Annotated in this window: 48 protein-coding genes and 2 pseudogenes (1 of these 50 running past the window's edge); 26 read left to right on the forward strand and 24 right to left on the reverse strand. The window is 44.6% G+C overall.

What is annotated here, in order from left to right; translation table 11 throughout:
• The first annotated feature begins 203 nt into the window (after window positions 1–203).
• From HFV01_RS31465 to HFV01_RS27140, 3 genes are all read left to right on the forward strand, one after another.
• Window positions 204–326 (forward strand): hypothetical protein, encoded by a 123-nt coding sequence (locus tag HFV01_RS31465; protein WP_006622354.1) that lies wholly within the window; start codon window positions 204–206, stop codon window positions 324–326.
• The gene (locus tag HFV01_RS27135; protein ID WP_006622355.1) at window positions 320–2,233 is read left to right on the forward strand and encodes an ArsA family ATPase; all 1,914 of its coding nucleotides are present in this window, start codon (window positions 320–322) and stop codon (window positions 2,231–2,233) included. The genes HFV01_RS31465 and HFV01_RS27135 overlap by 7 nt, the downstream gene beginning before the upstream one ends.
• A gap of 178 nt (window positions 2,234–2,411) precedes the next feature.
• A complete protein-coding gene (locus HFV01_RS27140; RefSeq protein ID WP_006622356.1) occupies window positions 2,412–3,080 on the forward strand; it encodes a leucine-rich repeat domain-containing protein in 669 nt (222 codons plus the stop codon).
• A 39-nt stretch (window positions 3,081–3,119) separates the two neighbouring features.
• On the opposite strand, the gene HFV01_RS27145 is transcribed toward HFV01_RS27140, so the two are convergent.
• The 4 genes from HFV01_RS27145 to fraC all read right to left on the reverse strand — a co-directional run bounded on the left by HFV01_RS27145 (window position 3,120) and on the right by fraC (window position 6,339).
• On the reverse strand, window positions 3,120–3,749 hold the full coding sequence (locus HFV01_RS27145; protein ID WP_006622357.1) for a DUF1361 domain-containing protein: 630 nt from the start codon (window positions 3,747–3,749) through the stop codon (window positions 3,120–3,122).
• A 69-nt stretch (window positions 3,750–3,818) separates the two neighbouring features.
• Window positions 3,819–5,189, reverse strand: a complete 1,371-nt coding sequence (locus HFV01_RS27150) for a cobyrinic acid a,c-diamide synthase CobB (protein ID WP_006622358.1) — start codon at window positions 5,187–5,189, stop codon at window positions 3,819–3,821.
• A gap of 44 nt (window positions 5,190–5,233) precedes the next feature.
• Complete coding sequence (locus HFV01_RS27155) at window positions 5,234–5,815, reverse strand: DUF5357 family protein (RefSeq protein ID WP_006622359.1); 582 nt, start codon at window positions 5,813–5,815, stop codon at window positions 5,234–5,236.
• Complete coding sequence (gene fraC / locus HFV01_RS27160) at window positions 5,815–6,339, reverse strand: filament integrity protein FraC (protein ID WP_006622360.1); 525 nt, start codon at window positions 6,337–6,339, stop codon at window positions 5,815–5,817. The genes HFV01_RS27155 and fraC overlap by 1 nt, the downstream gene beginning before the upstream one ends.
• 368 nt (window positions 6,340–6,707) lie before the next feature.
• On the opposite strand from fraC, the pseudogene iscB reads away from it, so the two are divergent.
• A pseudogene (iscB, locus tag HFV01_RS27165) lies at window positions 6,708–7,979 on the forward strand (RNA-guided endonuclease IscB).
• A 495-nt stretch (window positions 7,980–8,474) separates the two neighbouring features.
• On the opposite strand, the gene HFV01_RS27170 reads toward iscB, so the two are convergent.
• A complete protein-coding gene (locus HFV01_RS27170) occupies window positions 8,475–8,681 on the reverse strand; it encodes a hypothetical protein (protein ID WP_158536364.1) in 207 nt (68 codons plus the stop codon).
• A 527-nt stretch (window positions 8,682–9,208) separates the two neighbouring features.
• Between HFV01_RS27170 and HFV01_RS27175 the strand changes: the two genes are divergently transcribed.
• On the forward strand, window positions 9,209–10,222 hold the full coding sequence (locus tag HFV01_RS27175; protein ID WP_311737749.1) for an RNA-guided endonuclease InsQ/TnpB family protein: 1,014 nt from the start codon (window positions 9,209–9,211) through the stop codon (window positions 10,220–10,222).
• A 211-nt stretch (window positions 10,223–10,433) separates the two neighbouring features.
• Here the strand turns inward: HFV01_RS27175 and HFV01_RS27180 are convergent, their stop codons facing one another.
• Window positions 10,434–10,634 (reverse strand): hypothetical protein, encoded by a 201-nt coding sequence (locus HFV01_RS27180; protein ID WP_071533550.1) that lies wholly within the window; start codon window positions 10,632–10,634, stop codon window positions 10,434–10,436.
• Window positions 10,635–11,050: 416 nt separating this feature from the next.
• On the opposite strand from HFV01_RS27180, the gene HFV01_RS27185 reads away from it, so the two are divergent.
• Window positions 11,051–11,209: a hypothetical protein gene (locus HFV01_RS27185; protein ID WP_006668361.1), complete on the forward strand. Its 159-nt coding sequence runs from the start codon at window positions 11,051–11,053 to the stop codon at window positions 11,207–11,209.
• 19 nt (window positions 11,210–11,228) lie between these two features.
• Window positions 11,229–12,155: a M28 family peptidase gene (locus HFV01_RS27190; RefSeq protein WP_006670498.1), complete on the forward strand. Its 927-nt coding sequence runs from the start codon at window positions 11,229–11,231 to the stop codon at window positions 12,153–12,155.
• Between the two features lie 12 nt (window positions 12,156–12,167).
• Here HFV01_RS27190 and HFV01_RS27195 read toward each other — a convergent pair whose 3' ends face one another.
• Window positions 12,168–13,388 carry a class I SAM-dependent methyltransferase gene (locus HFV01_RS27195; protein ID WP_008052208.1) on the reverse strand — a complete coding sequence of 407 codons (1,221 nt, stop codon included), beginning with the start codon at window positions 13,386–13,388 and terminating at the stop codon, window positions 12,168–12,170.
• 424 nt (window positions 13,389–13,812) lie between these two features.
• Here HFV01_RS27195 and HFV01_RS27200 point away from each other — a divergent pair.
• Both HFV01_RS27200 and HFV01_RS27205 read left to right on the forward strand, forming a co-directional pair.
• Window positions 13,813–14,205: pseudogene (locus tag HFV01_RS27200) on the forward strand (zinc ribbon domain-containing protein); the annotation flags it as partial.
• A gap of 141 nt (window positions 14,206–14,346) precedes the next feature.
• Entirely contained in the window at window positions 14,347–17,091 is a 2,745-nt protein-coding gene (locus HFV01_RS27205; protein WP_006622367.1) for a phycobilisome rod-core linker polypeptide, read from the forward strand.
• A 72-nt stretch (window positions 17,092–17,163) separates the two neighbouring features.
• On the opposite strand, the gene HFV01_RS27210 is transcribed toward HFV01_RS27205, so the two are convergent.
• Entirely contained in the window at window positions 17,164–17,784 is a 621-nt protein-coding gene (locus tag HFV01_RS27210) for a DedA family protein (RefSeq protein WP_006622369.1), read from the reverse strand.
• A gap of 92 nt (window positions 17,785–17,876) precedes the next feature.
• On the reverse strand, window positions 17,877–18,065 hold the full coding sequence (locus HFV01_RS27215; RefSeq protein ID WP_006622371.1) for a hypothetical protein: 189 nt from the start codon (window positions 18,063–18,065) through the stop codon (window positions 17,877–17,879).
• Window positions 18,066–18,085: 20 nt separating this feature from the next.
• On the opposite strand from HFV01_RS27215, the gene HFV01_RS27220 reads away from it, so the two are divergent.
• From HFV01_RS27220 to HFV01_RS27255, 8 genes are all read left to right on the forward strand, one after another.
• Window positions 18,086–18,421: an STAS domain-containing protein gene (locus HFV01_RS27220; RefSeq protein WP_006622372.1), complete on the forward strand. Its 336-nt coding sequence runs from the start codon at window positions 18,086–18,088 to the stop codon at window positions 18,419–18,421.
• A 74-nt stretch (window positions 18,422–18,495) separates the two neighbouring features.
• Window positions 18,496–20,739, forward strand: coding sequence for a protein-arginine deiminase family protein (locus HFV01_RS27225; protein ID WP_315663122.1), 2,244 nt, complete (start codon window positions 18,496–18,498; stop codon window positions 20,737–20,739).
• A gap of 49 nt (window positions 20,740–20,788) precedes the next feature.
• On the forward strand, window positions 20,789–21,361 hold the full coding sequence (locus tag HFV01_RS27230) for a CPBP family glutamic-type intramembrane protease (RefSeq protein ID WP_193520589.1): 573 nt from the start codon (window positions 20,789–20,791) through the stop codon (window positions 21,359–21,361).
• A 29-nt stretch (window positions 21,362–21,390) separates the two neighbouring features.
• Entirely contained in the window at window positions 21,391–22,557 is a 1,167-nt protein-coding gene (locus tag HFV01_RS27235; protein ID WP_006622376.1) for an AI-2E family transporter, read from the forward strand.
• The gene (locus HFV01_RS27240) at window positions 22,544–23,461 is read left to right on the forward strand and encodes a S66 peptidase family protein (RefSeq protein WP_193520590.1); all 918 of its coding nucleotides are present in this window, start codon (window positions 22,544–22,546) and stop codon (window positions 23,459–23,461) included. Before HFV01_RS27235 ends, HFV01_RS27240 begins: the two co-directional genes overlap by 14 nt.
• Window positions 23,462–23,689: 228 nt before the next feature.
• Window positions 23,690–24,490, forward strand: a complete 801-nt coding sequence (locus HFV01_RS27245) for a cistern family PEP-CTERM protein (RefSeq protein WP_193520591.1) — start codon at window positions 23,690–23,692, stop codon at window positions 24,488–24,490.
• 226 nt (window positions 24,491–24,716) lie between these two features.
• Window positions 24,717–25,367: a PEP-CTERM sorting domain-containing protein gene (locus tag HFV01_RS27250; protein ID WP_193520592.1), complete on the forward strand. Its 651-nt coding sequence runs from the start codon at window positions 24,717–24,719 to the stop codon at window positions 25,365–25,367.
• Window positions 25,368–25,634: 267 nt separating this feature from the next.
• Window positions 25,635–26,285 (forward strand): PEP-CTERM sorting domain-containing protein, encoded by a 651-nt coding sequence (locus HFV01_RS27255; RefSeq protein WP_193520593.1) that lies wholly within the window; start codon window positions 25,635–25,637, stop codon window positions 26,283–26,285.
• A 370-nt stretch (window positions 26,286–26,655) separates the two neighbouring features.
• Here the strand turns inward: HFV01_RS27255 and HFV01_RS27260 are convergent, their stop codons facing one another.
• Window positions 26,656–28,161 (reverse strand): polysaccharide deacetylase family protein, encoded by a 1,506-nt coding sequence (locus HFV01_RS27260; RefSeq protein WP_193520594.1) that lies wholly within the window; start codon window positions 28,159–28,161, stop codon window positions 26,656–26,658.
• A 73-nt stretch (window positions 28,162–28,234) separates the two neighbouring features.
• Here HFV01_RS27260 and sfsA point away from each other — a divergent pair, with 73 nt between their 5' ends.
• A complete protein-coding gene (gene sfsA / locus HFV01_RS27265; RefSeq protein WP_193520595.1) occupies window positions 28,235–28,966 on the forward strand; it encodes a DNA/RNA nuclease SfsA in 732 nt (243 codons plus the stop codon).
• Window positions 28,967–29,017: 51 nt separating this feature from the next.
• Here sfsA and HFV01_RS27270 read toward each other — a convergent pair whose 3' ends face one another.
• The 9 genes from HFV01_RS27270 to tilS all read right to left on the reverse strand — a co-directional run bounded on the left by HFV01_RS27270 (window position 29,018) and on the right by tilS (window position 43,652).
• Entirely contained in the window at window positions 29,018–32,170 is a 3,153-nt protein-coding gene (locus HFV01_RS27270) for a HEAT repeat domain-containing protein (RefSeq protein WP_318286019.1), read from the reverse strand.
• Window positions 32,171–32,301: 131 nt separating this feature from the next.
• Entirely contained in the window at window positions 32,302–33,564 is a 1,263-nt protein-coding gene (locus HFV01_RS27275) for an L-lactate MFS transporter (protein ID WP_006622388.1), read from the reverse strand.
• A 19-nt stretch (window positions 33,565–33,583) separates the two neighbouring features.
• Window positions 33,584–35,296 carry a CocE/NonD family hydrolase gene (locus HFV01_RS27280; RefSeq protein ID WP_006618565.1) on the reverse strand — a complete coding sequence of 571 codons (1,713 nt, stop codon included), beginning with the start codon at window positions 35,294–35,296 and terminating at the stop codon, window positions 33,584–33,586.
• 449 nt (window positions 35,297–35,745) lie between these two features.
• Window positions 35,746–36,162 (reverse strand): AbrB family transcriptional regulator, encoded by a 417-nt coding sequence (locus HFV01_RS27285; protein WP_006618564.1) that lies wholly within the window; start codon window positions 36,160–36,162, stop codon window positions 35,746–35,748.
• 625 nt (window positions 36,163–36,787) lie between these two features.
• Window positions 36,788–38,191, reverse strand: a complete 1,404-nt coding sequence (locus HFV01_RS27290; RefSeq protein WP_006618563.1) for a protein adenylyltransferase SelO — start codon at window positions 38,189–38,191, stop codon at window positions 36,788–36,790.
• Between the two features lie 117 nt (window positions 38,192–38,308).
• Window positions 38,309–39,160 (reverse strand): mechanosensitive ion channel family protein, encoded by an 852-nt coding sequence (locus tag HFV01_RS27295; RefSeq protein WP_006622391.1) that lies wholly within the window; start codon window positions 39,158–39,160, stop codon window positions 38,309–38,311.
• Window positions 39,154–40,437 (reverse strand): MarR family transcriptional regulator, encoded by a 1,284-nt coding sequence (locus HFV01_RS27300; RefSeq protein ID WP_193521322.1) that lies wholly within the window; start codon window positions 40,435–40,437, stop codon window positions 39,154–39,156. Before HFV01_RS27300 ends, HFV01_RS27295 begins: the two co-directional genes overlap by 7 nt.
• A 31-nt stretch (window positions 40,438–40,468) precedes the next feature.
• Entirely contained in the window at window positions 40,469–42,592 is a 2,124-nt protein-coding gene (glgX, locus tag HFV01_RS27305) for a glycogen debranching protein GlgX (protein ID WP_193520596.1), read from the reverse strand.
• 25 nt (window positions 42,593–42,617) lie between these two features.
• On the reverse strand, window positions 42,618–43,652 hold the full coding sequence (tilS, locus tag HFV01_RS27310; RefSeq protein WP_035758913.1) for a tRNA lysidine(34) synthetase TilS: 1,035 nt from the start codon (window positions 43,650–43,652) through the stop codon (window positions 42,618–42,620).
• 101 nt (window positions 43,653–43,753) lie between these two features.
• On the opposite strand from tilS, the gene HFV01_RS27315 reads away from it, so the two are divergent.
• Window positions 43,754–44,794, forward strand: a complete 1,041-nt coding sequence (locus tag HFV01_RS27315) for a glycosyltransferase family 2 protein (RefSeq protein WP_006622395.1) — start codon at window positions 43,754–43,756, stop codon at window positions 44,792–44,794.
• 593 nt (window positions 44,795–45,387) lie between these two features.
• On the opposite strand, the gene HFV01_RS27320 is transcribed toward HFV01_RS27315, so the two are convergent.
• From HFV01_RS27320 to HFV01_RS27340, 5 genes are all read right to left on the reverse strand, one after another.
• Complete coding sequence (locus tag HFV01_RS27320) at window positions 45,388–45,777, reverse strand: hypothetical protein (protein WP_006622398.1); 390 nt, start codon at window positions 45,775–45,777, stop codon at window positions 45,388–45,390.
• A gap of 137 nt (window positions 45,778–45,914) precedes the next feature.
• Window positions 45,915–47,531, reverse strand: a complete 1,617-nt coding sequence (locus tag HFV01_RS27325) for a 2-isopropylmalate synthase (RefSeq protein ID WP_006622399.1) — start codon at window positions 47,529–47,531, stop codon at window positions 45,915–45,917.
• Between the two features lie 33 nt (window positions 47,532–47,564).
• Window positions 47,565–48,086, reverse strand: coding sequence for a LabA-like NYN domain-containing protein (locus HFV01_RS27330; RefSeq protein ID WP_006618367.1), 522 nt, complete (start codon window positions 48,084–48,086; stop codon window positions 47,565–47,567).
• Between the two features lie 682 nt (window positions 48,087–48,768).
• Entirely contained in the window at window positions 48,769–49,419 is a 651-nt protein-coding gene (locus HFV01_RS27335; RefSeq protein ID WP_046319061.1) for a response regulator transcription factor, read from the reverse strand.
• Window positions 49,420–49,556: 137 nt separating this feature from the next.
• On the reverse strand, window positions 49,557–50,009 hold the full coding sequence (locus HFV01_RS27340) for a ferredoxin (RefSeq protein WP_187757975.1): 453 nt from the start codon (window positions 50,007–50,009) through the stop codon (window positions 49,557–49,559).
• A gap of 327 nt (window positions 50,010–50,336) precedes the next feature.
• On the opposite strand from HFV01_RS27340, the gene groES reads away from it, so the two are divergent.
• The 7 genes from groES to HFV01_RS27375 form a co-directional block, all read left to right on the forward strand.
• Entirely contained in the window at window positions 50,337–50,648 is a 312-nt protein-coding gene (groES, locus tag HFV01_RS27345) for a co-chaperone GroES (RefSeq protein WP_006618364.1), read from the forward strand.
• A gap of 110 nt (window positions 50,649–50,758) precedes the next feature.
• The gene (groL, locus tag HFV01_RS27350; protein ID WP_006622402.1) at window positions 50,759–52,396 is read left to right on the forward strand and encodes a chaperonin GroEL; all 1,638 of its coding nucleotides are present in this window, start codon (window positions 50,759–50,761) and stop codon (window positions 52,394–52,396) included.
• Window positions 52,397–52,734: 338 nt separating this feature from the next.
• The gene (locus HFV01_RS27355) at window positions 52,735–53,763 is read left to right on the forward strand and encodes a chlorophyll a/b binding light-harvesting protein (protein WP_006622403.1); all 1,029 of its coding nucleotides are present in this window, start codon (window positions 52,735–52,737) and stop codon (window positions 53,761–53,763) included.
• Window positions 53,764–53,896: 133 nt separating this feature from the next.
• Window positions 53,897–54,064 carry a hypothetical protein gene (locus HFV01_RS27360; protein ID WP_164468737.1) on the forward strand — a complete coding sequence of 56 codons (168 nt, stop codon included), beginning with the start codon at window positions 53,897–53,899 and terminating at the stop codon, window positions 54,062–54,064.
• Between the two features lie 38 nt (window positions 54,065–54,102).
• The gene (locus tag HFV01_RS27365; protein ID WP_006670061.1) at window positions 54,103–54,852 is read left to right on the forward strand and encodes an alpha/beta fold hydrolase; all 750 of its coding nucleotides are present in this window, start codon (window positions 54,103–54,105) and stop codon (window positions 54,850–54,852) included.
• 102 nt (window positions 54,853–54,954) lie between these two features.
• Window positions 54,955–55,254 (forward strand): hypothetical protein, encoded by a 300-nt coding sequence (locus HFV01_RS27370; protein WP_108615153.1) that lies wholly within the window; start codon window positions 54,955–54,957, stop codon window positions 55,252–55,254.
• A gap of 282 nt (window positions 55,255–55,536) precedes the next feature.
• On the forward strand, window positions 55,537–57,671 hold the 5' portion of the coding sequence (locus HFV01_RS27375; RefSeq protein WP_193520597.1) for an exonuclease domain-containing protein. The gene runs 427 nt beyond the window's last position; only the first 2,135 of its 2,562 coding nucleotides appear in the window; the start codon lies at window positions 55,537–55,539; its stop codon lies beyond the right edge, outside the window.

Raw genomic sequence — 57,671 nt, forward strand, 5'->3', positions numbered from 1 at the left:
TCCAGTTAGAAATGAGATAGCAGGATTTTCCTGAAATAGGGAAAGAACACGGTTTAATTGGGACTTGGGCCCAGGGGGGTTAATTTAATCCTTGCCAACTTTCTATAATTCCATTATGATGGAGCGAACTCCCAATCATCATCTGCCGTATGACAGTTATTGCTGAGGCTGAAGGGCTGATGAGTAGGTGCTAGGGTCATGGGGTGATTGGGTCTAATGGTCAACATAACTCGGAATCATTAAATAATGATGTAGCCGGGACTTGCTCTGATCAGGCGATCGCCCCCAAGGTAAAAAATGGAGTCAATCAGAGAAATTTATGGTAGAGGACTTTCATAAGCTAAGTTTAGCTCTATTTAGTGGTAAAGGAGGTGTGGGTAAAACCACCCTGGCTTGTGGGTTAGCCCTCCATTGGGCTAGTCAGTTTCCTGATGATCGCATCCTGCTACTATCAACAGATCCAGCTCACTCCCTAGGAGATGTGCTACAAATGCAGGTAGAGAACACCCCCCACCATGTCGCAGCCATGGCTGATTTTGTTCCTCTGCCTAACCTGAGTATCCGCGCCCTAGATGCCCATATACTCCTCAAAGACTTTAAGGAACGCTACGGAGATACCTTACAATTGTTGGTGGAACGTGGCAGTTTTGTAGAAGGCGAAGACCTTACCCCCGTTTGGGACCTCGAATGGCCGGGAGTTGATGAGTTGATGGGTTTATTGGAAATTCAGCGCCTCTTTGACGAAAACCTGATCGACCGGGTAGTGGTGGATATGGCTCCCAGTGGTCACGCCCTTAACCTTTTGGGGTTAATGGATTTTTTGGATAATTTGTTAGAATCCCTCGAACTATTCCAAGAAAAACATCGCACCATCGGCAGTTCCTTTACTGGTAGCCACCGCCAAGACGAAGGAGATGAGTTTTTAGATGAAATGCGGGACAAACTCGCTTCAGGACGCGCTAGGCTGCAAGATGCTGACCATACCTCTTGTTTCTGTGTGGCTATTCCTGAACCTATGAGTTTATTTGAAACCCGGCGATTTTTGGAGTCTCTACAAACTCTCAAAATTCATCTGGGTGGGGTATGGATTAATCATATCGTGACCGAAGCTGTTGATGGCGATCGCTATCGTGAACAGCAACCCCTCATGGCTGAGTTTATCAAAATCGCCGCCGATCAGCCTATATTTCTAGTCCCGGAATTAGACACCGAACCCCTGGGAGTTACCGCCTTAAATAGCTTATTTGCTCAAACTAAGCCTTTGGGTAACGATGACCAATTAGCTATCATCACCCAAACCGAAAACCAGCCCGTATCATTGGTGACATTCCCTGATGCTCCTAAATTACCAGATTTTCTGTCCTTGGGGCGGCGTTTAGTTATTGTCGGGGGAAAAGGTGGTGTGGGTAAAACCACTGTTGCTGCTGCTATAGGTTGGGCGATGGCAGAACGTTACAGCGCGCGCCATGTTAGAATGGTATCTATTGACCCGGCCCATTCCTTGGGTGATGCCTTCGGTTGTCAGTTAGGACATCAAGCCCTTAACATTACTGATAACCTTAGCGGTCAGGAAATTGATGCTGACCAGGTTCTCGATAGGTTTCGCTCAGACTATCTCTGGGAATTGGCGGAAATGATGGGGGGAGATTCTGGAGACCCTGATGCTAATCTCAAACTGGCTTATGGACCAGAGGCTTGGCGGCGCATTGTTTCCCAGTCTCTCCCAGGACTTGATGAGATGTTGTCTCTGGTGGAGGTGATGGAGTTATTGGAAAGCCACGAACAAGATTTGATTGTATTAGATACTGCTCCCACGGGTCATCTATTGCGGTTTTTGGAGATTCCTACCGCTATGAGTGATTGGCTGGCTTGGATTTTTAAGCTGTGGATTAAATATCAGAATGTCTTGGGAAGGGTTGAGTTTATGGGACGGTTGCGAACCTTGCGCCAGCGGGTCGTGAAAGCACAAAAACGTCTGGCTGACCCCGAATATACCGAGTTTATTGGAGTTGTTCAAAATCGCGAGGCTATTCTAGCAGAAGCTGAAAGATTAGTCGAATCTGTCCGGGAACAGTCGATCGCCCAAAATTACATCGTACATAATCGCGCTGAATTGGGTAAGGCAATTTCAGGCGATCGCTTTGGGGAATTGGCGATCGTTCCTTTACCTAATTTACCTCGCTGTGTTGAGCCGATATTCCGCATTCAAAAAGCCGCTGAATTAATCTTTTAACAGCACCCTAAATGCGATCAACACCGAACCAAACCACCCTAGACGGCTATATATATGCCGCCACATTTTCCCATGCTGTTATCATAAGTCAATCTCCGAGATTTGTCAATAGGCAATCTGGCAAATTAGGGATTATTCTATAAATGGTGTATTAATCAATCCAAGGAAGGAATGAGCCATGGTTAAGGGTAATCTTCTGAGTCGATGGTGGGGAGTAACGATGATGGGGATAATGATTAGTTTAACCGGGAGTATTAGTCCGGTGTCTGTCCTAGCTGAATCCGACTCTTCCGACCCCTCAGAAACCTATACAACTATTATGGATTGGTGTCTGAATAGGGAGAATTTATCCCCAGATGCTAGATATACCGTACAACTGATTTTGAGGGAAGCCGGAACCTTTAACTGTGCGAGAGCTAGTGAAAACTTGCTAAATTTAAATAGACTAGATCTAAACACCAGTTTAATTAGGGATGTTGCGCCTTTAGGAAGTCTCACCAACCTAACGGAATTAAGATTGATGAATAACCGAATCTCAGATATCAGTCCTCTCGCGAATCTGACGAACCTGGAAAATCTGGATTTAAGTTACAATCTACTCACCGATGTTAGTGCTTTAGGGGAACTCATGAATCTGAGAGTTCTTAACCTGAGTTATAACCAAATTAATGATGTTAGTAGCCTCAATAATTTATCAAGACTAAATGAGTTAAATCTCAATCACAACAACATCTCTAATATCAGTTCCTTATCTTCCCTAGAACGCATCACTTATTTATTTGTCAGACATAACCCAATTGCAGACCAGACCTGTCCGATTTCGCCGAGATTTATCTGTCAGTTTTAGTTGTTAGGGAAAGGATAATTTCCGATTGATTGACTGAGATTACTCAAAGTTTTTATAAACTTGGCGAAATTGTAAAATCAAGCCGAGGGTGACTTGTTTCATCACCTGGTAGAGAATGGATATAATCACAAATGTAATCATGATGACTAGCAGCGGTTTTCGGCTAGTCAAATCATTCAAAGTCTCGACCATAATCACATCTGGTTGAGTCACCAAGTCCCAACTATTAAATCTTTGAAAACGTCCTAGATATACACCGATCGCACAGAGAAAATGAACGAGAAACTCAGCCGGGATTACCCATTTTTTGGCTCCTTGTTTAACTAAATAGTGACCCTGATTAATTAAGGAAATGACATAGGCTTGAAATCCCATGAGAATTGCGAAGACATGAAGGGGGATAAAAAACAGAGTAATAACCCAGACAGAATATCCGGCTCTGGTGGCTCTAATTAAGTGGATAATATCGGTGAGTAAATAGGGTGCATTAGGCAAAAAAGCGATAAAAACCACTAAAGTAATCCACCACAACCCAGACCGAGAGATATTTTTGCGCCGAAACAGAAAAAAGCTGAGAACTAGGGGAATAAACGCTAAAAACAGATTCCAAATAATCCAGCCACTATGTCGATTAAAAGCATCTAAAGCACCAGCGAGTATAGCTTCCATGATATCTTAACTTCCTCCGTTAGTGAAATTCAATCAAGCTCGCGCCATGCTAGAGAATATTATATCTAACTAATCATGATGGCCACAGGATTTTAAAAACCGTTGAGGGATGGTGGTCTGACTCCCCCAATGTAGGTGTAAATAGGAACAGTGAACATTAGGAAGAGGGTTCCAACCTTCGGGGTGAGTTTCTGGGAGGCTGTGATAGCGAGAAATGTCATAGATAGGGTTAGGGGGTTCTTCGGTTAGGTGGGAATGGTGGAATTGATGACCGCAGACGGTATCTCCTGAAGATAGTAGGGGTGTTTCTCGTAAGACTTTCCCTTGATAATATCCTAAAGTCAATCGTTTTTCCATAATAGCGGTAGTAGGAAGAATTCCGACCATAGACCAGGCTTGTTGATTAAAGTCGATAATTTGATCACATAAATACATTAACCCCCCACATTCTGCATAAGTAGGAATACCGGAGTTAATGAGCGATCGCACTTGTTGAATAGCGGGTTGATTTTGACTTAAAGACTCAGCGAATACTTCGGGAAATCCGCCGCCAAAATACAGACCATCAACGGGTTCGGGAATGGTTTGTGTTAGGGGACTCCAGGAGATTAATTCGGCTCCCAATTCTTGCAATAAATCGAGGTTATCAGCATAGTAAAAACTGAAAGCGACATCACGAGCGATCGCTATTTTCACGCGGGGAATTTTCACGGGAATCTCTCGAGGTTCTGGGGTGAGAGTTTCCGCAGTCAATAGGGGAAGTAGTTGTGACCAATCAAAACAATTAGCGGCTAATTCTGTCAGTCGCTTTAAGAGGATATCAAGATTAGAAATTTCTTGGGTGGGAACTAATCCTAAATGGCGGTCAGGAATGGTAATATTATCCTGGCGGCGCACGACACCTAAAATCGGCAAATTCAGAGGTTTTAAGGCGGCTTTCAGTAAATCCAGATGGCGATCGCTTCCGACTCGGTTCAGGATGATACCGGCGAATTTTAGCCGAGGATTTATGGTACAATAACCATGGGCGATCGCCGCCACAGAACCGGATAATCTAGCGCAATCAATCACTAAAATAATCGGCAAATTCAAGCATTCAGCAATATAAGCAGTTGAGGCAAAATCAGAGTTAAATTCTGTGGATTCCCACCCGGTAGGAATACCATCAAACAACCCCATAACTCCCTCAATAACTCCTAATTGAGAGCCACTAATATGGCGCTGAAAACAGGATTTAACATAATCTTCTGAAGTCAGAATTGGATCGAGATTTCGACAAGGTTTTTGGGTAACATACTCATGAAACATCGGGTCAATGTAATCAGGACCCACCTTAAAAGATTGCACATCAAAATTGTGATGTTTCAGATAAGCTAAAATACTGAGCGTAATTGTGGTTTTACCTACGCCGCTGCGTTCTCCCGCAATGATAACAGTCATGAAAAATCTACCTATTTCGACAATTTTTTAAGCATTATTTACGATTAAGAATTACCCGGATCAACGGAGAAATCCTCAACTTGTTGCAGCATAATTTGTTGTTCAAATAGATCTGGATATTCTTGAATCCAGTCATCAACTAAAAAATAAAAAGATATCCAGCAACTCATAACCACATGACCCAGGATTAATAACAGAAACGGACCACTAATTAAAGGGGGAGTTGGTCGCAGTTTAAATTTAGCATCAATCAACTGAATTAAAAACACAAAACAAGCGCAGATAATCGGCCAAACAGTTATGGCAAATGTGGGTAACTGTTCAGCAGTTTCCTGATCAACTAATACGGTAATTAAAGTTCCGGTAATCCAAGGACTTAGGGAAACACCACGAATGATAAAAGGATGTTGATTGGTGCGCCAAGAAATGCCAGCAGTTAGCAAAATCCAACTCAGGTTGGCTATGGAGTTACTGCGTTCGATGTTATCGGTCAGCAGGCTAGAAACTAACCAAGCCAATAGACCGACTATGACTACACTTTTCCAGTGATATAACTTAGGTGGCTTAACGGTATTTACCACGGAAGTGACATTTTTAACTAAGGGATGTTTCAGGGGATTATCCATTATGATGAAACCTCGTTAGCTTGCAGTACAGTTAAGGCTATAATACACACATAACTAATGGTGTGTGCGCGGACAAGAGAGCGAATAATGATTTGAGTCTCCTGACTCATGGAAAAAATCAGAGGACTTTGAGATTTTTTGGGGTCAGGCTTGTCTTGTTGGGGGGGGATTTCGCATAAAAATTTATACAAAGCAAATCCATTAACTTTAATGGCTAAATATAACAAAAAATAAACCATCGTAATGAGGAGCAAGGTTAGAGACAATTGGGGAGTTTCTCCGACCAGAAGATACACGATAAAATCTTTCTGAACAAAGTCAGGAATCACTCCCTTTATTATAAAAAAGCTCATAATTCCGACGATTTCTGCTAACAAATTAATGGCGGCTGCATATTCGACACTTTTGCGGGGGGACAAATTCAGATAACCACTCAGAAGCCATGATTCAAGGGTAATCACAATTAACAAACGACAAAATCGGGTGAGGATTGTCCGTATTCCAATGGTGACAGCAGGTAGCATGAAGCGTGGACTCCATTAAGATGATAAACTTAATCTATCATTAAGTTGGGAAATGATTAACATTTGCTGTACTAGGGTACACCAAAGCTATTTTCGTCAGCACCCCCGGCTGAAGCACGGGGGCTTCGTGCCCCCCGATTTCAGGTAGCTGACCAGCTTAAGCCTTAACTGGCTACGTGAGCGAGCAAGAGTTAAAGTTCCTACCCTGGAATGCGTGCTAGTTCCAGGCACTAGAACCAAATCGTTAAACAGTTCTAAGGGGTTAAGACAGTGCGATTTGGAAAGTACCGACTCTGAACATTAGCGTTCGCGCAGCGTGCGCGTTAGCGCAAGCGCAAACGTTACGAGCAATCAGAACAGACGCAACAATGTCTAACCATATTTTCGTTTTAGATACCAACCGCAAGCCCCTGACACCGTGCAAGCCAGGGGTGGCACGATCACTGCTCAAAGCCGGGAAAGCATCGGTATTTCGACGCTACCCATTCACCATTATTCTAAACAAGGAGGTTGACGCTAATCCTGAACCCCTCTAACTAAAATTAGACCCAGGCTCTAAAGTCACTGGAATTGCCTTAAAGCAAGGGAATCATATTATCTTTGCTGCCGAGTTGCAGCACCGAGGACAGCAGATTAAAGAAGCATTGCTCTCTCGTCGTCAACTCCGACGTTCTCGACGAAACCGCAAGACCCGATATCGACCAGCTCGGTTCTTGAATCGGACTCGTCCCGAAGGTTGGTTAGCTCCCAGCTGGCAGCATCGAGTAGATACTCTAATGACCTGGGTTCACCGATTTCGTAGACTTGCCCCAGTTGGCCGCATTACCCAAGAGCTAGTACGGTTCGACCTGCAATTGATGGAAAACCCTGAGATTTCAGGTGTTGAGTATCAGCAGGGAGAATTACAAGGCTATGAAATCAGAGAATACCTGTTGTTCAAGTGGGGCAGAACCTGTGCTTACTGTGGGGCTCAAAATGTACCACTTGAAGTTGAGCAGATCCAGCCTCGGTCTAAGGGTGGCTCTGACCGGGTTTCTAACCTGACGATGGCTTGCCACTCATGCAATCAAGCCAAAGGCAATGGAGACATTCGGGATTTTTTATCGGGCCAGCCTGATGTCCTGAGTCGTCTTCTCAGGCAGGCCAAATCACCCCTTAAAGATGCGGCTGCCGTTAACTCGACCCGATGGGCCTTGTTCAAGGCTCTGAAAGCAACAGGACTCCCAGTTACCACAGGAACGGGCGGACAAACGAAGTTCAATCGACTGAGGCTCAACCTACCTAAAGCTCACTGGCTTGATGCTGCCTGTGTTGGACCAGTCGAATCACTCGAAGTTCTGACTTCAAAACCGTTGCTGATTTTAGCAAAGGGGCATGGAACCCGTCAGATGTGCGGGACGAATAAGTACGGATTCCCGAATCGTCACCGCTCCAGGAGGCAAATTCATAAAGGCTTTCAGACTGGCGACATGGTGACGGCACTGGTCACAGCGGGGAAGAAAATTGGCTCATATCTAGGACGGGTTCTCTGCCGTGCGTCTGGTAGTTTTGATATTACCACCGCTTCTGTACGGGTGGCAGGCATCAGCCACAAATACTGCCAACCCATTCACAGGAAGGATGGTTACGCCTATGCTTGAAAGATTGACGGGGACTAAAGTCCCCCTGTCGCGTTTCCTCCCCGGTCTAAAGACACGGGGCTTCCACGCTCCCAAGAGGTTTACGTGATTGATAAGTCTAACGATCGCCCTACTATGGGAAAGGGGAGCAAGAATTTAATCCAAGATTTGCTTGACATCTTAGGACAATAACGTACAATACCCCAAAGATTCGCAACTCAATAATGAGTATACGGTCAAACCCCAGACCATGCCAAATTTCCCTGACGACATACTCATCAAGTCGGATTCTTCATGGTAAAATCCAATCATGGTGCGAGACGTTTAGGAGTCAAATAAGGCTGCAATGCCTGAAATAACCTCCTAGTGGGACTTTCACCCCTTGGTGAAATATAAGGGACTCGTACCCTGACCATCCCATAACTGTTTATATGTCCCAACGTTTGGTATAGAAATATACAAAACAAGGCAGGGAACTCAAGGTCAAAACGCCCAACTGGAAATATTAATGATTCCTTAACAATTGCGTTGAGAGTAACGGCGATAGCCACCCCCAGTTTTGGGAATCATAACCCCAGGATTGAAGCGGGGAACGGAAGGCGTGAAGTAGAACCTACTACCAAATGCGACCACTGCCAACCATCCATGATTAGGGAAACCGAATGTCCGGCTTGAACCATCGTAATGATTTAGCAGCGAAACAGGTTGATACGCTGCGTTCAAAAGAGCAAGGGGAAAAGTAGGGTAATCATGACATCACCTACACAGACTTTTAAAAGTACCCCGGTGGAGAGGACAAATCTAAAGATGGAATGCCCGTATAAACGGAACGTTTAAACCCCTTTTAGGCTCTCAAGTGGCAGGATGTACCTGCGGAGTAGTGAAAGTGTAAGCGTATACCTTTAAGGGGAAAGGATGTGACTGAAAGCCAATGCCTAACTGTAATGGTTAGGATATGCCCACTAGTCACGGTGTGGATATAGAGACTGCGACAATTAGGAGTGTTTACGACGAAAGCGAGTTTAAACACTACGATGTTGTATTTAGCTCCAAAAGTTGAAATCACAAAAGCAGGGAGTCGTTACCCTGTTCCCGATGTCAAAAGGGGTATCCACATCAGGAGCCGTGTGATGTGAAAGTATCAAGCACGGTTTTGAATTGGAGTTGGGGAAGGCGACTTCCCTTTCGACCATAACCCTTACAAAGCTTTCCGGACAAAACTCAAACTCAATGACCGTCATCGCACCTTGATGGCCAAACACGCGGGTTATGCTCGGTTCGTGTTTAATTGGGGATTACACTTATGGATGTCAGCTTATGAAGAGGGACTCAAGCCTAATATAAACTCCATTAAAAAGGTTTTTACTAATTATGTGAAACCTCAATATCCTTGGATGTCCGAATTGTCTTCTAAAGTTGATCAATATGCCTTCATTAATCTAGGGGATGCCTTTAAGCGCTTCTTCAAGGGAATAAGCAGTTATCCTAAATTTAAGAAGAAAGGCTACCATGATAGCTTTACCCTTGACAATTCCGGAAAGCCATTCAAGTTGTCAGGAACTCGCCATAAGCTGCCTTTTGTGGGCTGGGTTTCTACATTTGAGGCTCTACCCGAAAGTTGGGTTAAGAAAGTCACTATAACGCGCCAAGCAGGTGACTGGTATATGAGCTTTTTCGTAGAAATCACGCCAGAAATTACACCGAAATATCGAGAGAGAATCGGGGTAGACCTAGGAATTAACAATTTGGCGACTTGCTCCGATGGGACCCAATTCTCTAATCCCAAGGCTTATAAAGCAGTCACCCAAAAACTAGCCAGATTACAACGTCATTTAAGTCGCAAAGTCAAAGGCTCGAAAAATTGGGCCAAATGTCTCTTAAAAGTTCAAAAGCTACATCAAAGAGTAGCAAACATTCGGCGGGACACCATTCATAAAATAACTACTTTTTTGGCTAAAAACCACAGCCAAGTCGTCATTGAAGATTTGAATGTGTCAGGTATGCTGAAAAATCATTGTTTGGCGGGTTCTATCGCTGATGCTTCATTTTATGAGTTCCGTCGGCAACTAGGTTACAAGGCAGAACGTTATGGTTCAAAGTTGATTATTGCCGATAGATTTTATCCATCCAGTCAACTTTGTTCTAACTGTGGCCATCGTCAACAAATGCCCCTAGTCCGTCGGACTTTTGAATGTCCAAACTGCGGTCTGGCGATAGATCGTGACTTGAATGCCAGTATAAACCTACCAGTGCGAGACGTTTAGGAGTGAAATAAGGCTGCAATGCCTGAAATAACCTCCTAGAGGGAGATAGACTGACTCGACCAGTTTACCCCTTAACTGTATATATGTCCCAACGCTTAGGAAGTTGTGATTCTAAGCAAGGCAGGGAACTCAAGGTCAATCCCATTTTAAGAAATCGCAATATACCGTCCAAGTATTACCTAGGAGGAGTATTATAACTCACTTGGGGCGATTATGGGAAAGAGTAAAGGCGGTAGCCACCCCCAGTTTCAGAAATCACAAATCTGGGATTGAAGCGGGGAACGGAAGGCGTGATGTAGAACCTACTACTATAGGCGACCACTGCCAACCATCCATGATTAGGGAAACCGAATGTCCGGCTTGAACCATCGTCATTATACAGCAGCGAAATAGGTTGATACGCTGCGTTCAAAAGAGCAAGGGGAAAAGTAGGGTAATTTTAGCATCACCTACACAGACCTTTAAATGTACCCCGGTGGATAGGACAAATCTAAAGATGGAATGCCCATATATATGGAACGTTTAAACCCCTGTTGGGCTCTCTACGAGTACATCTTGTAGAGTAGTGAAAAGTGTAAGCGTATGCCCATAAGGGGAAAGGATGTGACTGAAAGCCAATGCCTAACTGTAATGGTTGGGATATGCCCACTAGTCACGGTGTGGACATAGAGACTGCGATGATGTAAGAGTGCTTATGACCGAGAGCGAGTTTAAAGACTACGTGGTGTATATAGCTCCTAAAGTTGAAGTCACAAAGCAGGGGGTCGTAACCCTGTTCCTACTGACAATAGGGTGTTCACATCAGGAGCCGTGTGCTGGGAAACTCGCATGCACGGTTTGGAATTGGAGTTGGAGGGGGCGACCTCTCTTTCGACCATACCAAATCGCCTGGTTCCGACGATTACACTTGTGGACGGGGTGCTGCCGACAGTCCCGGACGAAGCCAGAAATAAACATCAAGATCCGGCTATGTCCGGTTTTGTTTAAGTTTTATAGAGCAGTAATCATGATATTGATGCCGGGAAAAAGCTACAGAGGTACACTTCCACCCCTGACACGACACCAGGAAGAACTTAGCGATCGCCTACGACAAGATGTAGAAGCGATCGCCGGGACCGGAGAACATAACTATATATATTACGATAATCTTCTTAAAACTGAGGCTTACCTAGAAAGTAGACTGACCCAAGCTGGTTATACAGTCCAACGCCAAGAATATCTGATTGGCGATCGCCAATTTACCAATTTAGAGGTAGAAATACCAGGGGAAGCCCTGGGGGAAGAAATTATAGTGATTGGGGCTCACTATGATTCTGTGGTAGGCTCTCCTGGGGCTAATGATAACGGATCAGGAGCGGCGGCGGTCTTAGCACTAGCCGATTATTTCGCGGCAACCCATCCCCAAAAAACTCTAAGATTTGTGGAATTTGTGAATGAAGAACCACCCTTTAGCTGGACTCCAGACATGGGAAGTTGGGTTTATGCAAAGCGATCGCGAGAAAGAAATGAGAAAATAGTGGCGATGCTGAGTTTAGAAACAATGGGCTACTACTCGGACACTCCTGGAAGTCAAACCTACCCCCTGGGGCTATTAAATAATATTTACCCGATCACTGGAAACTTTATCGCATTTGTTGGTAACTTCGCATCTGGGGGATTAGTCCGGCAAGTAGTTAAGGCATTCCGTACCCATACGCTGTTTCCCTCAGAAGGCTCGATTTTGCCTAATACGGTTCCGGGTGCGGGTTGGTCGGATCATTGGTCTTTCTGGCAGGAGGGTTATCCGGGAATTATGGTCACGGATACGGCTATGTTTCGCTATCCCTACTATCACACCCAGGAAGATACCCCAGCAATGGTTAACTATAACCACCTCGCTAGGGTAGTTTCTGGCTTGGAGGCAGTGATTATGAATCTGGCTAATATTGATTGATTCACCCCCCAGCTAAGAGGTGGGAGTTAGGAGGATAAACTGTCGAGATAGGAGCGATCGCACTCCGGAAATGTCCAGTTTCACAGCAGCCAGAATATCACCGACAGTGCGGGGATTTTCTACGGTACCATCAGCAGTTGAATTAGTTTCACAGGCTTGGAGAAACTCAAACTCATCATCTGATAATGTCACCAGGTGATAATTGCAATCAAACACTGTTTGACTCGGCCAACCATTCAAACAGTAGGTTAACTCAGGAATGGCAGCTAATAAAGCGCTATCATCAGACCAATCTGCCTTGGGTAAAGGGGGACGAGCCAGGAAAAACTCATAATGGCTAACCTTGGGGTCTAATAACTCAATGAGGCGATATAGTTGGCGATCGCTTAAATTTTCGACCCTTTCCATAAGTTCGGGGGATTTACCAACCAGGCGATTAATATCCCAATACTCAGGATTAGAAAAACCGACAAATTCCAATTGAGAGCTATCAATCAGCTCAAACAGAGTGTCAATATTGTAGTCAATTTCTTGGGGATGGACATACATATCAGCAAAACACTCATCTCGCTGATTTTCCAGAGCCCAACGTTCGGACTCATACAGGACCAAACGGTTATCTTCGGGTAAGGCTTCAAAAACTTTGCGCCCCACATTTACGCCGTCCTGATAATCGCCACGTTTGTCCCCTTGTAATAAGGCGATCGCCTGCTGCATAAGTCGCACTTCCCAGCGACCCAACTCAGCATAAACAAATATATGTAATAATCCCCCCGGCGTTAACTTAGAAGCCAAGGCTTGGATACCCCGAATGGGGTCTGGTAGGTGATGGAGTACCCCCACACAGTTAATAAAATCAAACTCCCCCTCCAATTGTCCCACATCATAGAGACTCATCTGTTGAAATTGAGGCTCTGGAGTTCCCGGAGTAGATATCCCGGAGCGGCGACAGCGTTCTTGAGCCGTAGCGATCGCTCCTGAACTCAAATCAATACCCAAAACCTCAGCCTCTGGGTTAAGCTGAATCAGATATTCGGTACTCGAACCGGTGCCGCAACCCGCATCCAAAATCCGAATTTTAGTTTTCTGGGGTTTTTGTCCCGTACAAAATCCATAGGCTGCTGACCAACACCAGCGCCAGTTATAACCCGGTGGCGGTTCATTTAACAAAGGGTCAGGGGGAAAAGGGTAAATATCGTAAAGCCGTTTGACAGCAGCGCTAATTTCTTCCATGATCAAAACCAACAGACAACAACCCAAGCAAGCAAGCGAACGTGCTTTTTCAGAATACCTTACAATTGCCCCCAGTAGACCATAAATCTGTGGGGTGTTGGTCATGTAACAAAACTTATCGTTTTTTCTCAGATAAGTTCTGGTAAGTCTATACAATAGGTCTGGATACGCGATTTAATAAAATGCGAGGATTGCAGCCAAAAACATTTTAGCTGTAATTATCTGTAAAAAGATTAACCAGGTTAACAACTCAAGGAGCATGATTTAATCTCAAATTAGGTTAACATTTTACGGCAATACGGTATAATACCAAGTATGGTGCGAGACCTTCGGGTATGAAATAGAGCTGAAATGGGCGTGGGGACTACCCGGTGAGGACTTCAACCCCTTGCTTGATTGGGTCGCATCCCTGGCCATCCCATAACACAGCCGGATTTTTTGGCCCACCTTCGAGACTTCCAATATGGTTGCCAAGGTGAAGCGTCTAATCAGGTCTAAGACTGCCCGATCCATGCTGACATGGGCGCATTATCGATTCAAACTAACCCTGAGACATAAGCGCGGAAATAACTGAACAGTTGTAGATGTGACCGAAGAATACACCAGCAAAACCTGTACTCACTGTGGTCATGTCCATTCCCAGCTAGGTGGCTCAAAAGTGTTCCGATGTCCTGAGTGCGGGTTCACTCTACCACGGGACTGGAACGGTGCTTTTGGAATCTTTCTAAAAGCTTTGCGGGATACCGCCTCTGTTACCTTAACGGGTAATAGTGCTATCGTCGCATTGTCCGGGAACAACCGGAAAAATGTCGCGTAAATGTATCAGCAATAGCCCCGGCTAGTCCAACTGGGCGATGGAGTCTAACTGATCCTTGGGGTTGAGTAGAATAACCTGTTATAGGGTGTATGTAATACGCCCGTAGTGTAATGACTGTGAATAGGGAGCGATAGAGATCGAATGAGTGTTAAGGCAAGTGGTGGCAGCTCAGTTGCGCGTCCGCAACTTTACAAAACCGTCCCAGTTTCAACAATTTCTCAAGCCGAACAACAAGATCGCTACTTGGGGAAAACTGAACTTAGTGATTTAGCAACTTACTTTAGTTCTGGGGCAAAACGTCTGGAGATCGCCCAAGTTCTCACCCAAAACGCAGAATTAATCGTGTCTAGGGCAGCTAACCGGATTTTTACCGGAGGTTCCCCTTTGGCATTTTTGGAAAGACCCGAAGAACCAGAAATGGCTATGGCTGCGGCGGGTAGTGGGGATATGGAAGTCGCCGAAGGTATGAAGCTGGGAACAATTTCCTATGTTGACAACCGGGGTGGCGGCTTCTTTGATGGTATCAAGTCCCTGTTCAAAGATTCAGGCAGTGGCCCTGCGGTATTCCTGCCGCCGGGGTTCCGACCGATTAACGTCTCCCGCTACGGTCCGGGAAATATGACTAAATCCCTGCGGGATTTGAGCTGGTTCTTGCGTTATACCACTTACGCGATCGTGGCGGGTGATCCTAATATCATCGCCGTTAACGTGCGTGGTTTGCGGGAAATTATCGAAAATGCCTGTTCTAGTGCGGCGACTTTGGTGGCTTTGCAGGAAATGCGGCGATCGGCTCTGGGATATCTGCAAAATGACAAAGAAGGTCAGGAAATTGCCCTGCAATACTTCAATGTTCTGATTAGCGAATTTGAAGGCGCAACCCCTTCTAACAAAGTCCGTCAAGGTCAGAGTGTTGATCAGCAAGGCTTGGAACTGCCTCAGATTTACTTTAATGCGACGATCGCTCGTCAGAAGTTTGTGATGAAGCCGGGTCTGTCTTCCTCGGAAAAACAGGATGTGGTGAAAGCTGCTTATAGACAGGTGTTTGAGCGTGATATTACCCGCGCTTATAGCCAAGGGATTTCTGACCTGGAATCTAAGTTTAAAAATGGCGAAATCAGCACTAAAGAGTTTATCCGTCGTTTGGGTAAGTCTCCTCTGTATCGCCAGCAGTTCTACTCCCGCTTTGTCAACAGCCGGGTGGTGGAACTGGCGGCGCGTCACTTCTTGGGACGGGGTTTGAGTTCTCCCGAGGAGTTTAGCAAATATTTTGCGATCGTCACTAAAGGCGGTTTGGCGGCCCTGGTCGATGCTATGGTTGATTCGTCCGAGTATGCTGATTACTTTGGTGAAGAAACCGTCCCTTATCTGCGGGGTCTGGGTACAGAAGCGCAAGAGTGCCGCAACTGGGGCCCTCAAATTGACCTGTTTAACTACAGTGCGCCTTTCCGTACAGTTCCACAGTTTGTCACTTTGTTTGGTGACTATAAACAGCCTCTGCGGGATCAGCACGTCTATGGTATCGGTAACGATCCTTTAGAAATTCAGTTTGGGGCGATTTTCCCGAAAGAAACCCGCTCTCCCCAAAATCGTCCGGCTCCCTTTGGTAAGGATACTCGCCGGATTCTAATTCGCAATGGAGCCGGAATTGATAACCAATTGAGCAACCCTGGCGCTCGTGGGAATGCTCCCGGTTCTCTCGGTCCCAAAGTGTTTAAGCTCGATCAGCTTCCCGGTGGTTATGTTTCCAGTAAATTTAGCAACAAGGGTGGGAGCAATGGCGCTAGTGTCAAGTTCTCTGAGAGTTCAACTCAGAAGGTGATCCGAGCCGCTTATTTGCAGGTGTTTGGTCGGGAACTCTATTCTGGTCAGCGCCAAACCGTGGCTGAGATTAAGCTGGAAAATGGCGATATCACAGTTCGGGAGTTTATCCGCATTCTGGCGAAGTCTGATGTGTTCCGCAATATGTATTGGACTTCCCTTTATGTTTGTAAGGCGATCGAATACATTCACCGCCGTCTGTTGGGACGACCCACCTATGGACGACAGGAAATGAATTCCTACTTTGACCTTTGCTCTAAAAAAGGTTTCTATGCTCTGGTGGATGCCATTATTGATTCCGTCGAGTATAACGAAGCCTTTGGGGAAGATACTATTCCCTATGAGCGTTATCTGACTCCGGGTGGTCTGTCTCTGCGTTCTATGCGTGTGGGAACCCTGGCTGAGAAGATGACTATGGTTAAAGACGAACCTACTCCCAGGTTTGTGGAGTTGGGAACTCCTACTGACCAGATGAAAGGTGAACTGGAAATCGATAACCGCATTAACCAGGGAGTTAACAAGCGTCGCGAACAGTCTAAGGTGTTTAAACTCACCAATGTGACTGATAAGGTGGCGCTCCAAACTACAATTGGTGCTATCTATCGGCAGATTTTCGAGCGGGATATTGACCCCTATGTTACTAAGAAAGAGTTTACCGCTCTGGAAAGTAAACTTGGTAATGGCGAAATTACCGTTAAGGAGTTCGTCGAAGCCTTGGGAGCTTCTGCTTTGTATATCCGCGAGTTCTACACTCCCTATCCCAATACTAAGGTGATTGAGTTGGGAACTAAGCACTTCTTGGGTCGCGCTCCCCTTAATCAGGCGGAGATTCGCAAGTATAACCAAATCTTGGCTTCTCAGGGTCTGAAGGCGTTTATTGGCGCAATGGTGAACAGCATGGAGTATGCTCAGGTGTTTGGCGAGGATACTGTTCCTTATCGCCGTTTCCCCACGCTTCCTGCTGCTAATTTCCCCAATACAGAGCTGCTTTACAACCAGTTGACCAAACAAAATGATGAACTGGTCGTTCCTAGTTTTGAGCCGGTTTTGGCTAACGATCGCAGCTAGAGCTAATTTGAGCCTCTGTTAATTTTACCTAGGTTCCCCGTTCATACGAGAGCGGGGATTTTTTTTGTATCCCTAAAGATTTTTCGCCTGGCGAGACTCCCACCACATGGGAATCACAAACCAAGCCACCACCAATAACAGAGCAATGATCGCAAATTCACCCACCCAAGAGACTAATTGGGGTAAAGGGACAACCTGACCGACAAAATAGGCAAGGCTAACCATTACAGAAGCCCAGAGTATCGCCCCAGCACCATTACATAGAAAAAATTTCCAGTATTTCATCCCAGCAATTCCGGCTAGGGGGCCAGCAAAAATTCGCAGGAGGGCCACAAATCTACCTAAAAAAACGGCCTTAGCTGCATTTTGGCTGAATTGGTCTTTGACTTCAATTAGTTGTTCTTCCTTGATGCGGAATAACTTACCCAATAAACACAAAAACGGCCAACCACCCCAGCGCCCTACCCAGTAACCGCAGTTATCCCCTAGGATGGCACCTGCGATCGCACAACCGAGAACCCACCAATAGTTAAGTTCTCCACTCCCGGCTAGGAATCCCCCCACCAGTGTGATAGTTTCTCCCGGTAGAGGAACCCCGGCATTTTCTAGGGCGATACCGCCGAAAACCGCCCAATAGCCATATTCATGGGCGATCGCCTTAATTGTTTCCAGTGATACAACTTCAAAGGACATTCAATGGTGTCTTCATATTTTTTTCGCAATTCTTTACAATCGTATAATATTTTTAGCTATATTGCATTCGATAACCGCCATAGCTGTGGTGGTTAATCTCGGGGTAACTCTCCCCTGGGTGTGGCAGGGGCGATCGCCAACACACATTTTTTGTTACCTACGACAACATATTTACCACCCCGGTCAGATACCATGTAGTTGTCACCAGGGGAATCTTTCCTATAACTACCTCGTCTAAAGGCAAGTGTGGTAGGTTGACCAAAAATTTTGACAAAATTCATTACACATAGGAGAAATAGTCATGAGTGCTAACAAACCCTGGATCATTCGGCCTCAGAATAAATTAGATTCCCAAGGTTCAGAAGAACTGAAAAAACAGTTTTTGTCAATCACTTCTGAACCACCCATACTTTGGATCATAGATATGAGCCATGTAGAATTTATCGATAGTTCTGGTTTGGGGGCTTTAGTGGTGGCTCAAAAAACAGCTAAAAAATTGGGTTGTCGTTTAGTGGTTTGCCACCTAGGGGATGTAGCTAAAATGGTCTTGGAAATTACCCAACTAGATAGGGTGCTTGAAATTGTGGATAACATCGACCAAATTTCCGCCAATCCTCAAACTTTGCTTTCTGCATAAATCCCACTGCCTTTCTGGTAAAATCAATGTCGTCGCTTGAGGAGTTAACTATGGGGTGGATGCGGTACATAGCGATGGCATTAGTCAATACATTGGGCGTTGTGGTGGGGATTATCTTAGTACCCGCCCCTCATGCAGTGGCTCAACTAGCAGCGGAGACAGAGGAGCCAGTAGAATATAAGATCTGGGAATCGGAAACTCGCTTATCAGAATATGGCAGAACTTCCTCTAGCTTAGATCGCCTAGAAACAGTGCGGGAAAATCCCCAATCTGTCCCTCAATTATATGAATTACGCGATCGCCTACAAGCCCAACTTGACCAAGTATCTGGCCCCCCTGACCCCCTGGTAGTTCAGGAAGCCTGGCAATATGAACTACAACTCCAACAATATCATAGTTGGCGTAAAGCCCTACGGCAAACCGAAAGCCGCATTCGCAACGAAGAAAAAGCCAGCCAACACTGGAAACAAGCCGCCGAATTAGCACTCGAAGCCGTAGAAATCGGTCAATATCCTAACCCCACCGTTAAAGATTGGGAAATGGCACAACAGTTATGGATAGCGGCGATAGACTCCTTGCGACAAATTCCCGCAGATAGTTTGATTCAACCCCAGGCTATTGAGAAAATTGTTGAATACCAGGGCTATTTAGCCATTGTCACCTATCAACGAGCCTTGGCTAGTCAACCAGAAGCTGAACCGAGGGCTACTACCGGAGAAATTGCTCAGTTTTCCGTCGCTGAACCCAAGTTTCCCGGTTTTGCTCTCCATGCTGATGTTAATCGGGATGGCGTAATTGATGAGCGCGACAAAATGCGCCCTACTCAATGGTCATTATCTGCTGGACCTTTGATTCTGTTTAATAATGATGATGACGATCGCAGTGGTATTCCTGACTGGAGCGATCGCATTGTTAATGGCGAATATGACGAGGCAGATTTAGCCCAAATTCATTTTAAGATTTCCGAAGAATATCAAGACGCAGATATATATATTAGCGTTGATGAAGCCTCCCGCCGCCGGATTAATATGTTCCAAAAAACCCTGGGCGGCTGGAAATATATTGATTTGTCCGGTGCTTCTCCCCTGGAATTTAGCCCTACTATTATCCTGGGTGTTGAGGCTAAACAATTCGCTGATGGTCAATGGAGTGGCTTAGTCAATGTCAAAGCGATCGCCCGTAAAAATGATACAGAAATCGCCTCTGACCAAATCCAAATGGGTGTCGCACCTTGGATTATGTCTCCTAATACCGCCCCCGTTTCCCAGGTACATATAAGCGATCGCGGTGTGAATCAAGACGTAGTAGAAGCCGTACAAGATGCGATCGCCCCCACCGGAACCCCCACCCGTATTACCCCAGGAGAAACCGTCTGGATGCGAGATAGCGCTGCTATTGGCTATGTACAATTCCCCAGTCCTGATGGTTTGCGTCAATACAATGTCGCTTTAAGCCCTCCCGGCGGCAGTGATTATGCCAGTTCTTTATTAGGGCGAAATTTTGGTTGGGCTGAAATCGGAGAACCCCGCGAACTTGACCCCAAAAATCAATGGTTAGATTTCTATGGCAACCTTAATGTTACCCCACCTATTCCCGGCTATCCTATGGGGCGTATATACTACGGAAAAGCTGACGGGGAAACTATAAATCCCGATATTTTAGCCTTTTTAGAAGCCCAAAAAGTTCAGTGGCCCCCCGTAGAAATTGACACCTCTTGGTTAATTACTCGCCAAGTAGATGAACTAATCACATTTGTTCCCACCGCATCAGGTAGACCCTTAATGCTAGTCGTTAGTCCTCAAGAGGGCGTTAATTTATTGCGGCAATTAGCCCAAACCGGTTACGAAGGGGCAGCAATTAATCGCAGTTTAAGCACCCAAACCACAGTGAGAGCAGCCCTGAATAATGAACTATTAATTCAGCATAATTTGAGGTTGCATCGTGACAAAATCACCCCTTTAATTAATCAGTTAAAAGAGGAATTTAAACTTAATGATGAGCAAATTGTGGAAGTCCCAGCCATGTTTGGTTATACCGGATATGCTTGGTGGCCGAACCCGGTTAATTCTGTGTTTGTCAATGGCAAATTATTGGTGTCTGACCCGCGAGGGGCTTTGATTGATGGCCGAGATTACACCCAGGAAGACTTGCAGCGACGATTAGCGATCGCTGGTCTTGAGATCACATTTTTAGATGATAGTTATTACCAAAACCTCCGAGGTAGTCTCAACGCCGGTTTAAATACTACCAGAATCGGCGAAGAACAGGCCTTCTGGGAATCCTTCACACAACAGTTAGGACAATTTAGCCAACGCTAACAAATAGCTATGGCGATCGCCCAAATTTAGATAATGCTAATACAAACAAATGTCGATTTTGGCAAATCTCTTAAACCGTTTAGTAATGGCTACAGCGATTCCCACCCCATCAGATTGGTGGATTTTAGCCGCCACCTTTCTGGTTTATGGTGCGATCGCCCTTCCCCTCGGCTTCTCCATGAATTTTCTCAAATGGAACCCCATACATTTTCACCCCCTGCGACTCCTAGGGGCTATGATTTGGCTATTTATCACCCCCGCACTGCTTGAGGAAACCCTCTTTCGCGTGCTGTTAATACCTCCCCCCACAGAAGCTCTATCGCCCCTGATATGGCTATTTTGGGCGGCTTTCAGCCTCATTTTATTTGTCATTTCCCACCCCATTGCCGCCTTGACTTATAATCCAGCCGGAAATCCTACCTTTTGCCAAACCCCATTTTTAAGTTTAGCTACAATTTTGGGATTGGCTTGCACGATCGCCTATACTTTAACCGGGTCTTTGTTAATTCCAGTTTTGTTTCACTGGTTGGTAGTAGTGGTTTGGTTGTTTCTGTTAGATGGCGAACATAAATTATCTGCCAATTTACAGGCGAAATCAGATAATCTAACACCATCATCATAGTTGGCAAGCGCATTAATGGGAGTTCGATAGTGAAAATTGGAGATTGGATCGCCTTTTTCTTTTTAGTCATTTCCCTAATAATTTTATGGGAATTCCGACAGATTCTATTATTGTTATTTACTTCCGTCATCTTGGCGATCGCCCTTAACGGTTTGGTGCGTTGGCTACAACGATTTAGGCTGAGTCGCGGTCAAGCCGTCTTCCTAGCTATCAGCTTAGTGTCCTTTGTCGGCATTATGTTTTTTAGTCTAATTATGCCGCCATTTTTAGACCAGTTTCAACAACTGCTAAACTTGGTTCCTAGAGGCTATGAAAGATTCACCCGTTGGATTGATTTCATTCTCCAACAACCTCCGATTTGGCTCCCAGAAATTAACTTGAGACTCCCCGGCTTTACCGAAATTGCTAGACAAGTTGGGCCGCTGGCTCAGAATATCCTCGGCAATTTCTTCGCCGTCTTTAACTTCTCCGTTAACACACTTCTACAGGGTCTATTAATTTTTGTTTTTACCCTAATGTTAGTCGCCAATCCCGCCTCATATAGACGGCTAGTGGTGCGCTTATTTCCATCTTTTTATCGCCGCCGAGCCGATGAAATTTTGGGTCTGTGTGAAATTTCCCTCTTGCAGTGGATGCGCGGAATTGTCATTAATTCTGTGTTTATCGCTACTCTGAGTTATATCAGTTTAACCATATTAAATGTCGAATTTGTTCTCGCTCACGCCTTATTAGCAGGCGTGTTTAACCTAGTTCCGAATATCGGCCCTACCTTGAGTGTCGTATTTCCCGTTTCCGTCGCTCTTTTGGACTCCCCCGGTAAAGCCTTTTTAGTCTTGGTCGCATATATTATTATTCAGAACTTGGAGAGTTATTGGTTCAGTCCCATGATTATGCAGAGACAAATTTCTCTACTCCCAGCCGCTACCTTGATGGCACAATTGTTTTTTGCCAGATTTCTGGGATTTGGGGGTTTGGTTCTCGCCCTCCCTTTGGCTGTCGTCACCAAAACTTGGTTGGAACAAGCCGTATTAAAGGATATTTTTGATAACTGGACCTTGGGTCAACCTCTACTCGAAAGTTCTGATATTTCCGAATCTGAGCAGGTGTTAATAGCAGCAGACACCCCCCCAGAATTACCCGATAGTTCCCCTAATGATTCTACTCAGGAGCATGATAGCGACGATGGCGAAATTTGAGAAGTTAAAACCCGGCGATCGCTTGCGTGTCATTGCTCCCAGTGGCAGAATTAGGGAACTTAAATCTGTAGAAACAGGTTTAGATATTTGGCGCGAGCAAGCATATCAAATTAGCCTCACTTCTGGTTACGATCGCAGTTGGGGTTATTTAGCCGGAACTGATAGCGATCGCCGTCGTCAACTCTTAGATGCCATTGGCGATGACTACAGCCGAGGTATTCTCTGTGCTAGGGGGGGCTATGGCGCGACTAGACTCCTGGAAGGGTTATCTATTGCTGATATTCCCCCCTCCACTAACCCTAAGTTTTTAATCGGGTTTTCTGATATTACCGCCCTATTGTGGGCTTTGTCTGGACAGGAAAATATTTTAGCCATTCATGGTCCCGTTTTAACTACTTTAGCCCAAGAACCCGATTGGGCGATCGCTCGTTTATTTGACTATCTAGCAGGTAAACCCCTTCAACCCCTCCACGGAGACGGGTGGGGCGGCGGTAAAGTACGCGGTCGCCTATTTCCTGGGAATTTAACTGTCGCTACTTATCTATTAGGAACCCCCCATCAACCTGATTTAACTAATGCTATCCTCGCCTTTGAAGATGTCAATGAGGAACCCTACCGCCTAGATAGAATGTTGACCTACTGGCGCACTATCGGCGCGTTTCAGCCTGTCCTTGGTATCGCCTTGGGGCGCTTTAGTCAGTCCGGGTCTGACCTTAACTCCCCTGGGGATTTTTCCGTTGAACAAGTATTGCGCGATCGCCTTTTTGACCTGAATATCCCCATTGTTGCTAATCTTTCCTTTGGTCATGACGGCCCCAATCCTATTTTACCTGTCGGCTTAGAAGTAGAATTAGATGGCGATCGCGGTGTTTTGAGTTGGCCAACAAACCCCCCCTCATACTGATAGCTTGCCCCGCCGTTTCTTACCACATATTTAGTGATTAGTCAATCATCCTGTCAAAGATTTACAATTGACTATATTATGTAAAGATAAGCGATCGACTTTGTAAAAATATGGACAAATTGCCTGCGATCGTCTTCTGTTTTCCTTCAATTCCACCTATATATTACTTATGTAGTTAATATTTTTGATTACTACAAATATCCTTCTAACTAAAACCTATTCCCGCCCATGAAAACAACTTCTTTATTTGGGACAGCTTTATTAGCCACCAGTGTAGCCATAGTTTCTTCCGCATTTTTACCCGCCGCCGCTTTTAATATTACCCAAACCGGAGGTCAAGCCGGAAACCCCCAACAAGACCTGTGGCAGGTGGGGGTTACCACCAATGATATCGGAGCAACCTTTCAGATTGACTGGTTCCTGGATCGAAACTTTGATGGTTCCGGCGGCCTTAGTCAAGACTTGAGTGCATTTTCTACCTTTAAGGTTGATAGCTTTACCAGTGACTATCTGGACTTGACCATCAATATTAGCAACACCACAGCACTCACCCAAACATTTACCGAGGCTGGTATTGTTAGTTTTGGATTCGGTATTGACCCCAACGCCACCAGTGTTCAATTGCTACAAAGTGGCAATAACTTCACTGGCGCTCAAGTTAGGACCGGTCAACAAACTTTCCCTGGTGGCTTTAAACAAATTGACATCTGTATTTTCACCCAGGGTTGTAATGGTGGTTCCCAGAATAGTGCTTTAGCCGCTGGTGCATCTGATAGTCTACGATTAAGGATTGGAGGCGACTTTACCAACGGGACCGCTACCATTGGCGCGAACCTCCTTGATTTTCCGGTTAAATTCCAAACTACTGACGGTAGCTTTGAATTAGCTGGCGCGGGTGGCGGTGTACAAAATGTCGAACAAGTCCCCGAACCTCTGACTATTTTGGGTACAGGTATGGCTTTGGGTTTTGGCAGTATGTTCAAGCGTGAACACGACAAGAAGAAAAATAAATCCAGCCTCAAAGCCTAAGCGCGTCTCTGTTGTCCCCATTAGTCATGCCAGTATTTTTAGCCACAGAGACTGGGGCGCATCAGTAATTTTACGGGTCATGCTTTACAAAACCCCCTTTTATGTAAAGCTGAACCGTATTTTTATGTAATGTCTTCGTAAAATCAGCTTTTAGGGGTAGACAGTAGCTGTGGGCACTTGGTAGAATGCAGTTATAGCAAGTTATGAATATAGGACAAAGAGAGAGATGACTTTACTGAACCAAATTAAATTCGCTGCCGTCGCTGCATCTATTGCCAGTGTATCTGTTTTGACTAGCTCACCCGCTGAAGCTGTTACCTTTAATATTGGCGATCGCTTTACCGCCAATGCCCAATTTACATTAGTCGGAGATTCTTCCACATCTCTATTTTTTGACTTCCTCGACGTAGACGGCAACACTGGTGGGCCGGGGAACTTCGGCATTCATAACTCTACTGCTGTGGGTTCTTTTGTTGACTACACCACAGGTTCCCAAGTTCGCTCAGAATATACCATTCAAAACGTTGACTTTGGTAGCGCCACTCAAGTAGCCAACTTCTTGACCTTTAATGATGGTCCTGGCGGTTTGTCTGAGTGGTCTATGGATTTGACATCCATCAATGTCGTCAGCGATACTGCCTTGAGTAATATGCGGTTTGTGGATATTTATGCCACCGCCCTATTTAGAGGCGATAATGTGGCACAAGGTGACGGCGGCTTGCAAGGCACGATCCGATTTAACCAGGAATCCCAAACCGCACAATTTGATTTTGAGGTTACTTCTGTCCCAGAACCCATGGGCGTTATTGGCGCTGGAGTCGCTTTCGGAATGATGGCTGGCTTACTGAAACGTCAACCCTCCAAAAAGGAAAGCTAAGGTTATCAACTGCCTGTTAAGGTTTCCTACCACATAACATATAGTGAACCTGCCTATCCGAAACATCAACCCTGGGGGCGGGTTTGCTTTTGGTTTGGGGTCATCCCTGATTTCACGGATGGTGCTTCACAAAACCCCCCCATATATAAAGGTTGACCCTAATTTTTTGTAATGTGTTGATAAAATGCACGAATTATGCTAGACATCAGCCCGGAGAGTTGCCATACTAAAAACATAATTCTTTTAGGAAAATAGGGTTGACAGAAGATGAAACTACAACATCAGGTCCAATGTGCCACAGTTTCTCTATCCATTGCTAGTTTATCATTCCTAGCTGCTGCACCCGCTGAAGCCTTGACTTTTTCCCCTGGCGATCGCTTTACCGCCAACTCCATTTTTACCGTAATTGGTGATAATAGCACCTCCCTAAATTTCGACTTCCTAGATCATGCTGGTAATGCCGGAGGTACTACTGGTAATTTTGGTATCGATAACCATACAGCTACAGGGGTTTTTGTTGACTATACCACTAATTCAGCAATTGACTCTCGTTATATCATTAGAGACACAGACTTCGGGAACACCAATCAAGTGATTGATTTCTTGCGCTTTGATGACGGTCCTGACGGTTTGTCTGAATGGTCTATGGATTTAAGATCAATTAGCATTGTTAGTGACTCTCTCTTGGGTAGTATGAGGTTTGTTAATATCGCCGCTGAAGCACTATTTAAAAGCGATAATCAACTTAGAGGGACAGGTGGTTTTCAAGGCTTAATTAGAATTGACCAAACCAACAACACTGCACAATTTGATTTTGAGACTACTGCGGTTCCAGAACCTTTCACTATTTTGGGAACTGGTTTAGCCTTCGGTATCGCTGGCTTACTCAAACGTGAATACGACAAAAAGAAAAGCTAAGTAATTAATAATTAATAATTAATAATTAATAATTATTTGCCGAGTGGGCGGGTTTTTTCATCTTCTGGTCGGAGATTTAATTGACCGTGGGTGAGGTGAGGGCGGGTTTTTTCATCTTCTGGTCCGAGATTTAATTGACCGTGGGTGAGGTGAGGGCGGGTTTTTTCATCTTCTGGTCTGAGATTTAATTGACCGTGGAACCCGCCCCTACATTGTGCCTATCCCTGTTGGGGAGACTAAGAGGGAGTTTCATTATCCATTAATTAACTGTTGACCTCTTATGTAATTAATAATTAATAATTAATAATTAATAATTAATAATTAATTACCGAGTGCCTATCCCTGTTGGGGAGACTAAGAGGGAGTTTCATTATCCATTAATTAACTGTTGACCTCTTTCGTAAATTGCTCGGGCGTAGTCAGTCCACATTCCCTGTCCCCAATAGCGAAAACAACTCGTTTGTAATAGTAGGTTATATAATAAGGCTTGCTGATAGTCTGGTTGGCGGGTTGTGGTCGGGTCTTGGTTAACTAGGGGGTCATATTTGCGGTGAAAATCAGCACTAAGTTGGTTCATGGGTTCCAATACGTTTTCATATCCTTTTACCCAGCTTAGATGATTAGTCCACGATGCACCATCTATATGAAATTGGGGGTCTGTTTCCTGTAAATGAGCGATCGCATTTTGCACAGCTTCCGGCGTAACAGAGTCTACCTTTTCCCAAATTCGATGCTGTTGTATCCCCTGACAAGTCGGGTAGTCTTCTGGCTTCACTCCCGCCGCTTCTAACAATTCTAAATATTCGGTACCATTTAAACCTACAACCCCAGGAGTTCCCCGACCATTATTTTTAATCTGAGACCAGAGAGGGATAAAATCCCTAGGGTATTCATTCATCATCACGCCGCCATTTTCCCCGTCAGCAATTTGAGTCACACAACTGGGAACCATGTATTCCCCTAATTTTTGTAATCCCCGACCCTTGGCTTCATGATAGGGTTGCATTTGCGCGACTAATTTAGTATCAGAACCCTGGGTTTTAATTAAGGCAATTATACTAACTGTTTCTCCCTGAGAATTGCGGGCGATTAAACGATTGGGAATATATTTATCATCATGATGCAGTGGGGAACCGTCTAGGCGTTCTACGGAATGTTCCTGCACCATTAACCATTGATAACCACATTCTTTGAGGGATTTAATATATTCATAGAGTGTATCAGGATGGTTGGGTAGGTGCATTTCTGGGGGTGAAAAACCTTTGACTCTGGCTAAAGCATCCTTGCCAAAAATAGCGGCAAAATGATGTTGCCAAGCCTGAATATGTAATTTGATATCACGAATTGGAGTGGAGGGAATGACTGCATGACTCCACATAGTACCCAACCATTCCACATTCACCCAGTATTGGGGGTTACAGGTAATATTTTTGAGGGTGTCTAGGATATCATTTCGCCCGATTTGTTGCAGTCCCCATAGCAAGTTACCGGAATAGTCTAACATAATCCGAGGATGACAGCCATTGGCTACTAATTCCGGGATAAATTCCCCCATACGTTTATAACACCAGGCGAAGGGTTCGGCGTTATGATTATCGCCTTGGTGGGGGTGTTCAAACATATATTGCAGGTTGCTAATTAATGCGCCATTTTCGCCGGCTGGAATGGTGGGTTGGTGCATATGGAGGGCGCAAGCAAATCCGGCGGTAATTTGGTCTAGGTTGAGGTGGCTAAGGGGTTGAAAAAGGCGATCGCTATGATTCACTACGGCGGTGATATCTGCTTCCCAACCGCAAATATTAGGTAATCCATATCGGATGGCTTCTAAAGTGGGGAAATGATTAGGCTGGGAGGGCGACTGGGCGGTAGTGGTCATATTGGGTCTATCCTAATTTCGCCAATTTACTGTTAAAATTATAACTCAGTTTAGGATTATTTTGCAAGTCATCATGAGCGAATCTTTGATTTATTCATTAGGGGAACTTTATGAAGGGGTGTTAATTAAGCGCTATAAACGACTTATAGCAGATATTAAGTTAAATTCTGGGGAGGTGATTGTCGCCCATTGTCCCAATACTGGCCCGATGACGGGGGTTTGTATTCCCGAAAATCCGGTGATGGTGTCGAAGAGTGATAACCCTAAGCGCAAATTAGCCTACACTTGGGAATTAATCCAAGTGGGAGATCATCAACCTACTTGGGTGGGAATTAATACGAGTCTTCCTAATCGAATTGTGGCGATCGCTTTGCAAAAACGCTTATTTTCTCAGTTGGGGGGATATACAAAGGTGAGGCGAGAAGTTAAATATGGCGTGGGGGGGAAAAGTCGGGTTGATTTTCTGTTAGAAGGAGACGACCAACTGATTTATCTGGAGGTGAAAAATACTACCTGGTGTCAGGGGGATGTGGCTTTATTTCCTGATACGGTAACTGAGAGAGGACAAAAACATTTAAGGGAGTTAATTGATATTGTGAAGGGTGGCGATCGGGCGGTAATGTTGTATTTTATTAATCGTGGAGATTGTCCGAAATTCGCGCCCGGAGATGCAGGAGACCCGGTTTATGGGAGTTTATTTAAGGAGGCGATCGCGGCGGGAGTCGAAATTATGCCCTGTCGTTTTGATGTGACTCCCCAAGGGTTTAAATATTTGGGATTAGCGGAGTTATTGACGGCTAATTAAAGGGGATAATTATCAGGGGTTTTGATGTATAATCACCCCTGATAAGGCTATTTAACGGGCGGTTAAGTTAACATCCCGGAGACGCTGGCTGAGAAATTTACAGATTTCCCAAAGGATTTGGGGGCGCTGGGTTACTAGACTGACAAAACGGGTTTTTTCTAAGGTGAGTAAAACACAATGTTCAGCAGCGATCGCATTAGCGGATCGCAAAAAGTCTTCAAACAAAGAAATCTCGCCAAAATGTTGACCTTCCTCTAATAGGGCTAACTGTTTTTCCTCCCCTTCAACTTCTCGGACAATGCGGACTTTTCCCTTGACGATAATATAAAAACGTTCCCCCATAGTCCCCTCAGAAAAGATAATTTCTCCGGGTAAATATTCGGCGGACTCCAAAGCATTATCAATCAGCAAAATTTCATCTAAGGACAAGGTTTGAAATAGGGAAACATTTTTGAGTAACAGTAAGCGGTCAATCATAAAATTCTCCGAAATTGATAACTGCTGGGGTTGGAAGACTAAAGATTGGGCAATTTTACGGATAATGGGGTCAGGGTCAGATTTAGCGATCGCCCCAGGAATACCCGCAAAAGCCATCAAAGCCCCCATTTTTAACCAATGATTTGGGGTGTCTAAAACCTCCAACAAAACCGAGTATTTTTTTATCTCAGAACTCCCATTATAAGCCTTAACATTTTCTCCGGTTGCCATAGTTTCTAACAGTGGCATTAAAGGACGAATAAACCGCCCTTGCCTCAAAGAACCCAAAGTTTCGACGGCATGAGAACGCGCCCTTTTATCGGAACTTGATAACAAGACTTTAGCGGCATTTACAGTGGATTCTTGCCCCAAACTAGAGAGGATATAAAAGACTCTTTCAATCATAGAATTTTGGTAGTCTATGATAGCGACTTGCAACATTTCAAAGAGGGGGTCATCAGCATCAAAATGTAGTTGCCATATCCGGGTACGACTAATCAATTTTAAGTCCGGCTGGATAAAATTATAAAGAATATTCTCAGCGGTTTTTGTCCGCACCCAACCAATAGCTACAATCGCCGATCGCACGACTTCAGGACGGGAGGAAAACAGGTAATCCCGCGATACTGCTAATCCTTGATCACCATAAAAACTGAGAGTTTTAGCCGCCTGTTGTCTGACGGCGATATCCTCATCTTCCAAGGCGCGAGAAACTTGGATCAACCATTGTTGATCATGAATTTGTTGGAGAACCTGTAAAGCTGCTATTCTGACGGTAGGGCGATCGTGATTAAGTTCAGAGGCGGCAATTTGTCCGCATTTAATAGGTTCATAATCGCACAATTCCACCAAAGCCAATAAACCCTTACGCTTAATATCTGGGGGTGCATTTTTCAGGACTTCTGTTAACAGAGGAATTAGTTGAGGGTTACGACTTTCCCCCGCCGCCCTTAATAATGCTCTCCGGGTGGTAATATCGGGTTGAGTCGGACAAACTTGGTGATAAAGTTCTTGAATTGAGCCATCAATTTCGGTCTGAGAAATAGCGACACAAGCTAAGGCGCGCACTTCGGGACTTTCATCATGTAATAAGGTTTGTAGGCGACTCGCAGACAGAGGGGAACCTGTGGCGATATACAATTCTAAAGCCATGCTGCGGACTTTAGGCTTAGGGGAAGATAGGAGGCTTTTAAATTCCAGGTTATTACCCATATTTTTAGTAGTAAATAACCGAATGACAGCCCGACGCACTTGGTCATCAGCATTGACCCAAATATTTTCAATATCAGATGAAAAATCCCTAGGGTTTTCGAGATAAGGGAGTAACTCCAATCCTAATACTTGATTTTGCGGGTTCTTATCCTGAAGAAGCTGGCGCACTTCTGGGCGATATTTACTGGAGAGATACAAGCCATCTCCCACCCTACTTAGGTTAACTGACCCTGACCGTAACATTCCCAAAAGTGATTGGACATAGCTTTTTCCGGTGAAGTAACCAATAACTACTAAGAAACCACTGAGAATTACTCCTACCCACACGACTTGATAGGGGTTAATCCATCCCAAAAATACCATTAAAATTATGCCAGCTATAGATTGCCCTAATGGGGAAAATAAACCCTCTCCCCACACGCGCAACCTACCGCCAAACCTAGCCGGAACAGCATTATAATTAAGGTTGGTTAGAGGTAGGAATATACTATAAAATAAGGCTCTATAGGTAAGCTGCATTCCCATGGCTGCGGTGAGATTATAGCTAAATATAAGTCCCAGAAAACTGCCTAATAACATGACAGGATAGACTAAGTTAGTCCGAGGAACTCCTAATTTTTTAATCAGGGGAGTTGTCCCTACAGAAATAATCAGAAATTGAATGGCGGTTAGGGCGGCGGTAATATATCCGAGAAAGGTGGCGAGTTCCTGTTTATCGGGGAATTCTTGTCTATAAATAGTGGAATATTGAAACTCCCCAATCCCTCGGACTAGGGCGGTTCCAAATACGTTAGCAATGAGAAAGATAATAATAGGATAGTGGCGGGATAGTTTGGTTAAGGTCTGCCAGGTTTCTGATAAATTAGACTTCTGGGTTTTGGGTTTTTGATACTCGGTAGGTAGGGGAGTTTGATGGGCTTCTAAATAATAGATTTGCCCGATGGATATCCCATAACAAATAGGGAGCAATAATAGCTGATTCTCTAAGGTAACAAAATCAGATATGAGGGCTACCAAAATACTGCCCAATAAATATCCGGCGGTGGTTCCCAGGTAGATAATTGCTGTGTATTCTTTGAGTTCTAAGTTAGTGAAATAGTCTGATAAAAGTGTCCAAAACTCGATGCGGAATTGCAGGATATAGATTAACCAAATGACAATATAGAGGGTGAAATAAATGGGGATTAAATCGAGGTTTATAAATAGCCGAATACCGATGATTAAGACAGCAGCAACCGCTAAGACAATGCGAAACAGTCGCGGACGGTTGAAGCGGTCTATAATGGCGGTAAAACCACCGGAGACTACCATTAAAATTAATGGCATGATGATGAAAAATAAAGGCAGACTTTCCGCGCCTGCTTTGGCTAAAAATAGCGATCGCCCTAAAGTCATACCAATGGCTTGGGCGACCATTATGGTAAATCCTAACAGGACAAAATGGATTAGCAATTTGGTCTGAGATCCTGACTTTCTCAGCCTCAGCTTTTGTCTAATTAATCTAATTAGCCTCATATATGACCCGAAGTAGATGCCGATCGCATTTTAGCCTACCCGATTAGTTAATCTGGTTAAATTTAACACAAAATTAAGTCGGCTACCCAACCCTCTCCCAGACAGAGAGGGAGTCCGAGGGAGTTTGATTATCAATTATCAGTTGGTTTCGCCTTGTCTGGTTTCAGGAGAAAACTCGCTACTATGATTCCGATAACGGCTAATATTCCCATGGGATAAAAGGCATAAGTATAGCTACCAAACCAGTCCCGAATACTACCCGCAACCAAAGTTCCTAATAAAGCACCTACACCGTAGGCGGTGAAGACAATACCGTAATTTTGGGCGTAGTCATCAGGGTTAAATAATCGCAGGGTGGTAGTCGGCGCAAGGGCTAACCAACCTCCTAAGCAAAACCAAAATAGACAGAAAGCAATTAAATAGGTCGCTATCTGTCCTGACTCAGCATTAATCATTAAAATGCAGGCGATTAAAATCAGGGTATAAGAAGCGATCGCTACATACCGAGGAGGAAAGCGATCGCTTAACCAGCCAAACAGGGGACGACTCACCCCATTAAACAAGGCAAAAAGGGAAACACTACCAGCAGCAAATCTTGGGTCAATTTCAATAATTTCTTCTCCCACGGGGCTAGAAATGCCAATAGCACTTAACCCGACAAAAGTGCCAATAACATAGCATATCCATAGCCCATAAAAAGAAGGACTTTTTAGCATCTTAGGCGGGTAGACAACGGGGGTAGGAATAACTGATGTTGTGGAGATTTTTTGGGTAGGTTGCCAATCTTGGGGGGGCAATTTCATAATATTAGAAATCGCCACAATAATCACCATAAAAGTGATACCCAAAACCAGCAAGGTTGGTCGCACGGTATAACTATCAATCAAGGCTTTAGCGAGGGGGGCGGTGATTAAGGGAGACAAGCCAAAACCAATAATTGTTAACCCGACGGCTAATCCTTTTTTATCAGGAAACCAGCGGGCGGAAACGACCATGGGAACGCCGTAAGTAATACCTACACCAGTCCCCGCAATGACCCCATAGGCGATCGTCATGGTGATAATATTGTCAGCAAAACTAGACAGAATATAGCCCAAACCCACAATAAACCCACCAACTGCTGTAGTGGCGCGAGTCCCAAATTTAGGTATATAAAAACCTGTAATTGGCATCATCAGCGCATAAAAAACCAGCGCCACGGTATAGGGTAACAGGCTTTGGGTGGCGGTGAGATCTAAATCTTTTTCTAGAGGAGTCCTAAAAATACTCCAAGAGTAAACAGTCCCCAAACACAGTAAAACGGTTATACCCAAAGGAATGAGTAGCCATCTTCCTTGGTCTGGTGGTAGTCCTAAAACCCGCAATTCTGAATGATTTTGATGGTCAGCTTTCATAATTTTCTCCCCAGCCCAGCTAAATTTTCGCTAAAATTTGGCGATCGCAATCATAAACCCTATCTTGATCAGCATCAACTGACAAAACGATACGGGACATAAAACTATTGCCGCTTTTCAGGGATATGGTAATAATACGACCATCAATGAGTCGAGTTTGACTGGGGGGCTGTCCGGTCCCTGGATTGACAGGATAAGCGGGAAAACAAGCCCCACTTAAACTTAAACGAATTTGGTGGGATTGAGGAATGCAAATGCAGGTAGGCTGTAAATCAATTCGGATCGGGGTGGTTGGCTGATTAACTCTGATATAACCTTGAGTAAAATTCCAGACACTCCCATCCGATCGCACTTCTGACAAAATAGCACACAAGTCAAAACTAGGACTATCAGCCTCTCCGTAAACCTCAACAAATACATTTCCGGCTAAATGTAAATCCTCATCCAAAGCATCAGAAGTGTAAGTCAGGACATCAGCGCGACAGTCCAAAGCGCGACGGTCAAAAGATCCAGGAGTTAAAGTAGCATGACCCCCAAGGGCTGGGACGGGACGGAAAGGATCATGAACCAACACATCCACGGTATCGGGTAAAATGTGTTCGTCTGGGTCTTGGTCCTCCTCTTCGTCCTCGACGGCTATTATATCCTCTGGTAAAAGCAAACCAGAATCTGATCGAATTGCTGCCAGACCTGTACTGGTGAGAAAATAAGATTGACTAGATCCTTGCGGCCATTGGTCAAACTCTCGCCAGCAATTATCCCCCATAGAAAACAGAGTTACAGGTTTTTCTTCCAAAAGTCCGGTATCAATACCTTTAAGAAAATGGTCAAACCAGCGGATCTGTAATTCATCAATGGGACTAACAGCCTCTGGACCATAATCAATACCACCTACCTGTCGGCCCCAGGGCAAATGTCCCCACGGTCCAATAATCAAATACTGGGGAGATGAACTACGATTAGCCATATCCTGATAGAAATGAACTGTCCCCCGCAGATAGGTGTCAAACCATCCGCCAATGTGCAGCATGGGTAAATCGAGATTATCTCTGGAGGGGGAAAGATGTTGCCAATAGTCCCCCGGCTGATCATGCTGTAGCCAATCATGATAGAAAGAATCAGCAGCCAGGTTTTTAAAGGTTTCAGGAGAGGCAGGAATTTCGCCGTATAAGGGCAGATGCCGGGAAAGATTATATAAACCCCTATAGCTGAGTTCATCCCCCCGCAAGCGCGCGGTTTCGGTGGCTAATTGAATTCCCCAAGCTAGGTTAACCTGCCAGCAAAAAGCCCCCCCTTCGTAAGCCCAATCCTGATACAGGTCACAGGCGACCATGGCGGGACAGAGGGTTTTTAGCGCCTGTGGGTAGCCACTGGCAGCATAAATTTGAGTCATCCCCTGATAGGAAAACCCATACATCCCCACATAGCCATTGCTATGGGGTAAATTAGCAGCCCAGTTGACGGTATCAAGGCCATCTTCTAATTCATGGGCGAATAGTTGAAACACTCCCTCAGAGGTTCCCCTTCCGCGCACATCTTGAATCACTACGATATAACCCTGTTGGGCATACCATTGGGGATGGGCGTAAACTACGGTAGATGCGATCGCCCTTCCATAGGGTTGTCGCATTAATAATACCGGAAATTTCCCCGGCCCAGAAGGGCGATAAATATCAGCATCCAAGCGGACTCCATCTCTGGTGAGCATGGATGCTGTTTCTTGAACTATCATAGATCACAAGAACTCCATGGCAGAACCTGTGGGGTGAGGATGCCCAACACAATATGATTCACCACTTCACCAGGTGAGCAATCCTAAATCCCCACATTATCAAAATTTAATGAGTCCTTGTTGAATTTTCCACTACCTCGAATCAGAACCCGTCGCGATCGCATTCCGTCGAGTTAAAATAGTGGAAAAGGTTGCCAACTGTAGGCATTATAGAGGAGCCCACAGCGGTGGACTAATGTTGATTCCTAGCTAGGTTTTGATCGCCATCTATCTGGTAGGCGATCAACATAGGGCATCCTTGCAGAACCGAGGGCGGTAAACACTGATGCCAACCGCATTTTACTCTCGCCGCATCGTTGGGATTCAGCCACTCCAGAAACACCCAAGCGCCCATAGACAACCTGAGTAATGCTTCACTGGTGATCAAGACAGATGAGCCTGATATTTACTTATTCTTCGTCATCTTCATCAACCATACCCTTGGGTTCAACTTGAATCAGGTGAATATGTTTAGATCCCAGGCGAATCTCAAATTGATCACCAGGTTTCAAACCCATTTCCTGGGTATAGTTAGCACCAATCACCAATGAGCCATTTTTATGAACGCAAGCGCGGTAACTAGCTTCCCGACCTCGTCCATCTTTAGAACGACCCGGATCTAAGGCAATTCCTTTAGCCGCCAGCAGTGCATCATAAAACTCGGTCATGTTCGCACGAGTTTGGTTATCTTTTGTGCGGGTGTAATAGCCACACTGCTTGGCAGTCTCACGACGAGAGTAGTTGGGTCCGAGTGATTTGACTTTATGCAATAAAGTCTTTCCGGTCATCGGTTCTTCTGGAAGTTTTTCTGCTGTAGTTTTTGGCATTGATGTACTCCATTTCTAATTTAGTCAATCCTAACATATTTGTTGGATATTTTATAGATCATATAACTTAAATGTCGCGGCGGGGTAATTTTTTTTATGGCAACTCCTGACATCGACTTGGTCAAACAGTTCAAATCAGAACCAGTGGACTGAAAATCCCCTAAAAATGGACAAAGCAAATTCCCAAATCTTTCCTTTTCCCTGGGGAAGCCATCCATAACAGAATCTAGGTAGATTTGACTGCTAAGATCCCGCCACAAAATAAATATTGTCCCACAAATCAAGGCAGAATATATTACTTTGAAATAATACAGTTACCGTGGATATGATCAGAGTACGGAGAAGGCATCTGTGGTCTCTAGGAACTCCACTTGACAAGATTTGACATAAACTAGACCAAAACCCAGGATCAAAATGCCATATCCGGTGGTTGTGAGCATTCCCGACTCCCACAATTAAGCGATCGCCAATGGGGGTATGATGAACCAAACCTAATAGCGGAAAACAGCCATTTCAGGCGACAGGCTATCAGAGTATCATAGACAGCCTGACAGGAGCAATACCTTTGACTGTTTTCCGGTCGGGAAATGCTATAGCTTAAAAAGCGATCGCACCTGCCAGCAAATCACTCTGATCTAATCTGATTGAGTAATTGATAAAACGGTTCCCAATCATCAGCGGCCGCAATGGGTTCCCAAACCGCCTCAATAGCTGTTCTGAGCAAAACGGTAGTGGGGTTATATTGTTGGAGGGTCTGTTTCATCTGTTCCATTTCGGCCCCAGACAAAGACTGCAAATGGTGACAGTACAGATGTCGCCAGGGGACTAGGTGTTTGAGATCTCCTATATTCTTGAGAATCTCAGTTTCATCATCTCGCCAGAGGGGAGTAAAGCCTTCCCTGAGTTGGGAGAAGAAGTCATGATATCCCACTGTATTGTCTTTGAGCAAATCAATAGTCAACTTAATCAATTCTTCCGGTTCAGAGACCTGTCCTTCTGCAAAGCCCAATTTTTTTAAGATCAATTCCTGGTAAGCCTGACGATAGTAGTCAAAGAAATTGTCTAAAGCCTGTTTGAGGCTATCTGAGTCTGCCACCATAGATAGAGGTCTTTGCAGCAATTCCAGATTACCCCGACAAATCAAAGGCTGATTACCATAGCAGTAAAGCCTACCATAGTCAAAATAGGCAGCGGTGAAAGTCCGATCATAAGTCGGCATAAATGCGTAAGGACCATAATCAAAACTTTCCCCTGTAATCGACATATTATCGGTATTTAAGACACCATGACAAAACCCAGCAGCCATCCACTGAGCGGCTAAAGTGGCTACCCGTTGCACCAATTCCCGATAAAAGGCGACGAAGCGATCGCCAGAGTCTAATAAATGGGGGTAATAAATCTCAACCACATGATCTAAGAGTTTTTTGATCAGATCTGCGCGACCAAAATAGTGCAATCGCTCAAAAGTTCCGAACCGAATATGCGATCGACTCATTCGCACCATTACCGAAGACCGGGTAGGGGAAGGTTCATCCCCCCGCCATAACTTTTCTCCGGTTTCAATTAAACTTAAACATCGAGAAGTCCTCACCCCTTGTCTGTGGAGTGCTTCTGCTGCTAATACTTCCCGGACTCCCCCCTTTAAAGTCAGTCGGCCATCGGCATGGCGAGAGTAAGGAGTTGTACCAGATCCTTTAGTACCAAAATCATACAATTCCCCATCTATGCCGCGCATCTGTCCATACAGAAACCCACGACCATCTCCTAAACCAGGATTATATTCTCCAAACTGATAGCCGTGGTAACGCATCGCCAAAAACTGCGTCACACTTTCAAATTTACCAAAGGCCTCTATAAAATCCTGATCCTGAGTTGGTTGTGGGTCAATTCCCAATTTGAGCAGCAATTCATCATTACGGAAACGCAAAATATGCAGCGGGAAGGAGGCGGCCGCTACGACATCATAATAATCATCCCCCAAGCTCTCAAAAGCGGGTTCATATTCGAGAAACAGAAAAGGATTGGACATGAAGGCTAAAATTCCAATTCTCGATTATTTTATAGGTAAAAATTGGAATTGACAACCCCCTTAATCCGATCGCATAATCGCGATCGCCAATTTTCCAGCCTGATGGCTATTTGGGGATTAATCAGTGATTCTAGGGGGTAAGACCGGGTAAGGAATGCCTAACTCCCCAAAAGTCTTTTTAGCGCGGCGAATTAGGTCAGTTTTAAAAATAAACTCATCCCTAACATCCATGGGATAGCATCTCAGCTTGACCAAAGTTCCCCAAGGCTTCTCATTTACCACAACCAGAATGGGGAGGTTAAGTTGTGTATATTTGCTGGTCTGAGCCACTCTATATAGTATAAGGATAATGCGATCGATATCGGCATCATGGGCAAAATAAAAATCAACGGCGGTCTGTGCTTCTACTTCACCCTTATTAGCATTGATGATCGGCTCTGTCCACATTTTATTATGGGGAATGGTGACAATATCATCATCAGGGGTTTGCAGTTGGATCGCACGCAGTCCATAGCTGATGATTTCCCCATACTGACCATCAATAGTGACGCGATCGCCGACTTGATAAGGTCTTTCAAATAAAGCAATCATCCCAGAGATCACAGAACTGGCATAATCTTTAAAGGCAAAACCTACCGCCACAGCAGCAGTCCCAGTTATCGCCAACAGATTAGTGGAGGATAAGTCCAGAAACAAATTAATCAAGATCACCCCCGCTAACCCAAAAATAAAGGCTCGCCAGAAGGGTACAGACTGTTTAAACGCCAAACGAAACCGCAGCGGGACCTGTTCGGAAAGCCAGTAAAGAGACTTTTCGGTAAGTATAATACCGCCATAGGTCAGCAGAACAATCACGACCCCCCAGATAATTTTCCCAAAGGTGATATCGGCCAAAATTTGATTAGGGTTAGTGGCGGCTTCGCCGTTAGTTTCGGCCAATAACTGATATAGCCAAATGTCGATTAACATTTATACTCCCCACCCACCAGAAATTTATTGTTATCGAGATCTCGCTTGAGACGAGGGTAGTAAATACCATTGATCGCAAACCGTGGCGCAGCGCCACTGTTTCCCGGACGGCGGATAATTAAGCCATCACGGATGAGTTTCTGAACCTGAGTTTGAGTTGCACTCTCTCCCTCCCCTAAAGTCAGACACAAGTTAGGCAAAGAGATGGAACCATGTAATATTAAGGAAAACAGCAAAAAGCGATCGCTTTTAGTCAAACTGGGCAATTCTGGTATGCTAGGGCGATCGACCAACCAAGGTTGATCAGGATTTTCTCGCGTCTGGTTTTCCCCTTCTTCCTCCTCTTCCTCTTCTGGCGGCGGGGAAATACCCAAAGAATTTAGCCAAGCCTCAGCAGCGATCGCACGATTACCCTCAGACACATCTTCTAGCTGCTCAAAATATCGTTTTTCCTCACTACAACACCAGTTTTCCTGGGGTTCTTCTTCCTCACCCTCGGATTTTTCACGCCATTGTATATCTACCGTTTCCCATACGGGAGTTAACCATTCCTTGAGTTCGATCGCACTCAGAGGCGGAATTGATGTTTTCACACCGACCAAATTTCCCAGTTGACAAACTCGATCTAAATATAGCCAAGCCCAATGGTTACAACCAATCAGCCAAAACCTTGAGCGATCGCTAAAAATCGCATCTCCTAGCCTTTCAATTCCCTGCAAACCATCCACACAACGCAAAAAACACCAACTCAAATCAGGAATTACCACCAGCGATCGCTCACCCTGACTTGGCTGCAAAATACTCTCTTCTAGTTGTGATATAATAGTATAATTCTTAGCTCGCTCTGACCAAGGCAGCCATTGGCGAGTCAAACCCTCAATCGGTTCTGAGGAACTCAAAGTATCCCAAAACACGGTCGATATAGCTTCTACTGGACTCGCCAAAACCACCATAGCATTATCACATTCTGCCCCCTCCGACCAGGAATTAATCGCTTTTGACAATTGTGCGCGCAATAACTCCTGGTGAGGTAATGGTGTCTTCAACTCAGCCACAGCTTGTTTGAGGCGTAATAAATTGGTAGGTGGAATTGGGTCAAGTTCTATTCCCTTCAATTTGTCCCCCAACTCGTCAGCCTGCGCTTTAATTTTTTGATGTGCGCTGGGAAACCAAGCCCCAAACTGTTTAAAAATTTGAGCGATCGCCATTAGGAGTAGTTTAGTAAATCGGGAACAGACTAATAGACAAGGAAAAGACAATTGACAATCATCAATCATCAATTGTCCCTCCCGAATTTTCCATCAACTCCTAACGCATTTGCATAACGATCACCGATCGCGCTTCAGTTAGGATAGGTTGATTACCAGAGTAATAGGGTCCTTCTGGCAGCAATAAAGATTCTTTGGTATCAATAATAACTTGCCAATGTCGAGCCTGTAAACCTTCTGGTAACAAAAATTCGATTTCCTCATAGTGAGCATTAAATAATAGTATAAAGCTATCATCCATCACCCGTTCACCCTGGGGACCACGGGCGGGAATTTCCTCACCATTAAGAAAAACAGCGATCGCCTTAGCATATCCAGCATTCCATTGTTCCTCAGTCATTTCGCCGCCGTCTGGATTAAACCAGCCCAGATCATTAACCCCAGATCCGTGAATAGCTTGTCCTTGAAACCACTTACGGCGGCGGAAAATAGGATGTTGGCGACGGAAATAAATCAACTGGCGGGTAAAATCCAAAAGAGTCGCATTAGACTTAGGTAGATCCCAATCTAGCCAAGAAATCTCATTATCTTGACAGTAGGCATTATTATTCCCTTTTTGAGTGCGTCCCAACTCATCACCACTCACCATCATGGGCACTCCTTGGGATAACATTAATGTCACCAAGAAATTACGGCGTTGGCGGTTTCGCAACTCCAAAATATCAGGATCATCTGTTTCGCCTTCTTCCCCACAATTCCAAGATCGGTTATGGCTTTCCCCGTCGTTGTTATCCTCCCCATTCTCTTCGTTGCGTTTTTCGTTGTAACTCACCAAGTCATTGAGAGTAAATCCATCATGGGCGGTAACAAAATTAATACTAGCGTGGGGTTGTCGTCCATTATCCTCGTACAGGTCAGAACTCCCAGTTAACCGATAAGCAAATTCCGCCAAAGAACTATCCTCACCGCGCCAGAAGTCCCTGACTGTATCCCTATATTTGCCATTCCATTCAGACCATAACAGGGGGAATTTACCCACCTGATAGCCACCTTCTCCCACGTCCCAAGGTTCGGCGATCAACTTCACATTAGAAAGCACCGGATCTTGGTGGATAATATCAAAAAAGGCGGCGAGACTATTGACCTCATAGAGTTCTCGCGCCAAAGCGGAGGCCAAGTCAAAGCGGAAGCCATCAACGTGCATTTCCAAAACCCAATAGCGGAGGCTATCCATAATCAGTTTCAGAACTTGGGGGTGGCTAACATTGAGGGAATTACCGCAGCCAGTAAAGTCCATATAATAGCGGCGATCGTCTTCCACTAACCGATAATAACTAGCATTATCAATCCCCCGCAGGGATAGAGTAGGACCGCAATGGTTGCCTTCTCCGGTGTGGTTATAGACAACATCTAAGATGACCTCGATACCCCCAGCATGGAGGGCTTTTACCATTTCCTTAAATTCCCGGACTTGGTTGCCAGGGGTGGGGTCAGCACTATAGTTATACTGTGGCGCAAAATAGCCAATTGAGTCATAACCCCAATAATTTCTTAACCCCTTATCTACCAAGTGTCCCGGTTGAGATAGGAAATGATGAACAGGCATCAATTCGACTGCTGTAATTCCTAGGGATTGTAAATAGGCGATCGCCGCCGGATGTCCCAAACCCGCATAAGTTCCCCGTAACTCTTCCGGGATATCCGGGTGTAGTTTGGTAAATCCCCGCACGTGCATTTCATAAATAATTGTCTCATGTTGGGGAATATCCAGGGGCTGATCATCTTCCCAGTCGAAGGACTCATCTACAACCACTGCTTTCGGCACTAAATGAGCATCATCCAATTCCGAATAGCCTAAATCTAATTCGGGATCTTCCCATCGATAGCCAAAAATCTCCTCACCATAACCAATTTCACCATCCAAGGCTTTGGCATAGGGATCAATCAGCAGTTTATGAGGATTAAAACGATGCCCTTCATTCGGTGCAAAAGGACCATGCACCCGGAAACCATATCGTTGACCGGGGGCTATTCCCGGTACATAACCATGCCAGACAAAGTTTTCTACTTCGGTTAGGGGAATGCGAGTCTCTTGGTCTTTACTATCAAATAAGCACAGTTCAACTGCTGTGGCATTTTCACTGAATAATGCAAAGTTAGTCCCTTTACCGTCCCAGGTAGCACCATTAGTCTTAGCATTACCCGGCCAAATAGGTATATACATCGTGAAAAATTCCTGTTGTGAATGATTAATTAGCTTCATCACCCACTTGGGGCGGAAATTTTAACCAGATCCATTCTCCCTCAACTTGAGCGATCGCACCACCAGGAAAAGGATCACTTTGCGATCGGTTTGGGGCAGAAATTAAGCGGGTCAGCTTTTCAATTTGTTCAAAGTTAGTCCCTTTTCTCAGTACCTCCTCTAAAAGCCTTCTCATCACCCGACGTTGCAGGGCTAAGGGGGCTGATTTTAATTGGTGGCGATTTACTCTATAGCCATTATTACACGGTGCAGATGCTATAGCCACCCTATATAATTCATCCGCTTGTTGTTCCAAATATTCTACATCAGCCCGCAATAATTCCGCCGTTTGGGCTAGGGCTTGTTCAACCTTGGGGTTAAACTTATTTTCCAACTCTGGTATCAGTTGATGTCGAATACGGTTTCTAGCATAACTTACATCTGTATTAGTGCTATCTTCCCAAATTGGCAAATCTCGCTGTTGACAAAATTCTCCCGTTTCCTTACGAGTTATCTCTAGTAAAGGACGCACTAATATTGGCTTTGTTTCTGTCTCCCTCCCGAATATAGGACGACTCCACACCAAAGAACTTAATCCATCGGCACCACTACCACGAATTAGATTATATAATAACGTCTCCGCCCGATCGCTTTTCGTATGACCTGTTACTACATAACCATAATTATCAGTTTGGGCAATTTCCCCCAACACTTGATAACGCCACTCCCGCGCCGCCGCTTCTGTTTTTGGGATCTGTGGGGCTGTTAATCGGTAACAGGGGACTTGCCAAATTTTCCCCAACTGTTCTATATAATCAGCATTAGCTACCGAGTCGCGCCGCCACTGATGATCACAATGAGCGATCGCAATTCGCCAATTCCATTTCCCTTGCAAGTCTAATAATAGTCTGATTAAACACATCGAATCTTGACCCCCAGACACAGCCACCAACAGGCCCTCTCCAGACGGTAAAAGATTTCTGCTTCTCAGAGATATATGTACCTTAGCATGAACATCAGTCCAGGGTGTTTGACTAGCCATCAACCGAACCACGAACCCGCACCAATTGGTTTACTCCCCTGTCAACTATACCCCGAATGTTGTAGGATTTCTAGGAATTGCTAAACGCTCATATATACCCAATGGATATTTTACCAGGAAAATCTGGCAGCGTCAGGGTTGATGATAGGTCAGACCAGCACACCAGCTTCACCGTTTCCGTAGTCGTACCTGTTTATAACGAATTGGAAAGTTTACCGACTATCATCAGTTCTATTCACCAGAGTTTCACCGATGCGGCGATCGCCTATGAATTAATTTGCATCGATGATGGTTCTACAGACGGTTCCGCCGAATTACTCAAACAACAGGTTTTAACCAATCCTCACCTACGGGTAATTATCCTCCGTCGCAACTACGGTCAAACTCCCGCTATGTCTGCCGGTTTTAACCACGCCAAAGGTCAAGTCATTGTCACCCTAGACGGAGACCTACAAAATGATCCCGCTGATATCCCCCATTTATTAACAGAATTATCTAAGGGTTACGACGTAGTAAGTGGCTGGCGCAAACATCGTCAAGATGACTTCTTAACTCGCCTACTTCCCTCCAAAATTGCCAACTGGTTAATCGGTAAAATTACCGGAGTCCAACTTCATGATTATGGCTGTTCTCTCAAAGCCTATCGTTCCGAAGTCGTCCATGATCTGAAACTCTATGGAGAATTACACCGCTTTTTACCCGTTTTGGCTTTTATCGAAGGCGCGCGAGTCACTGAATTACCTGTGCGACATCATCCTCGCCGCTATGGTCGCAGTAAGTACGGTTTAGGTCGCACCTTTCGCGTATTAATGGATTTATTTACCATTGCTTTCATCAAAACCTTTCTCACCCGACCTATGCACGTTTTTGGGCTGCTGGGTTTTGTGCTTTTACTATTTGGTATCACCGCCGGAGGGTATCTCAGTTTCCTTCGCTTAGTATTGGGCGCTAGTATCGGACACAGACCTCTATTAATGTTGGCTGTTTTGCTCACATTAACTGGTATTCAATTATTGTGTTTTGGACTATTGGCTGAGTTACTTATGCGGACCTATCATGAGTCTCAGGATCGCCCTATTTATCGAGTACGAGAGTTAATTGAGTCCCCTGATAGTCCTACTTTGGGTCGGCCTGACCTATAACACCATCATAGCCCCTATCCTTGCCAAAACCTCTATACACAAAAAGTTGATTTTGTCAATACCAGGCTGCGGGGCTAGGGTTAATTTACCCCAAAACCCGTGCATCGGCTAACTCCAATTTACCCCAAAAACTTACCCAAAATCACGAGATAATCATGGTTCTAGCCGATATTTTGCGAATTTTGCATAATAACCCCTGGATTATTATTCCCCTAAAACTACCAGAACCCCCATTCTCTCGTCAAGTATTGAGAATAATTTGTCATAAATTTTGCAACAATTATTAACAATTTTTTGAATATCAAAATTATTCGGGGAACAATATTTGTATCACTTATCTAAATCGGGGAATTTTCGAGAATTTTTCAGCAGCCAGTTGACAGATTTAACCACAACCTGATAAGCTGATGCTATGATGGTTCCTTTTCTTAATGCCAAAATTGATGATTTGGCTATAGCCGGAGGGCGGGTTGATTAATACTCTCACCCCCAGACCTAGTTAATACTGAAACCCTGGGTTAAGGGCGGGTTGATTAATACTCTCACCCCCAGATGCAGTTAACGGTGGAACCCGCCCCTACATGACCTCCCTATTAACTATTAATAAAGACGGGGAAAATTTTACACATCATGTATTGTGGGTGAGTGTGGGGAGAGCGATCGCAGTTAACTTCTGTGGTAGGTTGATCGCTAATATCTTGTGGGGGATGAATGCAAATAGCAACTTGTCCGACACCTCCCATGAGGTCAGCCACACGGTCGATAATAGTATCAATTTGATGGAGAAGTCGATCGCCAATTAACACAGAGGGAGCAATAATAAAAAAGGTTTTGACTCCCGTTGGACTCGGAGCCATACCTAAGCGACATTCGGTTAAAATATCCTGAATTGACTGGTGTAGAGAGTTAGGGAAGCGTTGAATCAGAGTTTGATAAAAGGACTGACTGAGAGAGCGATCGTCAAATATGGGTTGAGATAACATATTAGATTCTTCGATATCAACTTCAATAAATGAACTTTGACTAGCTTAACATTTACTTACGGACTGCCGAAATGTATTTCAGACAAAAAGGGAGGCTGGGGATTTGTCCCCAGCCCTCTCCCATGGAAACTAGCCCTTTAAACACTAACAACAGATTGGCGATCGCCCACCTGATTAGCGTTGGGTTCTAGGGAAGATTGTAGGCGGTTGAGAGCATTAATGTAGGCCTGAGCAGAAGCTACGATAATATCCGTATTAGCAGCATGACCAGAAAAGACTCGTCCTTGATAGCGTAAGCGAATAGTAACCTCTCCGATCGCATCAATTCCCGCAGTTACTGACTGTACAGAAAACTCAATCAACTCATTAGGAACATTAACCACGCGGTTAATAGCTTTATAAACCGCATCCACCGGACCAGTTCCCGTAGCCGCGTCAGTCAACTCTTGGCCTTGAGGAGTTCTGAGGGTAACAGTCGCAGTCGGACGAGCATTATTTCCACAGGATACCTGTACTAACTCCAGGCGGAACAATTCCGGGGTTTGTTGAATTTCATCATTAACGATCGCTTCAATATCCCAGTTAGTGACTTCTTTTTTCTTGTCAGCCACATCTTTAAATCGGACAAAAGCCTTATTAATCTCATCATCAGACAGGTCAAAACCCAACTCCTGTAGACGATTTTGGAAGGCATGGCGGCCGGAATGTTTACCTAAGACAATCAGGTTATCATTCAATCCAATGGATTGAGCATCCATGATTTCATAGGTTAGCTTATTTTTGAGAACCCCATCTTGGTGAATTCCCGACTCGTGAGCGAAGGCATTAGCACCGACAATGGCCTTATTAGGTTGTACTAACATCCCCGTTAGGTTAGATACCAAACGGGAAGTTTTGTAAATCTCACGGGTATTAATATTGGTGATGGGAGCTTCTGAGTCAGCCGGACGACCAAAGAAGGGGTTAAAGAATTGTCGGCGCACATGGAGGGCCATAACTAGCTCTTCTAGGGCTGCATTTCCGGCGCGTTCTCCGATACCATTAATGGTGCATTCGAGTTGTCGTGCGCCATTTTTAACGGCTTCTAGGAAGTTGGCCACCGCCAACCCTAGGTCGTTGTGACCGTGGACGGAAATGATGGCTTGATCAATATTGGGGACGTTTTCCTTAATTCCGCGAATTAAACCTCCAAATTCTGAGGGGGTGGTGTAGCCAACGGTATCGGGAATATTAACTGTTGTCGCACCAGCCGCGATCGCTCTTTCTAAAACTTGATAGAGAAATTCGGGGTCAGACCGTCCAGCGTCCTCTGGAGAAAATTCGATATCCTGACATAACGATTTAGCATAGGCTACCATCTCGCTGGTGATGTCTAGGACTTCCTGGCGAGTTTTTTTGAGTTTGTATTTCAGGTGAATATCAGAGGTAGCAATAAAAGTATGAATGCGGGGATGAGCCGCCGGTTTCAGAGCCTTAGCCGCCGCTTCAATATCAGCTTTGACAGACCGAGCGAGACTACATATAATCGGACCGTTTTCGGTTCCTACGGTTTCCGCAATGCGTTGTACAGCTTCAAAGTCTCCGCTACTGGCGATCGCAAACCCGGCTTCAATAACATCTACCCCTAAACGCGCTAGTTGTCGAGCGATTACTAGCTTTTCATCAACGTTTAAGGTGGCTCCTGGGCATTGTTCTCCGTCCCGTAGGGTAGTATCAAAAATAATTACCCGATCTGGGTGAGGTTGAATGGTCATTGGTGTAAATCCTCCCATAGTCAACAGTTTAACTTAATAGTCGATTTTCTCAATCTGGTCTCGGATGTCGTTAAGATCTATATAGCGATCGGTAGCGTTGCGTAGTTCCCTCGCAATCATTCCTTCTGTGGAAACTACGGTGATATGAGTATTTTTAGAACGTAGCAACTCAATAGCTCGCTCAAAATCACCATCTCCGCTAAACAACACTACGCGATCGTATTGATCTACCGTATTAAACATATCGACCACAATTTCAATGTCCAGATTTGCCTTTTGAGAATACCTACCTGAACTATCATCATAGTATTCTTTTAAGATTTTGGTGCGGACTGTATATCCTAGGCTAATCAAGGCATCCCGAAACCCCCTTTGGTCTTGAGGGTCTTTGAGTCCCGTGTACCAGAAAGCATTAATAAAAATCAGATCGGCTTGTTCATGTTTAAAATAGTCCAAAACCCTTCGGGGATCAAAAAACCAGCCGTTTTTTTGTTGAGCGTAGAACATATTGTTACCGTCCACAAAAATAGATAGACGGTTTCTCAAGTTAGGCATACAAACTAAAGACCTAATATTTGTAGTAAAGAATTTAAACTAGATACTTTATCTTAGCACGTGAATACTCACTAAGTTTAACCCGAATTTATGACAAAATTGATATGTCATATCAGAGCCTATAATCCAACCTATGCCTAGGTTTTACTATCCTCCAATAGGCTAACAAAACCCTAATTTTCGAGTTGTCAGAACCATATAAAAATATCATATTGGCTGTTCAATATCCTAATTTCACGATAGTTTCACCTGAGTTTCACCTTTGATTATATTAGCTGCAATTGAAATCACTACTAGCCGATCTTACCCTCCTTTCAATGGCGGTTATGATCTTCAGGAGTTTAGTTAAAGCCAGACCAACAGCGAGCCACAGTAGTATCTTACTGCTAAAGTTAGTCAGCGAGCCATCAAGGTCTAAGATATAGCCAGTGCGACCGAGTGATTTCTGTGGTAGGTAATAATGCCATACTGGACTGATGACTGGACACCACAAACGCCACTAACTGACGAAATACCTAACTGGTACATTCGTAGCATGGGCGGCGCTTTGGCTGAAACTGACTAATAGTAGTGTTTTCTGGTCTCAATTTAAAATATAGAAGTCCGATTATGACCCTCATAATAGTATACAGTGTTGTGTGCTTTCCTGGCGCGGGCGATCGCCCTACTAAGCAGAAAACCCCTAAATTTCTTGACTCTCCAAAGCCCAGCGAGCTAGTTGGGTGCGGTTATGAAGTCCAGTTTTACCTAACATATTACTGATATGGCTTTCAATAGTCCGCTGGCTGACTTCCATAATTTTGGAGATTTCCCGGTTTCCCTTCCCCTTGGCTACCAACTCAACCACCTTTAACTCAGTTGGGGTCAACTCCACCCCCTCGCGAACTCTAATTTTTTGCGAGGCTTCGATTACGGATTTACGATATCGGGTCAGGCGTTCAGTTTGTCGCAGAGATGACTCTACCTGAGCCATTAGTTCTTCTGGATCAAAAGGCTTGACCATATACACATCAGCCCCGGTATTCAGGCCTTTAACCCGGTCTTCGCTTTGTCCTTTCGCAGATAGGAAAATTACCGAAATCCAACCAAATTGGGCATTTTCCCGGATTAGCTTGACTAGGGTATAGCCATCCATCTCCGGCATCATAATGTCACAAATTATTAATTCTGGCACTTCCTCTTCCAGTTTTTCGAGGGCTTTTTGACCATTTTCGGCAATGGTGACTTGATATCCTCGCAATTCCAGATAATCGCTGATCAAAATCACGAGGTTAGGATCATCGTCTACTAGCATAAGTCGCCTTGGTTCCGGTGCGACAGTATTTTCGTTCATCTGACTGTTCCGTTGGAGATCTGATCTAGTTGGGGTACTGTTAACAATTCAGTCAAACTTTTTAGGTGTTTTTACCTATAAAATCCGACAATTCAACCACTATAGTTAGAATGGGATTCCTGACCCGATAATCATGATCAAGTTGATGATTCTAATTCCGATAAACTTAATGGGTGGGTGAGAAAGGCGTACTCCTCCACCACCCTAGACCCGATTAGGTGTTCTTGAATAATTCGTTCAATCACTTCGGGAGTGGCGGATCTGTACCAAACACCATCTGGATATACTACTAAAATTGGCCCTTGACAACACACCCGCAAACAATTGGCTTTGGTTCTAAATATACAACCGGGATGGTCCGCTGTGGGACGGTCTAGGTTTAGTTCTTTGAGCCGATTTTTGAGATAATTCCAAGATTCGATACTGGCTGGCTTCGAGCAGCATTTCGGGTTGGTTTGGTCAGCGCATAGGAATATGTGACGTTGAATTTGCGATAAACCTAGGTTCTTAACCGTGACTGCTAGAGACCCTCCCTCGCAATACTCGGGGTTGTTAGTTTCCGGTTCTGGGTTTTGGGGATGTTCAATCATAAAGTTACGGATAATATGCTTGGATAATGATACCTGAGACCCAATCATCCATTATACCGAAGACACGGGAAACATTGGCAAGTTCACACTCACCCATAAGTTTTTGGCTATTTTCACTTTTCACTACCGGATCGGTTCGGAAACCCGTACAGTTGATGCTGTTGCGATCGCCTTACTCGATTAGGTAAATTAGCACTCAGAGGTTGAGAGTGCTAAAAACATCAGATGGACATCCGACCGAGATGGGCAAACTTGAGACAGTTTCCCTAAGTGGGGTCTAAATGCTGTTAACTCTCAGCACAGTGTTTGAAAATAGGAGGTAATTGAATGGCTGCTGTCTCTCTTAGTGTTTCTACGGTTAAACCCCTTGGCGAGCGTGTGTTCGTTAAGGTCAGTGCTTCAGAAGAAAAAACTGCAGGCGGAATTCTGCTGCCGGACACCGCTAAAGAAAAACCCCAGGTTGGCGAAATCGTAGCCGCTGGACCGGGACGACGCAATGATGATGGCTCCCGCTGCGAAATGGAAGTCAAAGTCGGCGACAAAGTTCTGTATTCCAAATACGCCGGAACTGATATCAAACTCGGCGGCGATGAATACGTCCTGTTGGCTGAAAAAGACATCCTGGCGATCGTCAACTAAACCGATAACTAATCATTATCCCACATTTTGACTCTTCTGTGGGTCGCTAGCGTGTCAAAACTGATTGACAGTCCTTTGTAGTATCCGAATAGCAACTGAAATAGGAACCTATGGCAAAACGTATTATATACAACGAAAATGCTCGTCGCGCCCTCGAACGTGGTATGGACATCTTGGCTGAGTCCGTAGCCGTTACTCTCGGACCCAAAGGCCGTAACGTAGTCCTAGAAAAGAAATTTGGCGCACCCCAAATCGTTAACGACGGGGTGACGATCGCCAAAGAAATCGAACTCGAAGATAACATTGAGAATACTGGTGTAGCCCTGATTCGTCAAGCGGCTTCTAAAACCAATGATGCGGCGGGAGATGGAACCACCACTGCAACGGTTCTAGCTCATGCCATGGTTAAAGAAGGACTGCGGAACGTAGCAGCCGGAGCTAACCCCATTGAACTGAAACGGGGAATTGATAAGGCGACAGCTTTCTTGGTAGACAGAATTGCTGAACACGCTCGCCCTGTGGAAGATTCTAAAGCGATCGCTCAAGTTGGTACCATCTCTGCTGGTAACGACGAAGAAGTTGGTCAGATGATCGCTGAAGCCATGGACAAAGTGGGTAAAGAGGGTGTGATTTCCCTCGAAGAAGGTAAGTCCATGACTACCGAACTGGAAATCACCGAAGGTATGCGCTTTGATAAGGGCTATATCTCCCCTTACTTCGCTACCGATACCGAGCGCATGGAAGCTATCCTCGATGAGCCTTATATCCTGCTCACCGATAAGAAAATTACCTTGGTTCAGGATTTAGTTCCGGTTCTCGAACAAGTAGCGCGCGCTAGTCGTCCTCTGTTAATTATTGCTGAGGATATCGAAAAAGAAGCTCTGGCTACCCTGGTGGTTAACCGCCTGCGGGGTGTGCTGAATGTGGCTGCTGTTAAGGCTCCTGGTTTTGGCGATCGCCGCAAAGCCATGTTAGAAGATATTGCAGTTCTCACCGGTGGTCAAGTCATCACTGAGGATGCTGGTCTGAAACTGGAAAGCACCAAGATTGATATGCTTGGTAAAGCTCGCCGCATCACCATCACCAAAGACAACACCACCATTGTCGCTGAAGGTAACGAAGCTGGTGTTAAAGCTCGTTGTGAGCAGCTACGCCGTCAAATGGAAGAAACCGAGTCTTCCTATGACAAAGAGAAACTACAAGAGCGTCTCGCTAAATTGGCTGGTGGCGTAGCAGTTATCAAAGTTGGTGCTGCTACTGAAACCGAAATGAAGGATCGCAAACTGCGCCTGGAAGATGCCATCAACGCCACCAAAGCTGCTGTTGAGGAAGGAATTGTTCCCGGTGGTGGTACAACTCTCGCTCACTTGGCTCCCCAGGTCGAAGAGTGGGCAAGTAGCAATCAATTGACTGGTGAGGCTCTCACTGGTGCTATGATTGTGGCTCGCGCTCTGTTGTCTCCCCTGAAACGGATCGCTGAAAATGCGGGCGAAAATGGCGCTGTGGTTGCTGAACGGGTGAAAGAAAAATCCTTTGATGTGGGCTACAATGCAGCTAATGGCGAATATGTCAATATGTTCGAGGCTGGTATTGTTGACCCCGCTAAAGTGACTCGTTCTGCTCTCCAAAATGCCGCTTCTATCGCTGGCATGGTGTTAACTACCGAGTGTATCGTCGCTGACAAGCCAGAACCCAAAGACAACGCGGCTCCCGCAGGCGCTGGCATGGGTGGCGACTTCGACTACTAAGATTTAAGTTAGGATATAGGTTAAGGTTTCGGGCTGCCTTTGGGTTGGCCCTCCTTAATCAAAAACCAGGGACTCCGATACTATCGGGGTCTTTTTTTGTCTCTGGCCACTTTAATTGATAATTAATACTTTTAGTTATGCACTCTATTATTGATTATTGATAATAAATTTAAGCCAATATCTAAGGTTATTTGGCTAAAAGTCCTGATATATATGGCTTATAGCTATTCGTAACAAAACTTAACTTGCATTTTATTGAAAGTTATTTACAATAAGGCTTAACAGCTTATTGAGATACTTATGCAATAAGCTGGGAAGATGTATAACGTTGTAGCACTATGCAGACTTACGAAAATCCAACCGTAAAATATGACTGGTGGGCGGGTAATGCGCGCTTTGCTAACCTGTCTGGGCTATTTATTGCCGCCCACGTTGCTCAATCAGCCTTAATTGCATTTTGGGCTGGAGCCTTTACCCTGTTTGAGGTTTCCTGGTTCGACCCCACCCTACCCATGGGAGAACAAGGGCTAATTCTGCTACCTCACCTAGCCACCCTGGGATTAGGTGTCGGGGATGGTGGACAAGTGGTAGATACTTACCCTTTCTTTGTGGTGGGAGCCGTTCATTTAATCTCCTCAGCGGTATTAGGTGCGGGAGCCCTATTTCACACCTTCAAAGCACCCGAAGATTTAAAAACCGCCCAGGGTCAAGCCCAGAAATTTCATTTTGATTGGGAAGACCCAAAACAGTTGGGCTTAATTTTAGGGCATCACTTACTGTTTTTAGGTATGGGAGCCTTATTGCTAGTCGCCAAAGCTATGTATTTTGGCGGACTGTATGATGCAGCCACTCAAACCGTCCGTCTGGTAACAGAACCTACCCTTAACCCCGCAACTATCTATGGCTATCAAACCCATTTTGCCACTATCGATAATCTTGAAGATTTGGTTGGGGGTCATATTTATGTAGGGGTGATGCTCATCGCTGGCGGTGTTTGGCATATCTTAGTTCCCCCCCTCAAATGGGCGAAAAAAGTCCTGATTTTTTCAGGAGAAGCTATCCTGTCTTATTCCTTGGGTGGCATTGCTTTAGCGGGTTTTGTGGCGGCTTATTTCTGCGCGGTCAATACTTTGGCTTATCCTGTGGAGTTCTACGGTCCGCCTCTGGATATTAAACTCGGAATTGCGCCTTACTTTGCAGATACAACAGTCCTACCAATGGGCGCTCATACCCCCCGCTGTTGGTTAGCTAATGCTCATTTCTTCTTAGCATTCTTCTTCCTCCAAGGACATCTTTGGCACGCTCTGAGAGCCTTGGGATTTGATTTTCGTCGGGTTGAACGAGCTTTAAACTCTATCGAAGTTTAAGTCTGAGCAAGTCCCCCTAGACGGGTGGGTGGGTCAGTTTCATCTCTGGATATCTATTGACTCATCCACTACTCGATTAGAGATTATTTCCCCCCCCTGGTATCATATCCTTTCGCCAATGGAAATAGGTTAAATGAATTGTCCTTGTTGTTCGGGAGAATTACTGCTACATTGTAGCCATCATGGCTTATATTGGCAATGCCAAAATTGTCGCCTGACTTTGCCAGCTTCAGAAACTCTTGACCGACTCTTATTTGAGGCTAGTTATTCGGAAAAGCACTCCCCGACCTGCCCTCATTAATCGATACAATTGCCCGGAAATATCATTAGGAGAAATTCATGGCTGTCTTACATGATGCAGTGTGGTTAAATGTCAGTCCTGCTTTCCAAGAGTTTAACCAACCCTGCTTAAATTTTTTGTCTCAATCTGCTTATCTTAGCCAATATAAGTATTATCTGAGTCTGGATGAACCGCTGTCATTTAATACGCCATTAATTTGGCTCCATAACTATCTCAAAAATTGTGATTATCCTGTGCATTTAATTGGACATGGTATGAGTGGATTGTTGGGGTTATTATATGCTCGTCAACATCCAGAAATGGTGCGATCGCTTACTTTAATTTCTGTGGGGTTTTATCCGTCTGTTGATTGGCAGGCTCATTATTATGTACAACGACAACTTCTCAATTGTAGTCAACAAAAACTGTTAACTCAAACAGTTTATAACCTCTTTGGTTTTCAATGTCCTCCCATTACTAAAAAATTGATTGGTATTTTGAAAGAGGATATGATTAGTTCCCTGTCTCCCCATACTTTATATAAACGGGTCAGTTTTTCTCCTGGTGGTGTCCAGGTTCCTTTGCTGGTATGTAGAGGCGAACATGATGTGGTTATTGACCAGAATTTATGGCAGGGGTGGTCAAGGGTTTTTAAACCATGCGATCGCCTTTGGCAATGTCCAAATGGTCGCTATTTTTGCCATTATTTTGACCCCCAAAAAGTCGGTGAGACTATTGTTAATTTTTGGGATAATCTCCTGAAATCTTCAGATGTTATCTGCCCCGCCGATTCTCTTATTTATGACTGAATAACATAATCGACTAATTTTCCTTAGAATGCCTGAACTGATTACAGTTACAGCAAAGATTGTGCTGACACAATTCACCTCAATTTTACCCAGGAGATAATCATGACTGAACCCGCATTAACACCAATTAACTATTTGCCCATTAATCCCATATTTCCATTGTTTATATTCATGACATTGATGGGATTTATTTGCTCGTGTATTGTCGCGATAAAAGATGGATTAAAAAATGTAAAAAAACTCCATGATATTCCCTGTAGTCGCTGCGCTTTTTTTACGGGAGACTATCGCTTAAAATGTACCGTTCATCCCTGTAAAGCCTTATCAGAAGAAGCAATTAATTGTAGAGATTTTGAATTAAACACCGGTCCGGCGCGGAACCGACCACCTTTAGAAAAATAACATACCAGCATAGTCGGGTGTTGAGGATTTTTGGCGATCGCCCCTGACTTGACTCTAACTCTAGGGAAATGGGCATTGAGCCTCAATTCCCTTTTTTGCTGTCATAACGGCAGCTTGGGGAATTTTTGAGGAAATCTTAAAACTGTGGTATCGTCCCGAATTATTAAGGATTGTAAATTTTGAGTGCTGACAATGCCAGTGAAGGCATATAATTAACCCTTGGCGAAAAATCAGAGACCGGGAGAAATAGGTTAAACCAAAATCTAATGATCCATACTTTACATGATCAGGGATAACTACCACCTAAATACAAGTTCGTTTATTGTATTAGATACGGAAGGAAAAAACAGCTTAACCGAAGTGGCGCTGGTGGATAATCAGGGAGCAATTTGCTATCAAGCATTTGTTGCCAAAAACCATCCAGAACCGACATTTAGGCTGAACATTGCGACACTGCTAGATATAGTTAAACAAGTCGATAATCTGTGCCATAATCAAGTAATAATCTGCCATCATGCTGAACATGATCAAAGGATATTAGAGCGCAGTTTTGAACAAGTAGCAATTCCCTATCCTAATTATCAATTTATCTGTACCTGTAAGTTAGCCAAACAGCAGTTACCAAACCTTCCCGACTATGGATTAAGTTATTTATGTAAAACCTTAGACCTGCGATTAAATGGCGATCGCTTTGATGATCGCTATGCTCACCGTGCTAGTTATGATGCACAATTTACTTACAAACTTTATCGTTATTTAAACCCATTAAAATCACCGAATATGTCTGAAAATATTGCCCAACTATACCAGAATACCCCTAATCCTTTCAGCAGTATCCGAGTTAATACACCCTTTGAATATCACCCGGACTATGCTGATATTTACAGCCATCAATTTGACACACTGAAAGCCGTAATTCATGAAATCAAAGAATCCCCCAACCATCAAAGCCAAGGAGCCATAGTTTTGGGAGGACCGGGTTCTGGTAAAACCCATTTAATGATGCGACTGGCTCAACAAGTCCTGAAGACAAACCGCCTATTTTTTATCCGCCACCCGACTAATGCTGAGGCGGTGAACTACCATACATATACGAGAATCCTAGAATCATTTTCGGAAGAAATTACCCAGAAGAAGCTGACGCAACTCGAACAGTTTTTTGCGAAAAGTTTTGTCAATATCCTGAGCCAAACTGACTGGGTAAATAGCGAAAAAGGTAGACTAATGATCGCTAAACTACAGGATGATAACCTATCGCTATATGAACGGGTAGGACAACCGGGAACAGACCGCTATCGCAAAAATTGGGATGCGATAGAAAATAAAATTTTAGGGTGGTGGCGGGCTAAATATGGACTCTCCACGGACTACAGTTCCCAAGTCTTAATAGGGATTATACGGTTCTGTAGGTATACGGAAGTTAACCGAAAAAACCTAGTGCGCTATTGGTTATCTGGGAATGGAGATGCTGACTTCTCGGAAGAATTAAACCAGGTGGGATTAAAACCCTGGGGGGAAGATTTTAACCGGGAAGAATTTGCCCTAGAAGCTATCAAAACCCTAGGTCAACTGTCCCTATTAGATGAACCGCTGATTTTAATTTTTGACCAACTGGAGTCCCTATTTGAAGCACGTCACCAATCAACCTTAGAAAGTTTCGGTTCGACGGTGAAGGAAATTTTAACCCACGTTCCGAATAGCTTAATTATTCTGAATTTCTTTCCTGACCGTTGGGAGCGTTTTCAAGAACAATTTGATGGTTCAGTGATAGACCGTGTTTCTCAGTCTGTGGTGACATTGGGAAGACCATCTAAAGCACAACTGCATCAATTACTCAAAACTCTCTGTCAACTGAAAATTGAAACTAATTCCCCCCACGCTACGGTTGATATTGAAGTGCTGTTTACGAAAAAGGAACTCACAGAAATTGTCAATCAACCCTCAATTCGCGCAGTTATCAAACGTGCTTCTGACTACTTCCGCCATAAGGTGCAGGGTGTTCCCCTACCGCCAATTATTGCACCCCGGAAGGCTATCACAGTGGAGGCGGTGCAGTTTAAACAGCAATTACAAGGACTTTATCAAGCGGTACAAGAGGTGATTAAAACGTTCGATAATCTGACTCTATCTCCCCCGGAACAGCAACTACCGGAAACGGAGGAACTGGAATTAGATTTGGAGGATTTGCCTGAAGAAGAGAGACAGGAAAAGGCGACGGAAGGGCGACCTATAGAGCCGGAAATTGCCATAAAAGCTGATGCGGAATCGGAAAAATTGGTCGATTTGCAATTAGATGAATATTGGCAGAACCTGTTAAACCAATGGGAAAAGGACTATGATAAACCTCGCGTTATTAGTGATACGGATGATGTGGGTAAACTAATGGCGATTGTTTCGGCATTTAATAACCGATATCC

Source organism: Limnospira fusiformis SAG 85.79 (assembly GCF_012516315.1).
Taxonomy (GTDB): domain Bacteria; phylum Cyanobacteriota; class Cyanobacteriia; order Cyanobacteriales; family Microcoleaceae; genus Limnospira; species Limnospira fusiformis.

Coding starts and splice junctions, on each gene's coding strand:
- HFV01_RS27290 (WP_006618563.1), bottom strand. CDS start 38,191: ATGTCCAATCCTTTTCTGTTTCTCGAATATGAACCCGCTTTTGAGAGC.
- HFV01_RS27150 (WP_006622358.1), bottom strand. CDS start 5,189: ATGACTGTTATCATTGCGGGAGAACGCAGCGGCGTAGGTAAAACCACA.
- HFV01_RS27190 (WP_006670498.1), top strand. CDS start 11,229: ATGATATTGATGCCGGGAAAAAGCTACAGAGGTACACTTCCACCCCTG.
- HFV01_RS27370 (WP_108615153.1), top strand. CDS start 54,955: ATGACTGAACCCGCATTAACACCAATTAACTATTTGCCCATTAATCCC.
- tilS (WP_035758913.1), bottom strand. CDS start 43,652: ATGGCTAGTCAAACACCCTGGACTGATGTTCATGCTAAGGTACATATA.
- HFV01_RS27195 (WP_008052208.1), bottom strand. CDS start 13,388: ATGGAAGAAATTAGCGCTGCTGTCAAACGGCTTTACGATATTTACCCT.
- HFV01_RS27205 (WP_006622367.1), top strand. CDS start 14,347: ATGAGTGTTAAGGCAAGTGGTGGCAGCTCAGTTGCGCGTCCGCAACTT.
- HFV01_RS27300 (WP_193521322.1), bottom strand. CDS start 40,437: ATGATTGATGATTGTCAATTGTCTTTTCCTTGTCTATTAGTCTGTTCC.
- HFV01_RS27295 (WP_006622391.1), bottom strand. CDS start 39,160: ATGTTAATCGACATTTGGCTATATCAGTTATTGGCCGAAACTAACGGC.
- HFV01_RS27355 (WP_006622403.1), top strand. CDS start 52,735: ATGCAGACTTACGAAAATCCAACCGTAAAATATGACTGGTGGGCGGGT.
- HFV01_RS27250 (WP_193520592.1), top strand. CDS start 24,717: ATGACTTTACTGAACCAAATTAAATTCGCTGCCGTCGCTGCATCTATT.
- HFV01_RS27285 (WP_006618564.1), bottom strand. CDS start 36,162: ATGCCAAAAACTACAGCAGAAAAACTTCCAGAAGAACCGATGACCGGA.
- HFV01_RS27270 (WP_318286019.1), bottom strand. CDS start 32,170: ATGAGGCTAATTAGATTAATTAGACAAAAGCTGAGGCTGAGAAAGTCA.
- groES (WP_006618364.1), top strand. CDS start 50,337: ATGGCTGCTGTCTCTCTTAGTGTTTCTACGGTTAAACCCCTTGGCGAG.
- HFV01_RS27175 (WP_311737749.1), top strand. CDS start 9,209: ATGGCCAAACACGCGGGTTATGCTCGGTTCGTGTTTAATTGGGGATTA.
- HFV01_RS27240 (WP_193520590.1), top strand. CDS start 22,544: ATGGCGAAATTTGAGAAGTTAAAACCCGGCGATCGCTTGCGTGTCATT.
- HFV01_RS27280 (WP_006618565.1), bottom strand. CDS start 35,296: ATGATAGTTCAAGAAACAGCATCCATGCTCACCAGAGATGGAGTCCGC.
- HFV01_RS27140 (WP_006622356.1), top strand. CDS start 2,412: ATGGTTAAGGGTAATCTTCTGAGTCGATGGTGGGGAGTAACGATGATG.
- HFV01_RS27225 (WP_315663122.1), top strand. CDS start 18,496: ATGGCATTAGTCAATACATTGGGCGTTGTGGTGGGGATTATCTTAGTA.
- HFV01_RS27275 (WP_006622388.1), bottom strand. CDS start 33,564: ATGAAAGCTGACCATCAAAATCATTCAGAATTGCGGGTTTTAGGACTA.
- HFV01_RS27260 (WP_193520594.1), bottom strand. CDS start 28,161: ATGACCACTACCGCCCAGTCGCCCTCCCAGCCTAATCATTTCCCCACT.
- HFV01_RS27340 (WP_187757975.1), bottom strand. CDS start 50,009: ATGATTGAACATCCCCAAAACCCAGAACCGGAAACTAACAACCCCGAG.
- HFV01_RS27365 (WP_006670061.1), top strand. CDS start 54,103: ATGGCTGTCTTACATGATGCAGTGTGGTTAAATGTCAGTCCTGCTTTC.
- fraC (WP_006622360.1), bottom strand. CDS start 6,339: ATGCTACCTGCTGTCACCATTGGAATACGGACAATCCTCACCCGATTT.
- HFV01_RS27335 (WP_046319061.1), bottom strand. CDS start 49,419: ATGAACGAAAATACTGTCGCACCGGAACCAAGGCGACTTATGCTAGTA.
- HFV01_RS27360 (WP_164468737.1), top strand. CDS start 53,897: ATGAATTGTCCTTGTTGTTCGGGAGAATTACTGCTACATTGTAGCCAT.
- HFV01_RS27155 (WP_006622359.1), bottom strand. CDS start 5,815: ATGGATAATCCCCTGAAACATCCCTTAGTTAAAAATGTCACTTCCGTG.
- HFV01_RS27325 (WP_006622399.1), bottom strand. CDS start 47,531: ATGACCATTCAACCTCACCCAGATCGGGTAATTATTTTTGATACTACC.
- HFV01_RS27255 (WP_193520593.1), top strand. CDS start 25,635: ATGAAACTACAACATCAGGTCCAATGTGCCACAGTTTCTCTATCCATT.
- HFV01_RS27315 (WP_006622395.1), top strand. CDS start 43,754: ATGGATATTTTACCAGGAAAATCTGGCAGCGTCAGGGTTGATGATAGG.
- glgX (WP_193520596.1), bottom strand. CDS start 42,592: ATGTATATACCTATTTGGCCGGGTAATGCTAAGACTAATGGTGCTACC.
- sfsA (WP_193520595.1), top strand. CDS start 28,235: ATGAGCGAATCTTTGATTTATTCATTAGGGGAACTTTATGAAGGGGTG.
- HFV01_RS27215 (WP_006622371.1), bottom strand. CDS start 18,065: ATGAATTTTGTCAAAATTTTTGGTCAACCTACCACACTTGCCTTTAGA.
- HFV01_RS27230 (WP_193520589.1), top strand. CDS start 20,789: ATGTCGATTTTGGCAAATCTCTTAAACCGTTTAGTAATGGCTACAGCG.
- HFV01_RS27135 (WP_006622355.1), top strand. CDS start 320: ATGGTAGAGGACTTTCATAAGCTAAGTTTAGCTCTATTTAGTGGTAAA.
- groL (WP_006622402.1), top strand. CDS start 50,759: ATGGCAAAACGTATTATATACAACGAAAATGCTCGTCGCGCCCTCGAA.
- HFV01_RS27220 (WP_006622372.1), top strand. CDS start 18,086: ATGAGTGCTAACAAACCCTGGATCATTCGGCCTCAGAATAAATTAGAT.
- HFV01_RS27145 (WP_006622357.1), bottom strand. CDS start 3,749: ATGGAAGCTATACTCGCTGGTGCTTTAGATGCTTTTAATCGACATAGT.
- HFV01_RS27185 (WP_006668361.1), top strand. CDS start 11,051: ATGCACGGTTTGGAATTGGAGTTGGAGGGGGCGACCTCTCTTTCGACC.
- HFV01_RS27330 (WP_006618367.1), bottom strand. CDS start 48,086: ATGCCTAACTTGAGAAACCGTCTATCTATTTTTGTGGACGGTAACAAT.
- HFV01_RS27320 (WP_006622398.1), bottom strand. CDS start 45,777: ATGTTATCTCAACCCATATTTGACGATCGCTCTCTCAGTCAGTCCTTT.
- HFV01_RS27210 (WP_006622369.1), bottom strand. CDS start 17,784: ATGTCCTTTGAAGTTGTATCACTGGAAACAATTAAGGCGATCGCCCAT.
- HFV01_RS27245 (WP_193520591.1), top strand. CDS start 23,690: ATGAAAACAACTTCTTTATTTGGGACAGCTTTATTAGCCACCAGTGTA.